This is a genomic window from Hymenobacter nivis, from assembly GCF_006439025.1.
Taxonomy (GTDB): Bacteria; Bacteroidota; Bacteroidia; order Cytophagales; family Hymenobacteraceae; genus Hymenobacter; species Hymenobacter nivis_A.
In genome coordinates, this window is record NZ_RCYZ01000006.1 from 285796 (window position 1) to 343466 (window position 57671).

The following is a 57671-nucleotide window of genomic DNA, read 5'->3' on the forward strand; positions in this document are numbered from 1 at the left end:
AAAGGCAAGCCGCCAGGGGCCCTGTCTACTCGTCTTCGGGAAACTTGCCCATGTTGCCGCTCTCAAAATCGGCGATGGCGGCCATCAGCTCCTCGTTGGTGTTCATCACGAAGGGACCGTAGGTGGCCAGCGGCTCCTCAATGGCCGCGCCGGCCAGCACCAGCACGAGGCTGTCTTCCGAAGCGGTGATTTGCACGTCGGCCGAATCCCAGCCCAGCACCACGAGCTGCTGGGTTTTGGCGGGGCGCTCGCCGTTCACCAGCACCGCGCCGCGCACCACGTACAGGCCCACGTTGTAGGCGGCGGGCAGCGTCAGCACGAAGTCGGCGCCCTTGTCTAAGTGCAAGTCCAGCAGCGTGAGGGGCGAGAACGTATGGGCCGGCCCCGTGGCACCGCCGTAGCTGCCGGCAATCACGCGGATGCTGCCCCCGCCGCCGGGTAGCGGCACGCTGGGGATGGCGGCGGCGCGCAGCTCCTGGTACTGGGGCGGCACCAGCTTGTCGGCCTTGGGCATGTTCACCCACAGTTGCAGCAGCTCCAGGGTACCGCCGCGGCGGGCAAAGTCGCCATCGTACATCTCGGCGTGGCGCAGGCCGGCGCCGGCGGTCATCCACTGCACGTCGCCGGGCCCGATGGTGCCGTCGTGTCCGGCCGTGTCGCGGTGGGCCAGGTGGCCGTCGTACACAACAGTCACGGTCTCAAAGCCGCGGTGCGGGTGGGGCGGCGAGCCCAGGGGCGTCTCCGTGGGCGCAATCTGCATCGGCCCGATGTGGTCGATGAGCAGGTACGGGCTCAGCTGCCGGATGCGGGGCCCCGGCATGGGGCTGGTCACGTCGAAGCCGTCGCCCACGGCCTTCTTGTTGCCATCAATCACTTGGAATATGCGGCGGAAAGGGGAGGTAGCCATAGCAAAATTAGAATAGAATGCGTGGGGCTTTTACAAGCCGCGGGGCCCTAAAAGGTTATCCACCTTAGATAGGTGGATAACCTTGTTGATCAAAACATCACGCTGTTTCGCGCATCAAAATCAACGGCGGATTTGACGTTTGAATCGATAAGCTCAGCGATGTTAAGTAGCGTGGTTGTTGGGGCGGGGTACGATAAATCATATCCAACGAAAGCATAAGCCCGCACGCGGTGGTGGGGCCCCAACAGGTCGTCTTGCTCAAACTGCTGTATGCTAGCTAAAAGCTGGTCACCTGCCTCTAGCAAACGGGTTTCCTGGTTCCGGTCGTCTGCCTCGGCCTTGCCTTTGGCGCGAATCTTAAATTCGACGAAGCACACGTCACGCCCTTCAAAAAATACGCAGTCGCAACGTTTGGGTGCGGGCTGAACTCGCCCTATTAAGCATTTGTCAATGGCGGCTAAATGCACCGGGCGCCCATCGGGATTGCGCAACTGAAAATGCCGCTCCGGGTCATAAGATTCATCAGCAACTCGTGCCACCCAGGCTTCTCCGGGCGGATCGGAATAGTAAGAAACGGTTTCGGGGTAAATATTCAGACAACCTTTCTGGCGGCAATGGGTAAACCGCTTTTCTAACGCTTCCCGCATTACGCAACCTGTTTCTTAAGCCGCAGTAGCTTGCGGAATCTATCCGAAATATCTCCCGAAACTGCATCCAGCTCATTGCCGCCAATAAGGTGCGTGCGCTCGTCGGTAATGGGTTTCACCGTGCCATCGGTAACGTAATAAGCGGCAAATTCATCGGGATTCAGCCAACAAGCTTTGGGCACAATAGCAGCGATTTCTTCTTCCAAATCAGGGCGTAGCTGGGCCACTTTATACGCCTCCAGCAGCAGGTTGCAACTTGATAATATATAGGGACTGTGCGTAGTTATCGTCAGGTCATTTTCGCCCTTTGTGCATTTCTCCACCAACCAGTTCAGCAGCCCTTGCTGTGCGGTGGGGTAGAGGTTTAGCTCCGGTTCCTCGATAATAAAACTCTGCGGCTGTTCTGTATCATTACTTAAATGTTCTAATAATACCAATAATGGAGTGACAGATTGAATACCACTAGCTGCTTCGTAAAGACGGAAAAGCGTTTCGCTTTCAGGGATTTTAATAAAATCTTGCCCATTTTGGTGTATATATTTTGCATTTAGAAATGGAATAGATAATTCGTTTATTGTCTTGCGAGCATTGGAGAAGTTATTGGCAAAATCAAGAATCCCTTTTGGCAAACCTATATCATCACGTAATAAGCCAGCCCAGGAGTATTCTAAAGAAGATACAAAAATTCTTTCCGAAGGACAATACCAAGGGTATTGTCCGGATATAAATTTAAGATGATTCCAGTTTAAATATTTATTTGGATTATCAGGTTTATTTTTAAAATTATTTCGAATTTCTATTTTAATTTCTGCTAATTGACGCAGTATTCCTTGACGAAGTACCTCAAATTCATCTATTGTCTTAGCTTTTTCAAATAGCCCAGTTAAATCTTCTGATTGAGCCGCCAAAGATTCTCCGGAGCTTTTTATATTAACTACGTGGCTCTTATTTTCATATGTTAAAGACAGAGCGCTAGATGAATAATTAAAAGCTGTGTTGTCTGTAAAAAAATTAGATAATGAATGTTCTTGGTAAGCTTCTAATGAATTGAGTCTTGCGTTATCATTATCAGAGCCATCGCTGTAATAATTTCTCTTGTAAAGAAATATATCCTTCAACTTCGCCAGCGTACTCTTCCCTCCACCCGTGGGCCCTATAAAAACCGTTACCCGCTTAAAGTCCACCGTGGCCTCTTTAATCGGGCCGAAGTTTTTGACAATTAGTTGCTCGTTCATCGCCGATAGAAATTAGGATAGGGCCAAAAATAGCACGCGGCGGCCCCGTTGCCGGAACCGCCGCGTGGATAACGTTTTAGTGTGCCGCTAGATTTTCTCCGGCAGCAGGGTGGCGTCGGGGTAGTGGCCGAGCACGGGGGCCTTGCCCTGCGTGACGGCCTCCACCAACAGGGCCCCGCCCACGAAGGCGCCCTTCCACGACTCGCCCAGGCCGCCGAATACCTCGGCCCGGTCGCCGCGCGAGCGCAGCGCGTTCACGCCCACCTTGAAGGCGCGCACCTCCTTGGCCGTGCGGGCGGCCCACTCCTTATCGTCCGACACGACGGCGGCCACCAGGGCCCCGTTCGAGATATTCATCTCGCCCACCAGCTCCTCCACGCGGTCCACCAGCACCACGCTGTCGATGGGGCCGAAGGGCTCCTTGTAGTACAGCTCGCTCTGGCGGGGCAGGCCCACCAGGGCCCGCGGGGCGCGGTAGGCGCTGCGGTCCTGGCCGGGCAGGAACAGGCTGTCGTCGAGCTGGCCGTTGTAGAGCGGCGTGGCGCCGGTCTGCAACGCGTTGTCGTAGAGGCGGTCCAGGTCCTGGGCCTGGCGCGCGTTGATGACCGGGCCGAAGGCCAGCTCGGGCAGCTTGTCGTCGGGGCCGTCCACCAGCGTGGGGTTGCCCACCTTCAAGCCCTTGATCACGCCGAGGTAGGTTTCGAGGAACTGCGGGAACAGGCGGCGCTCCACCACGAAGCGCACGTAGGCCGTGCAGCGCTGCTTGCCGTAGTCGTAGCCCTTGCGCAGGTGCTGGGCCAGTAGGTCCCAGTCCGAGAAATTCCAGAGGCCGTAGGTGTTCACGCCCTCCATTTCGAGCATGTAGCGCTTGTGCTGCTGGCCCAAGGCGTCGGCGATGTTGCGGCCGTTGTAGCGCCCGCCCACGAAGCTCAGCGCGTCGATGCGCGGGTCCTGCACCAGCACCTCGCTCAGCTCGCCGCCGGGGCCGCTCACCAGGGTCAGTGGCAAGCCGCAGCGGCGGCCGATGGCAAAGGCCAGGCTCAGGGAAATGAAGCCGCCGTCGGTGGGCGTTTTGGCAATCACGGCATTACCCGCCAGCGCCTGCACTAGCACGGCGTGAAAAAGCACCGAGAACGGGTAGTTCCACGAGGCAATGTTGCTGACCAGGCCCAGCGGCTGGCGGCCGGCGAGCATGGGCTCGATGTTCTCGATGTACCACTGGGCCCCGTCGATGCAGCGGTCGATGTCGGTGAAGCCGGTGGCGTAGGTTTTGCCAATTTCCCACATCAGCAGCTTGCCGATGAGGTCGGCCAGGGGACGCAGTTGGGCCAGGCAGTCTTGCACGCGGCGCTGGCGGTCGGCCAGGCTGGTGGCGCTCCAGGCGGCGGCTTCGGCCTTGGCGGCCACCACGGCGCGCAGGGCCACGTCGTGCGTGAGCATGGGCAGGGCCCCCAGTTCCGAGCCGTCGATGGGCGAGTGGAAGGCGCGGGGCTGGCCGGGCTCTTGCCAGCGGCCTTCGAGCAGGTTGAGGAAGTGCCCATTCTGGTCGAAAACTTCGGGCGCGTGCTGCTTGACTTGTTGCAGCAGGAAGCTGAATTCAACCTGCGGCGAAACGATTTTGGGCATGGTGTTTTGGAGAAATGGGACGATGTACTGCCGCGGAAGGTAAGCGATGGTTTTGAGCCAAAAAAGCCGAGCCCAAGCCCCGGTGGAGCGGCCAGCGCGCCGCCGCCCGCCGCGGGAGCCTCCAGCGCGCCCGGCAGGGCCCCGGCAACGTTTGCGGGCCTATTATTTCCACCCGCGCCAAACGGGCCGTTTTTTAGGGCCCCCGCGCGCCGGCCGCCGGCCCAAAAGCGCCGCCCCGGGCCCGGCGGTTACATTTGCCGGCATGGCTGCACCCCTTACCACTGCCCCCACGCTCGTTTTCCTGCACGGCTTTGCCGAAAGCCGCGAAGTGTGGACCGATTTCACCCGCTCGTTTCCGGCTGGCTACCGGCTGCTGGCCCCCAACCTGCCCGGCCACGGCACCAATAGGGCCCCCGTGCCCGACTTCAGCATGGAGGCCCAGGCGCGCTACGTGGCGCAGTACCTCACCGACAAGGGCGCCGCCGACCCCGTGCTGCTCGTGGCCCACAGCATGGGCGGCTACGTGGCCCTGGCCCTGGCCGAGCGCTACCCCAGCCGCGTGGCCGGCCTCGCCCTCATCAACTCCACGGCCCTGCCCGACACCGACGAGAAGCGCCAGAACCGCGAGAAAAACATCGGCTTCGTGGAGCGCCACGGCGTGGAGAAGTTCATGGACAGCTTCGTGCGCCCGCTTTTCGCGCCCGCCAACCGCGACCGGCTGGTGGAGGCCCGCGAGCTGCTCGAAGAAATTGGCAAGGCCACGCCGGCCGCCACCTTCGCCGGGGCCCTGCGCGGCATGGCCGCCCGCCCCGACCGCACCGCCGTGCTGGCCCGCGCCGCGTTTCCGGTGCTGACGGTGGCCGGCAAGCACGACGTGGCCGTGCCCTTCGACGACTCGGTGCGCCAGGCGGCGCTGCCCGCCACCGCCGCGGCCCTGTTTCTGGAAGGCAGCGGCCACCTGGCCTACCTCGAGCAGCCCGAGGAAACCCGCCGCGCCGTGCTGGCGCTGGCCGCCGCCGTGTTCGAGGAGTAGCGCCGGGGCCCTAGCGCGCGCCGGCGCGGTTCGGCGCGGTGCTGGCCAGCTGTTCCTGCCGGTACCAATCGGTGAGGAAGTACACCACCAAAAACACCACGCCCGCCGCCATGAATAGGTTGCGGGCGGTTTCGTTTTGGTGCGCGAAGCCGAACAGCCACGGCGACGCCAAAAACACGAAGCCGCTCACCAATTCCAGCTTGCCGTGCGCTGGGAAGGGCAGCAGCCGCACGGCCCCCAGGGGCATGTTGGTGAGCAACGACACCACCAGGTAGCCGCCGGCCAGCACGTAGCACACCGTGGCGTAGGCCCCGTGCAAGCCGAACAGGCTCGGGGCAAGGGCAAAAAAAGCGCACGTGGCGTAGTCGAGCACGCCGTGCACGGTGGGGGAGATGGGTTTCATAGCGCGTTGCGAAAAGTGGAAGGGTAGTGGCTGATCCTACGGGGGTTGCGCCGGGAACGATATGGCCGAGGTTCCCCAATGTTCAGCTATTTCGAGCGGCAATCTGAACAATTGGGGTCCTTGCCGCTTACCTTCGGAAATTTTTTAAGGCGGCGCTTTATGGCCGGTTATATTATTAACGTTCAATGAAGTTCTTTACCCTAGTATCGAGCCTGGCGCTGGGCCTGGCAACGCCCGTACTGGCCCAAACCGACGTGCCGGCCAATTCTGCCCCGGCCACCACGGCCCACACGCCCACCACCATTTTGCCGCCCAGCGCCAAGCACCGCGGCAGCCTCTACTTCAGCTGGGGCTACAACCGCGACTGGTACTCGCGCTCCGACATCCGGTTCCAGAACCAGAAAACGGACAACTACGACTTCACCTTCGTGAACGCGCACGCCAGCGACCACCCCAGCATGAGCGACTTCTGGAAATTTAAGTCCCTCACCATCCCGCAGTACGACGCCACGCTGGGCTACATGTTCAACGACCGGCACGACCTGGGCATTGAGGTGAGCTGGAACCACTTGAAGTACGTGGTGGACGACAACCAAATCATCCACGTGCGCGGCAACATCCGCGGCCGCTACATCGACAAGGACACGCTGGTGACGCCCGATTTTGTGCACCTGCAGCACACCAACGGCAACAACTACCTGATGGTGAACCTGGTGAAGCGCCAAAAGCTAATCGTGGGCAAGCACTTGCAGCTCAGCGCCATCGGCAAAATCGGCGGGGGCCCCATGATTTCCTACACCATCTCCACCATCTTCGGCAGCCACCAGGAGGGGCCCTTCCACTACCACGGCTGGGTAGTGGGTACCAGCGCCGGCCTCAAGTTCGACATCTACAAGTACTTCTTCTTGCAGGGCGACGTGCAGGGCGCCTTCGCCGACTACACCAACACCTGGATCGGGGCCGACAAAGTGGGCCGCGTGACGCACGTGTTCACCTCGGCGCAGGCCATTTATTCCTTCGGCTTCAACGTACCGCTGTAGGGCCCCGAACGGGCCATCCTTGGCATTTAACATGGTTTCGGTGGCCGGCGGCCACCGAAATTTCCGCTACTTTCGGCCCGCAGCCCCTTGCCTTTGGCCGGGCGCTGCGGGCCGTTTGTTGTTGCACGCCACTTGCCAAAACCCAATTTTATGCCCACCGACCAGGTTACTTTTTACCGCTGGGACGACATGCCCGAGGAGCGCATGACGGACTTGATTTCGCGCCGCTTCATCACCGGCGACAAGACGATGCTCGCCCACGTGTACCTCAAAAAGGGGGCCCTGGTGCCCAAACACCACCACGAAAACGAGCAGATTACATACATCCTCGAAGGGGCCCTGCGCTTCCACCTCGGCGACGACCAGGCCCAGGAAATCATCGTGCGGGCCGGCGAGGTGCTCCACATCCCGTCCAACGTACCCCATTCCGCCGAGGCGCTGGAAGACACGCTCGACGTGGATATTTTCAGCCCGCCCCGCCAAGACTGGATCGACAAAACCGACGCCTACCTCCGCTAAATTATTAGTTGTCAGTTGCTCGTTGTTAGTGAGTGGATAAACTGCTAATTAACAATTGGTAGCGAGCGACTGACAACTGACAACGAATAACTGACAACTAAAAATGGACTTAGGACTGAAAGGTAAGATTGCGCTGGTGGTTGCCGCCAGCAAGGGCCTGGGCCGCGCCGTGGCCGAGGAGCTGGCCGCCGAGGGCGCGCACCTGGTCATCTGCGCCCGCGGCGAGGCGGAATTGCGCGCCACGGCCGCTGCCATCGAAGCGGCCAGCGGCGTGCCGGTGCTGGCCGTGCCCGCCGACCTGGCCGCGCCCGGGGCCCCCGCCGCGGTGGTGGCCGCCGCGCTGGCCCGCTTTGGCCGCGTGGACGTGCTGGTAACCAACGCTGGGGGCCCCCCGGCGGGCGGCTTCGACAGCCTCGCGCCCGAAGCCTGGGACGCCGCCACCCGCCTGCTGCTTACCAGCGTGGTGGAGCTGACGCGCGCCGTACTGCCCGGCATGAAGGCGCAGGGCTGGGGCCGCATCCTCAACATCACGTCCATCAGCGTGAAGCAGCCGGTAGATAACCTGATGCTGTCCAATAGCTTGCGGGCGGCCGTGACGGGCATGGCGCGCACGCTGGCCACCGAGGTGGCCCCGTTCGGCATCACCGTGAACAACATTTTGCCCGGCTACACCCGCACCGCCCGCGTCGAAGCCCTGGCCCAGGCTATTGCCGACCGCGACGGCATTGCGCCCGCCGACGCCCAGGCCCGCTGGGAAAACGAAATCCCCATGCGCCGCCTCGGCGAGCCGCGCGAGTTTGGGGCCCTGGCCGCGTTTCTGTGCTCGGAGCGGGCCAGCTACATCACCGCCACCTCCATCCCGGTGGACGGCGGGTGGATTAAGGGGCTGCTGTAGCGTAGGATACAGGTTTTAATTAGGGCCCCGGCTGTCATGCTGCGCACCGCGCGGCTGGCAGCCGGGGCCCTATTCTTGTCCTACACCAGCCCGCGCAGCCGTTCAAAATCGGTGCCCAGGATGCTGGTGTCGTCGGCGCCGAGCCAATCCCGCAGCACGGTGGCGTAGATGCCGCGGAAATCGACTTGGTGGCGCAGGTCGCCTTGGTCGAGGTTGGCCAGGTCGGGGGCGTCGTTGAGGATGCCTTTTTGCTGGAGGCTACCGCCGAGGAGGAAGACCGGGTTGGCGGTGCCGTGGTCGGTGCCGTTGCTGGCGTTCTGGCCCACGCGGCGGCCAAATTCGGAGAACACCAGCACCAGGGTGTTGGCCCACTGGCCGTTTTTCTGGAGGTCGTCGGCCAGCGCGGACAGGCCGTCGCCGAGGTCGGTGAAGAGCCGTTGCTGCTGCTCGTGCTGGCGCACGTGGGTGTCGAACCCGTTGAGGGCCACGTAGTACACCCGCGACTCCACGCCGGAGTTGATCAGCTCGGCGGTGGTTTTCAGGTTCTTGCCGAACTCGGAATTGGGGTAGGCCACGGCCGATTTATACACCTTCGACTTGTCGTAGAGGTAGTCGGCCGACGAGGCGGTTTCGGCCAGCGTTTGGTAGAGGTAATCCACCTGGGCGTGGTGGTGGTCGGAGCCGGTTTCGCGGCTCACCTTGCTCAGCAAGCGGTTTTGGGTAAGCTGGTGCAACTTGCCGGGGTTTTTGAACGCCAAGCCGTTGCGCTGGGCGCCCTTCAGGGCCAGGCTCAAAGTGTCGTCCACTTCCAGGGCGTTGTAGGCGTTCTGGCAGCCGGGGGCCCCCGAGTCGAGGTAGCGGCCGAGCCAGCCGGTGCTCAGGTTCTGGGCGCTGCCCGAGCCGGTTTGCCAGATGTCCATCGAGCGGAAGTGCGAGCGGTCGGGGTTGGGGTAGCCCACGCCGTTGAGCACAGCCAGGTAGCCCTGGTCGTAGAGGCTCTTGAAGCCCTTCAGCGCCGGATGGAAGCCCAGCCCCTTGTCCAAGGCCAAAATCCCCTCCGATTCCTTGATGCCCAGCGTAGGCCGCGCCTTATAGTACAGGTCGTTCTGGTACGGAATGACGGTATTCAGGCCGTCGTTGCCGCCGCCGAGCTGCACCACCACGAGGCGGCGGGCCCCCGGCGCGTCGGCCAGCCGCGCCAGCCCGGGGCCCCGGTCGAGGGCGTGCAGCATTTTGGGCACGAACAGCAGCGTGCTGGCCAGGATCGAGGTCTGGAGGAATTCGCGGCGTTGCATAATCAGGGATAGTTATAAAGGTGGATTGGAGCAGGGTCTGTACCACCAAGCTGTGCTTGGTCTTGCCCGAGGGCCCCAAGGCAGCGTACGCGAGACCAAGCACAGCTTGGTGGTACAGATTTGCGCCGTCTGGGCGCTACGACAACTGATACTCAGGCAGGCTCATCAAGCTAACGAGCGTGTTGCGCAGGGCTTCGGCGGGCGCGGGGTTTTGGGCGGCGGCTTGCTGCACCAGGGCCAGGTTTTCGGGCCGGATGGGCGTTTGGAGCAGGAACTCGCTGAGGCGGGCGGGCTGGGCCGGGGCAGGCGTGGCGCCCAGCAACTGCTGCAGGGGCCCCAGCGGCAGGTGGGCCCCAGCGGTGGGCTTCACGGTGCGGTCGGCGCGCGTGAGGTTGGGGGCAATGTCGTTTTCGTCCTGCTTGAGGGCCACGGCGAAATCGGCGTTTTTGAAGAGGATGGCCGGGATTTGCAGGCGCAGCAGCAGCGACGACGAGTCGATCCAGTTGCGGCCGCCGGGCCAGCCGGCCACGTTTGGCGGCTCAAACAGCGTCTGGCCCAGGGCTTTCTGGTAGCCCAGCAGCGGCCGGTCGTTGTCGAGGCGCACGCCCAGCGTGCGCCGGATGCCGGCCAGCAGTTCCACCGGGCTCTTGAGGTGCGTGCCCACGTTGGTGGGGTCGTAGAACCAGTCGGCCGAAAACATCCGCTCCAGCAAGTCCTGGACGTCGTAGCCACTCCGGCGAAACGCGTCGGCCAGCGGCGCGATGCGGGCCGGGTCGGGCGTGTCGTTCACGAAGAAGCGGTAGAATTTGGTGGTGAGGAAAGTAGCCGCCGCCGGCTGCTCCAGGATGATGGCCAGCACGTCCTCGCCCCGCAGGTTGCCAGTGCGGCCGAGGAAGGTTTTGGGGCCGTCGTCGTGGTCGTTGGGCCGGAACTTGAAGTTGCCCTGCGCGTCGTAGCTCCAGCCGGTGAAGGCGCGGGCGGCCTCCTTCACGTCTTGCTCGGAGTAGTTGCCGCGGCCCAGGGTGAACAATTCCATCACCTCGCGGGCGAAGTTTTCGTTGGCGTGGCCCTTGTGGTTCTGGCGGTTATTCAGAAATTCAAGCATGGCCGGCTCCTGGCTCACGGCCAGCAGCAGGTCGGGGAATTTGCCCAGCGCGTACTTCCGCGTGGTGTTGTGCAGGCTGAGGGCGGGGCCCGGCTGGCGCACCCGGCAGGCAAAGTGGCCGTGCCAAAACAGCGTCATCTTCTCGCGCAACTGGGCCGGCGAGGTGGCCATGCGGTCCATCCAGGCCGTCGAAATGTTGATGAACGCCTCGCGCAGGCCCTGGTTTTGCATTTTGCGCTGCTCGGGCGTGAGGTCGGCGCGGCGCAGCCGGGGCACGCCGCCGGGGCCCATCCGGTAGGGCTGGCGCGGGGGCAGCGCGGCCACCGGGGCGGGCGGCGCGGCCTCGGCGGGGCTGCCGCTCATCGTCGCGGGGGCCTGGTCGGGCGTGGTGACCATGCCGGTGGGCACCGGGTTTGTGGTCGGAGCGGGAGCCCCCGGGGGCACGGCCATCACCGCGCCCAGCGGGTCCGCGAAGTGCATGGCGGGCGCGTCGAGGGGCACAAACTGCTCGGAGTCGCGCAGCAGCTGCCGCAGGGCTTTGCGCGGGCTCAGGCCGGCGGCCACGTCCTGGGGCCGGGGCCCGAAGCCGGCGCGCCAATACAAGTGCTGAAGTTGCTGGGTGGTGTCCATGCCGGTAAGAGGGCCCCCGGCGGCCAGGGTTTAATTGGTGGGGACGGGCGGGGGGCTACGGGGCGCTTTTTGGGCCCCCGGCGGCTACCGGAAAACCAGTATTTTTTGAGCCTGGGACCGGCGGGAAAGCCCATATGAACCCATTGGCCAGGTTTCGTGCCTAGTTTGCGGCGGCCGGTCCTTCCACGCGGCCGCTACCGTTTGCTATGCTTGCATCCGTCCTCACCCTGTGGGCCGCGCTGTTGGGCAGCAGGCCCGCCCTGCTCGCGCCCCAAGTGCCCACCGCCGACACCCTGCGCGTGGTGCGCGGCTACGGCAACCAGACCTACGCCTGGGGCACGCTGCGGCTGCGCAACGGCCAGCGCCTGCGGGGCTACCTGCCCCTCTCAGCCACCGGCCTCGACGCGCTGGTGGCGTACTACCCCGGCCCGCCCGACGCCCGGCCGGCCCCCCGCATGAAAAAGCTGCTGGCCCAGCAAGTGCAGTGGATGCAGGTGCAGGGCCAGTACTCCGAGCTGATGGAAACCTACCTCGCGGCCCGCCGCGTGGGCGGGCCCGTCGAGCTGTTTCTGGTGCGGGCCTCGCCCTCGCCGCTGGTCAGCTTCCTGGGGCCCCAGCCGGTGATGGGGTCGCCGGCCGTTAGCAAAACCTTCGTTATGCCCGAAAAATGGTACCTGCGGCGCGCCAACGGCCAGCCCGTGCTCGTCAGCCCCAAGGACTTTGCCACCCAGCTAGCCGCCTTCTTCGCCGACGACCCCGCCCTATCCAAGCACCTGGCCGCCAGCGACGAAGGCTACCGCTTGCCCGAGCTAGAAGCTCTGGTGCAGCGCTACAACCAGCATGCCCGCCCCTAGCCGCCGGGCCCCTGCACTCAGAGCAATTGCTGCTGAGCGGCCAGGCGGATAAGCGCGGCGGTGTTGCCAACCCCGAACTTGGTGAGCAGGTTGCGGCGGTGGGTTTCGACGGTGAGAGCGCTCAAGAACAGGCGGGTGGCAATGTCGTGGCTGGTGAGGCCGTCGGCGATGAGCAGCAGCACTTCCCGCTCGCGGCGCGTGATGAGGGGCCCCGCGGCGGCGGCTGGCGCGGGGCGCAGCAGCAGTTCCTGCACGTCGTCGCTGAAATACTTTTTGCCGGCGTGCACCCGGGCAATGGCCTCGGCCAGCTCCTCGGGCGAGGCGTTTTTGAGCAAGTAGCCGGCCGCGCCCTCCTGCATCATGCGCGTCACGTAGCTTTTCTCGTGCAGCGTGGTGAGGGCCAGTACTTTTAGCCCGGGGTAGTCGGTGGTGAGGCGGCGGCACACTTCCAGGCCACTCTGGTCGGGCAGGTTGATGTCGAGCAGCACCACGTCGGGGCGGTGGGTGGCCACGGCGGCGTAGGCTGCGGCGGCCGTGGCAGCGGTGCCCACCACGGCCAGGTGCGGCAGCGGCTCAAGCAGCATCCGCAGGCCCGCCAGCACCAAGTGGTGGTCGTCCACCAGCACCACGCGAATCGGTTCCATAAGCTATTTACTGGTAAAGGGTTCGGTGGTGGAAGCCGTGGCCGTGGGGGCCCCGGCGGGGAGGGCGGCCCCGGCTACGGCCTCGGCTGGTAGCCGCAGCTCCAGGCTCACGGTGGTGCCCTGGCCGGGGCGCGACTGCACCTCCGCGGTGCCGCCCAGGTACTGGGCACGGGCTTGCACGCTGCGCAGGCCCACGCCGGGGGGCCGGGCGGCGGGGTCGAAGCCGCAGCCGTCGTCTTCCACCACCAGCTGCAGGTCGGGGCCGTGGCGCATGAGCTGCACCAGCACCTGCCGGGCGCGGGCGTGCTTCACCACGTTGGTGAGCAGCTCCTGCACCAGGCGGTACACGTCGGCCTCGGCGGCGGGGGCCAGGCGGGCGTCGAGGCCATAGGTCTGGAGCTGCACGCGCAGGGCCCCGGCCTGCTCCGTGGCGTCGCAGAGGTCGTGCAGGGCCTGGGCCAGGCCGAAGGCCAGCAGGGCCTCGGGCATGAGGTTGCGGGCCACCCGGCGCAGCTCGCCCACGGCGGCGTCGAGGTGGCCGGTGGCCTGGGCCAGCAGTTGGGCGGGCCCGGCGGGCAGGGCGTCGCGGCTGCGCGCCGCCCCCAGGTAAAACTTCACCGTGGCCAGCAGGCCGCCCAGCCCGTCGTGCAGGTCGCGGGCCACGCGGCGGCGCTCCTCTTCCTGGCCACGCAGCACCGCTTGGGTCGTGAGCAATACTTTTTCCTGGGCTTGCTGCTGCTGGGCCAGGCGCCGGCGGTGGCGCCGCAGGGCCCAGGCCAGGGCCCCGGCCACCGCCACCGCCAGCAGCAGCGCCAGGTACACGGCGGCCAGGCGGCGCTGCTGGCGCAGCACCAGCGCCTGGGCCGCCTGGGCCTGGCGCAGGGCGGCCAGCTGCTGGGCCTGTTGGCGGCTGCGGTAGCGGGCCTCCAGCTGCTGGGCCTGCTGGCGCACGGCGGTGCCGGCCAGCGAGTCGCGCAGCCCGTGGGCCCGCTGGGTGTAGCGCAGGGCGGCCCGCCACTGGCCGGCTTCTTCTTCGAGCTGGGCCAGGGCCCCCAGCGCGCCCACCAGTTGCTGGGGGTCGCCGAGTTGGGCGGTGAGGGCCAAGCTGCGCTGCAAACTGCTGCGGGCGTGGCCCAGGTCGCCGCGCTGGGCCTCCAGCTGCCCCAACTGGCCCAGCAGCTGGGCTTGGTAGCCCGCCGCGCCCTTGCGCTCCGCGTAGCCCAGGGCCCGGTGCAGCGCCTGCCCGGCCGGCTCTGGCTGCTGCACCAGCAAGTAGTATTGCCCCAGCGTGCCGTAGAATTCGCCAGCGTACAAGGTGTTGATGCTCAGTAGGGAGCGGGCGAATTGGAGCTGCTGCCAGGCGCTGTCGGGCTGGGTGCGCTGTAAGTGCAGGGTGGCCAGCTGCAAGTACACGGGCAGCAGCTCGGGCACGGGGCCGGTGCGGGCGCGCAGGGCCGCGGCCTGGCGCCAGTAGCGGGCAGCGCGGGCGGGCTGGCTCAGCACCAAAAAGCTGTTTCCCAGGTTAGCGTACACCGTGAGCAGGGTGGTGGATGCGGGCAGGGCCTCCAGGTAATCAGCGGCTTGTAGGTAGAAGCGGGTGGCGGCGGCGTAGGCCCCGCGGCGGTCGGCCACGTTGCCGCGGTTGTTGGCCACGGCCCCCAGCAGCTTGCGCAGGCGCGTGGCCGGGTGCTGGTGAAACAGGGGCCCAGCAATGGCCTCGGCCCGCTGGCTGTAGCGGTCGGCGCGGGCATTGTCGTGGCGGATGAGGGCCAGGGCGCTGAGTTGAAGCCAGCCGTGGGCCTGCCCATAGCCGAAGCTGGCGGTCGTGCTTAGGGATAAGGCCTGCCGGGCGTACTGCCCGGCGCGGGCCGTGTCGGTGGCGGCCAAGGCAATGGAGAGGCGCAGGGCGGTGAGGGCGCGGGCCGTGTCGGTGGGGGCGGTGCGCAGCGCGTGCCGCAGGCTGTCGGCGGCGGTTCCCGGGGCGGCCACCGCTGGGGCCCCACCCAGCAGCGCCAGCAGCAGCAGCGCCCATCGGGTGCGGCGGCGATGGGCCAAGCAATCAGGGAGAAAGGGGGCGGCCATGGGGCGGCAAACATGCGCACAATTCGGCGAAAAGCCCGGGGCTTTCGGCGAAATACTGGTTTTCCGGTAGGGCCGATTACTGCTTTCCGGCGATTTCGGGGGCGGGGGCCGCCGGGCACCTTTGCAACGGTTCTCCTGCCCACTTTTTCAGCCCTTTAGCCCGTGCGCCCCGCCCCACCGCCGCCCCGCCCGGGGCCCCCGCCCGACGGGTTCGCCGGCCGCTGCCCGCCCCACCCACCGCCGCCTTCCAGCAGCTCAAAATTATCCCCATTCTTTTCCACATTTCCCTGCCCAATCGCCGTGAAAAAGCTCCTCACCGCCGCTGCCCTAGTCCTCGCCGCCGGCTCCGCCTCGGCCCAGTCCAATATTGTCAAAGTGAACGTGCTGAGCCCGCTGGTGCACACTGGCTCGTTCTTCTACGAGCGCCAGCTCACCGTTGCCAGCAGCCTGGAGCTGGGGGGCCTGTTCACGAGCTGGACGGTGCTCGACACCAAGATTACCGGCTTCGCCCTCACTCCCGAGTACCGCTTCTACCTATCGGCTAATAAACCGGCTTTGCAGGGCTTCTACGTGGGGCCCTTCCTGCGCTACCAAAACCTGACGCTCAAGAACGACTACGAGGCCTACGACGAGAACGGCAACGCCACCACCCAAACCAACGAGGCCGCCCTCAACACCTTCGGCGGGGGCGTGGTGGTGGGCCACCAATGGGTGTTTAAGCAGCGCTTCGCCCTCGATGCGTTCCTGGGGCCCTCCTACAACGGCGGCACGGTGAAGGAGAAGGACCCAAACGGCGGCGGCTCGTTCGACACGGCCGGGTTCAGCGGATTTGGGCTGCGAACGGGCATTGCGTTCGGCGTCGCCTTTTAGCCGGTGGCCCGTGTTGGGGGCCTAAAAAAACACACACTTGCTATCCTGGTAAATTATTTCATATCAATTACTTGATTTCTCCCAGCGCCATGAAAAAAGTCGTTTTAGTACTCGCCGCCCTGAGCCTGGCTGGAGCCGTTGCCGCCCAGGATACTGCCCCCCGCCCGGCCGCGCCCGCCCCGGCCCGGCCCCGGCTCTTCGATGCTGGCCAGCGCTCGGCTCCGGCCCCCGCCCGGGGCCGCGACGCCAGCCCGCCCCGCCCGGGCCCCGGCCGCGACCGTCCCAATTGGAACAGTGGCGGCTCCTACACTGTGCTCGACTTGGGCGGCCTGCTCGACGTGGTGCTGCACGGCCGCGATGCGTGGCGCAACTACCCGGTGCCCCCCCGCCCCCCGGTGGCCGGCCCCCCGGTGGATTACTTCCGCCCCGCCACCGCCTTCAGCGGGCGGGTGGGCTTGAAGGCCGGCTTCAACCTGGCCACCGTGACGGGCGGCAACGCGCCGGGTAAGTTCTCGTACCGCGACGGCTTCAGCACGGGCGCGATGGCCGATTTTAGCCTGAACGGCTACCTCTCGCTGCACCCCGAGCTGCTGTTTTCGCAGAAGGGCGCGCGCTACGACGAAACCGACGCCAACGGGGCCCGCTTCGCCGGGAAGCTGCGCCTCAACTACTTCGACCTGCCCGTGCTGCTGCGTGCCCACGCCCCCGGCGGCCTGTTTGCGGAAGTGGGCCCCCAGCTGGGCTACTTGGTGGGACAGAAAACGGAATCGACCGAGTACGTGCCGGGCCAGGACCCGCGCGCCACCAGCCGCGTCGACATGGCCGGCACCCGCCGCCTCGAACTGGGCTACGTGGCCGGCGTGGGCTATCAGCTGCCGCAGGGCCTGGAAATAAGCGCGCGCTACAACGGCGGCCTCGCCGACCTCAACGACCCGGCCAGCGGCCCCGCCCTGCACAACGCGCTCATCCAACTGCAAATAGGCTATCTATTCAAGTAAGCTAAGCGGCCGGCGCGCTCGTGGGGTTGCCGCCCGGGGCCCTAAAACCGGGCCCCCAGCACCACAGTTTTTTTGTACTCGCGCCGCTCGCCGCCGGCGGGCCGGAACAGCTCAACGTGCAAAATGTAGTAGCCCACGGCCGCCTTGCGGCCCCCGTCGTCCAGGCCGTCCCAGGCCACGAAGCCGGCGGTGGGCAGGCTCTCGTTGCGCAGCAGGCGGCGGGTGAGGCGGCCCACGGCGTCGTACACCGTGATGGAGCCCACGTAGCCGGGCTGGTCAAGCTGGTAGTTAAGGGTGGTGAAATCCTGCTGGCCGTCGTCGTCGGGCGTGAAGACTTCGGGCACTACGGTCAGTTCCTGGCCGCCACCGGGCGCGTCCTGAGCCTGCGAGTTGGGGCGGCCGGGCGTGGCGTAGCCCACGGTGCCGGCCGCTGAGTGGAAGTTGCTGCCCAAGCTGGGGCCCTGCGCCCGGATGCGCTCCAGCGACACGCCGTCCTGGCTGGCGAGCAGTGGCAGGTGCAGGCTTTTGTTGTAGGCCAGGCGGTCAATTTCCTGCCCGCTGGCGCTGAGCAACACCGCCAGGCCGGCGTCGTCGGGCCAGGTGGGCAGGGCCCCCACGGCGAGTAGCGTGGCGGCATCGGCGCTGGTGGGGTACTGCGCCTGCACCGTGGCCGCACTGGTGCTAAAGGCTACCAGCTGCCCCGGCGCCAGCACGTAGGGCCCCGGGCACATGGGCAGCCCCGCCCCGCCATCGCCCACCTGAAACCCTTGAATGTCAACGTATTTCTGGCTCCGGTTCAGCAATTCAATGAAGCGCACGGCCCCCACGCGGGGGTTGAACAGCAGTTCATTTACCACCACGTCGCCGGGCGCGGCGGCTTCGGGCAGGGCAAAGTCGGCGGCTTGGAGTGGGCCGCTGGCGTTGCCGGCGCAGTCGGTGGCGGTTTGCACCGTCAGAGTGGTGGGCCGGCTGGGCGCAAGCGCCCCGGCAAGCGTCAGGTCCACTACCCGAAAGTCGGGGCCCACCGGCGCGGCGCGGGCCACGGCCGGCGCGGGGGCCCCCAGGGCGTAGCGGGCGGGGTTGGCCGCGGCGGCGCTGTCGAGCTTTTCGGAGAAGAACAGGCGCACAGTGCGGGCGTCCACGGCCACGGCGCGGAGCAGGGCGGGCGGGGCGGCGTCGGGGTGCGGGGCCCCGGCGGCGTTGGTGCGGCCGGGGGTGCCGCCGCGCGGGTCGGGGCTGGCGGTCCAGTTGTCGGCCCCGGCGCAGAGGTTGGCGGGGTCCACCATTTCCAGGCTCCAGCCGCCGGCTTGCTTACGCGCGTCGCGGTACCAGGCGTCGGAGTACGCCACCTCGAACAGCACCCGGCCGCTGGGGCCCCGCAGCACCAGTTGGTCGCCGCCGTTGCTCAGCGCGGGGAAATTGGTGAGCCCGTACACCTTGCCAAACGGGGCAAACTGCGCCGCCCGGGTGGTGCCGCACACCACCGCGTACTGCCCCGGCAGCAGCCGCGCCGTGTCGGGAAACACGGCCTGGGCGGCGGTGCCCGTTTTGCCCAGCCGCACGCCGCGCAGGCTGAGGGTTTTGGTGGCCGAGCGGTTGTAAACCTCCACAAACTCCGACTCGGGCAGGCCCACCGCCGGCGTTTCGTCGGCCATTATCTCGGTGATAATCAAGTCGCCAAACCCCGGCGCCACCGGCAGCCCCGCGAAACTGGCCGCCAGGGGCCCCGGCGCCGCGTTGCCAAATAAGTCGGCCACCTGCCGCACTTCCAGCACGTTGGTCGCCGGCAAATCAGCCCCGAAGGTGAGGCGCACCACGGCCGGGTTGCTGGCCAACACTTCGGCCGCCACTGGCGCCGCCCCGCCGCGCAGCCGGTAGCTGGCCGCCAGGGCCCCCGTGGCCGGGTCCACGGCTTCGTTGCACACGGCGTCCACCCGGCGCGCATCGAGCGGCGTGGCCCGCAGCAGCAGGGGCGGCGTGGCGTCCACCGCGCTGAAATCGTCGAAGTAGAAGTTCTTCCCGTTGGTTGATGAATAGAGCAGGGCCACGCCCGCAGCGGCGCTGCGCTGGTAGGCGGCGTCGGTGGCCGGGGCCCCGTCGGCCACGAAGGTGCGGCCCCCGGCCAGGTCGCGCTCCAGCGTCCAGCGGCTGGTGGTGCTGCGGGTGATGCGTACGCGCACCAAGTTGTTGGTGCTGCTGGCCAAGGTGTTGGCCTGGCCGGTGATGAGGGCCACGGCGGTTTTCGCCGAGTCTTTGCGGAACAGCGTGAGGTTATCGGCGGTGCCGCCCAGGCGCACGAAGTAGCCGCTGGTGGCGGCGCTGCCCAGGTCGGGCCCCGAGGCCATCAGCCACACGTCGGCCAGGTTGCTGGCGCTGGTGGCCAAGCGCAGGTTGGCCCAAAATTCCCAGGTGGTGCCGGTGCTGGCGCGGCAGGGCACGGCCAGCTGCAGGCGCGTGCCGGTAGTGGCCGGGCCGTTGCTTTGCAGCTGGCCTTGGGCGTTGACGGTAAAGAAATTAGCGGTACCGGTCCAGGCGGGGTTAGCGGTAAAATTGCCGTCGGTGAAGTCGTCGCGCAGTTGGGCCGAAGCCGCGTGGGAAAACAATAAAAAAACGAAGAATAGTAAGATTTTCGACATTAATAAGCGGACTAGAAGGGCATTAGCGTCGAATGTAAGCCATTTTTGGTGACCTTTGCCTGGCGCGTGCGTCATTTTGCGCGCCCCTTCAACCCCTTGATTACCTCCATGAAACTTGCCATTGTGGGTGCCACCGGCCTGGTGGGCACCGAGCTGCTGAAAGTGCTGGCCGAGCGCCAGTTCCCCCTCACCGAGTTGCTGCCCGTGGCCTCGGCCAAATCGGTGGGCCAACTGGTTCGCTTTCAAGGCAAAGACTACCCCGTGGTGAGCATGGACGATGCCATTGCAGCCCGTCCCGACATCGCCATTTTCTCGGCCGGCGGCTCGGTTTCGAAGGAGCACGCCCCGCGCTTCGCCGCCGTGGGCACCACTGTGGTCGACAACTCCTCGGCCTGGCGCATGGACCCCACCAAGAAGCTCGTGGTGCCCGAAATCAACGCCAATACCCTCACGGCGGCCGATAAAATCATCGCTAACCCGAACTGCTCCACCATTCAGATGGTGGTGGCCTTGAACGACTTGCACAAGGCTTATGGTTTGCAGCGTATCGTGGTGAGCACCTACCAGAGCGTGACCGGCACCGGCAAAAAAGCCGTGGACCAGCTCATGGAGGAGCGCGCCGGCCAAACGGCCAGCAACCCCGCCTACCCGCACCCCATCGACCTGAACGTGCTGCCGCACATCGACGTGTTCGAAGAAAACGGCTACACCAAGGAAGAGATGAAAATGGTGCACGAAACCAAGAAAATCATGGGTGACAACAGCATCCGGGTGACGGCCACCTGCGTGCGCATCCCCGTGATGGGCGGCCACTCAGAGGCCGTGAACGTGCAGTTTCACAAGGAGTTTGCCATGGCCGAGGTGCGCACCATCCTGCGCCACACCGCCGGCGTGGAGCTGGTCGACGAGCCGAGCCAGAACCTGTACCCCATGCCCAAAGACAGCCACGGCCACGATGCCGTGCTGGTGGGCCGCCTGCGCCGCGACGAAACCCAGGAATGCACGCTGAACATGTGGGTGGTGGCCGACAACCTCCGCAAAGGTGCCGCCACCAACGCCGTGCAAATCGCTGAATACTTGGTAGCCAACAAATTGGTAGGCTAGGTTGCAGCGCCGCTTGGCAGTGCGTTGAAACGAGGTGGCCTGGCGAATTGCCCGAAGGGCTTTGTCGGGCCACTCTGGCTAAGGCCCGGGGCCCCTGTTCGAGGATAAAAGTGGTCTGGCGAAGCCCTGCGGGTAATTCGCCGGACCACTCCCGTTTCAGGCCATTGCCCCGCTTTTTGCGCTGACAGCTGGCCAAAATCCACGCTACATTTAGCGCTATGCGCGGAATCCTGGTTGCTTTCCTGTTGCTATTGGCCAGCTTGGCCCGGGCCCAGGGCTCCGCCGAGCTGCGCGGCCGCGTGGTGGATGCCGAAACGGGCCAGCCGGTGCCCAACGCGCAAGTGGGCGTGGCCGGCAACCGCCTGGGCACCAGCACCAACGCCGAGGGGGTTTTTACGCTCAGCGTCCCGCCCGCGTACCAGCACGAGCCGCTGGAGGTGGCCCTGCTCGGCTACCGCAAGTACACCCAGGCATTGCCGCCGCTGCCGGGCCCCGGGTTGGTCATCCGCCTGCAAATCAGCCCCGCGGCGCTGGGCGAAGTGACGGTGACCAGCTCCGTGACGGGCATCATCCGGGAGGCGGTGGCGCGCATTCCGCGCAACTACCCGGTGCGGCCGGCGCGCCTCACGGGATTCTACCGCGAGGCCGAAAGCGCGCGGGGCGACAGCAGCCAGTACCAGTACTTTGCCGAAGGCTTGTTGACGGTGTACCAGGCGGGCTACCAGCACCCCGGCGACGACGGGGCAGTGGAAATCCGGGAGTCGCGCAAGGTGGAGCTGCGGGCCCCCGGCACTGCCGACCACAGCTGGTACGGGGGCCCCTTCGTGCCGCACCAGCTCGATTTTGTGCACCGCCGCGCGGCCTTCATCAACCCAGCCCACTTCCGCGACTACGATTACCGGCTGCTGCCCCAAACCACGTTCCGGGGCCGGCCGGTGTACGTTATTGCCTTTGCCCCCAAGCCGGGCCGGGCGGCGCGGGCCGATTACGCGGGCCGGCTCTACATTGAGGAAAACAGCTACGCCTTTCTGCGGGCCGAGTGGCACCGCACACCGGCCGGCCTGCGCCACGAAAACCAGGCGGCCGTGGCCATCGAAGCGCGCGTCAGCCGCGTCGATTACCAGCCCTACGCCGGCCGCTGGTACCTCAAAAGCGCCCGGCAACGCACCCAGGGCCGCCCGCGGCTGGGCCCCCAGGGGCCCGTCAGCGTGCTGGTGGAATACCTGACCACGGCCATTGACACCACGCAGGCGCCCCGGCCCAGCTACGCGGCCCGCGCCCAGTACCGCGACGTGTACCTGGAAAACCCGGTGCCCTATGACTCTACTTTTTGGCAGCGCCAAACTACGCTGGTGCTGCCCGCGGCCGTGCGGCAGGCGCTGCGCCGGGCGGCCGCGCCGGGCCCCGTAGCGGCGGCCGAAAGCCCGGCCACTGCGGGGCCCCCAGCCGCCCCGGTGCGCCGCCCGAGCCGGCTGCGCTACGGCTACTTGGTGGGCACCTGGCCGGTGGCGGTATCCGGCGGCGCGGTGCAGGCGGGGTTTGCGCCGGCCGGCTCAAGCTTTCAAGCGCTGGGCACGGCGGCGTTGCGGGCGCAAAGCGCAACGTATTGGTATGGTTTCTCTTACGAGTACAATGCCGTGGGCGGGTGGTGGCTGCGCCTGGCCTCGCGCAGCGGCTTCGGGCGGCTGGGCGGCAGCGGCTGGGAGGGCGGCCTGGCCTACGAGCGCAACCTCAACCCGCGCCGCCGGCCGGTTTTGGCGCGGGCGGGGCTCACGTATTTTCGCCAAACCGTGGGCCGCGACCTGGGGCCCTACCACAACCCCGACGCCGGCCTGCGCGTGGCCGGCACCGCCTTCAAAGCCGACGAAATTGGCCTGACGCTGCAAACCACCACGGGGGCCCTGCAGCCCAAGCTGGGCCTGGGCCTGGAGCTGAGCCGCCGCCTGGAGCTGGTGGCCGACGCGGGCTGCCTGCTCTTCCCGCGCACCCGCACCCAGCTGGCCCTCGACGAGCGCAGCGGCTTCTGGCTCAGCCGCAGCGCGGCCGCCTTCGACCTGCCCACCGCCGAGGCCACCCTGCGCGTGAATGGCCAGCCGGCCACCGCCGCGCCGTGGCAGCCCGGCCGGCTCACCTTCAGCTTCGGGCTGCTGTACCGGCCGCGGTAGGGCCCCGGGGGCGAGGTTCCCTCAAAGTGAGCAGATAGCCTCCCGGTACGCCCCGGCCGTATGGGCTTGGTATGAAGCTAGGCTTGGAATTTTACCAGCGGCCCGACGTGCTGCAAATTGCCCGCGAGCTGCTGGGTAAACACCTTTACACCAGCATTGACGGGGTGATAACCGCCGGCCGGGTGGTCGAAACCGAGGCCTACCGCCACGAGGGCGACCACTCGATGACCATGCACCTGCAACGCAAGCGCCAGCAAGCCAGCGCCTTGTACGTGCCCGGCGGCCACGCCTACATCTACACCGTGTACGCCCGGCACGCGCTGTTCAACATCGCCACCCACGACGCCGCCCACCCCGATACGGTGCTCATCCGGGCCATCGAGCCGCTGGTGGGCGTGGACGAGATGCTGCGCCGCCGTGGCCTGGGGGCCCCCGCGCGCGCCCTCACCGCGGGCCCCGGCGTGCTTACCCAGGCGCTGGGCATCACGCCCGCCCTCAGCGGCACGGCCCTGGATGGCAACGTATTATGGTTTGAAGACCACGGCGAAACCGTGCCCGCCGCCGATGTGCTGGCCAGCGCCCGCGTGGGCCTGGCCTACGCCGGGGCCGAGGCCGCGGCGCTGCCCTGGCGCTTCCGCATCGTTGGCAGCCAGTGGACCAGCCCCGCCAAGTAGCGCGCCCTTTACCACCCCAGCTGCGTATCGTTAGCTGAATTTTATATCTCCCCTTATCATGGCTACTTCTGAAGATAACTTGGGCGGCCGGCTGCCGCTGCTGGCGCCCGACGCCCTCGACGCCGACCAGCAAAAACTCTACGACGCGCTGACGGCCAAGATGGTACCCTGGGCCAACCAGTCGGGCTTCCGGGCCGATACCGCCGACGGCCGCGTCATCGGGCCGTTCAACGCCATGCTGCGCAGCCCGCGCATCAGCCAAGCTTTGCTGGCCCTCACCAACGCCGAGGGCGAATTTACCGCGCTCAGCGAGCGGGTGCGCCAAGTGGTCATCCTCACCGTGGGGGCCCTGTGGCGGGCCGACTACGAGCTGTACGCCCACGCCGCCGTGGGGGCCCAAGCCGGCTTCGACGCCGCCACCGTGGGGGCCCTGGTGGCCGGCGAGAAGCCCGCCGCGCTCTCCGCCGCCGAAAGCCTGGCCTACGACCTCACCCACCGCCTCACCGCCCAGCACCAAATACCGGCCGACCTGTACGGGCAAGCAGTGGCCACTTTCGGCGAGAAGGGCGTGGTGGACCTGATCTACCTCGCCGGCCACTACATGATTATTTCCGGATTGCTTAATACCTTCGCCGTCCCCGCGCCGGCTCCCTCCTGATTTATCAGGTAATAGGCCGTTGGATGTGAGCGTTTTGGATGCCGGTTGGTATTTGCTTACTTTAGGGGGTCTTTTGCTGTTTTCGCATGAAAAAAAACTTGCTTCTCGTGGGGTTGGCGGCGGGCCTGGGGGCCCCCGCGGCCCGGGCCCAAGCGCCGGCGCTGGCCACGTTTCCGGTGGGCACGGCCACCGTCACGGTGTCGGAGCTGACGCCCGGGCTGGCCACCATCTGGGAGCTGGCCTGGGGCCCCGACGACTTCCTGTGGGCCACCGAGCGCGCCGGGCGCATCAGCCGCATCAACCCCACCACCGGGGCGGTGCTGCCGCTGCTCACCATCGACGACGTGACGCAGAACAACGAGAGCGGCTTGTTGGGCATGGCCCTGCACCCCGATTTTGCCACCCAGCCCTACGTGTACGTGGTGTACAACTACACCGAGCAGGGGGCCCTGAAGGAGAAGCTGGTGCGCTACACCTACGCCGCTGCCGCCGGCACGCTGGGGGCCCCGCTGGTGCTGCTGGGCGGCATTGGGGCCACCACCACGCACAGCGGCTCGCGCCTGCTCATCCTGCCCGACCGCACCCTGCTGATGACCACCGGCGACGCCCAGCAGCAGCCCGAGGCCCAGAACAAAGCCTCGCTGAACGGCAAAATCCTGCGCCTGAACCTCGACGGCACCGTGCCGGCCGACAACCCCACGCCCGGCAGCTACGTGTACACGCTGGGCCACCGCAACCCCCAGGGCCTGGTGCAGCTCGCCGATGGCCGCCTCTACAGCTCGGAGCACGGCCCCAACAACGACGACGAAATCAACAAGATAGAAGTGGGCCGCAACTACGGCTGGCCCACCGTGGAGGGCCTCTGCAACCTGCCGGCCGAGGCCGCGTTCTGCGCCGCCAACAACGTGCGCGAGCCCCTCACCACCTGGACGCCCACCATCGCCCCGGCCGCCCTCAAGTACTACGACCACCCCGCCATTCCGGGCTGGCGCGGCAGCCTGCTGGCGGCGGCCCTGGGCGGCCGCCGCCTCGTGCAGATGCCCCTGGATGCCAGCGGCATGACCATCACGGCCCGCAACGAGTTTCTGGCCACCTTTGGCCGCCTGCGCAGCCTGTGCGTGTCGCCGGCCGGCCGGGTATACGTGGGCACTAGCAACCGCGACGGCCGCGGCACCCCCGCCACCGCCGACGACCGCATTTTGGTGCTCGAAAACCGGGCCTACATGCCCACGGCCAACCGCAACGCCGCGGCCGTCAAGTTCGAGATTTTTCCCAACCCCGCCCGCCAGCAGGCCAGCCTCACGCTGCCCGCCCCGGGGGCCCACGTCACCATCTGCGACATGCTGGGCCGCCGCCTGCGCGAGCAGTCCGTGGCCGGCCTCACCGCCACTCTCGACCTGGTCGGCCTGCCCGCCGGCCGCTACTTGGTGGCCGTGGCCACCGCCGCCGGCACCGCCACCAGGCCCCTGAGCGTGGAGTAAGCAGGGGCCCCACAAGGGTTGCCCAGGCAATAAAACCTCTCTTTCCGGTCAGCAGTAGGAATTTCAACCGCGGAAACGCTGTTGCCCGCCGACGATTATCCGACAAGGAAAGCAAACGCCGGGCCTGCGCCCACCAAGCCAGCTGGCCGAGGCAGTGCCGTATCCTTGTGCTCGTAAGACGAATTATTTGCCATGAAGCCCCCGAAATTTCAGGTTGACCAAGCCATTGTGTGCGTCAACGACGACTTCAGCATCCTGCTGGCCCAAAACCCCAACATCCGCGTGCCCAAATCGGGCCCCGTGTACCACGTGCGCGCCCTCTACGCCGTGGGCGGGGCCTGGGGCCTGACGCTGGCCGAGGTGCACAACGAGGACGTGGCCCCCGGCTACCCCGAAGCCAATTTCAACGAAGACCGCTTTGCCCCGTTGGAAATGCTGCCCAACGACGCCCTGGCCGAGCTACTGGCCGAATCCCTGGAGCTGCAACCGGTGGTGTAAGGCCCTGGTAGGGTTGGCTGAAGAAGCCGCTAACACTGATTTCCACCCAAAAGCAAGTCCGGTCTTGGGCTTGCGGCCCAGCGCGTGGCCGTGGATTCCTTCACCCAAACGACGCCACTGTCAGCGGAATTTGCCGATGCCGAGTCGGGCAAGTAGAACCAGCGCCTCCGGCTGGCCGCCGCGATGGCCCTGGCCAAGTTGCGGGGCCCCACGCTGCTCATCGCCACGCCTGGCTGGCCCTTGCGAAACGCGGGCTTCATCTTTCAACTCCGCGACGCGGGAGTGGACTTCGTTTGCTGCGACATGCCCGACGCCGACACTCTCACCGTCGCACTTTTTGCGTTCATTGACGCGGGGTGCGTTAAATCCGGCAACGAAAACGGGCCAGGTTGGCGGCTAAGATGCCGCCAACCTGGCCCGTTTTCTTCACTACTCCTTCTGGGATGGTAGCGTTAGCCAGTGGCTATTGCCGCACCAAGCGAACTTGCTGGGTGCCGGAGGCACTGCGCAGCTGCACCAGGTAGAGGCCCACCGGGTAGGCGCCCACCTGCAGCTCCACGTGTTGCAGCGTGCCCCCCTCGGCCCGGCGGCCGGGCAGCTGCGTTACCAAGCGGCCGGTCATGTCGTACACCGCCAGGGTGTAATCCTCGGTTTGCGCCAGGGCGAAGTTCAGCTGCACCTTATCGGAAGCTGGGTTCGGGTAGGCCAGCAGCTGCGGGGCGACGGCCGCTACTTTGGCTACCACCGGGTGGCTGGCCGACGCACGTTTGGCAGCGGGGGCAGCGGTGAGCACTTCGAGGGCGGAGAGCTTGGCCGCGTCCACGCCGCCGGTGCGGGCCAGGGCGGAGAAGTCGAGGTTGAGCACGCCGTCGGTGACGGTGACGGTGAGCGTCTCGGTGGTGGCCGTCAGGGGCCCCACTTTCTTCACAATGTCGTAGTTGTCGAGCGCCAGGGCCCCCTCGGCGGCCACGTCGAAGACGCGCTGGCCGGGCTGGGTCCAGTAGGTTTCGGCGAAGTGGAGCACGACGCGGTAGGTGCCGTTGGCCACGGGCAGGGCGTAGCCGAAGGCGCCTTCGTAGCGCTCGGTCTGGTAGATGGCCGGGTCGGGGGTGCCGGCGATGGGGGCGGTGGTGGCCGACGTGCGGCTGGGGGAGAAGTACTGGTCGGCGGCGAAGGTGCCGATCGAGTTCGTCACCGCGGGGCCCCCAGCGTTTAGGCGGTACACTACGGTGGGGGGCGTCGCCACGGTAAAGCTTTGCGAGCTGGTCGCGGTACCGCTGGGCGTGGTCACGGCAATGGGGCCGGTGGTGGCCCCAGCGGGCACGCTTACCTTGATGGAGGTACCATCGGCGTTGACCACAAAGCCGGGTGCCACCGTGCCGTTGAAGGTCACGCTAGTGGCGCCGTTGAAGCCCGTGCCGGTGATGGCCACGCTGGTACCCGCCGCGCCGTTATCGGGCGAGAAGCTGCTGATGGTAGGGGCCGGCACCTGGTTCAGCCGCACGCTCACCGTGCCGCTATTGCCATTGTTGTAGTTAGCTGCTACAAAGTCCAAGTCGCCGTCGCCGTCCACGTCGCCCACGGCTACGCTGGCGGGGTTAGCGCCCACGGCGGGGTCGGAGCCACCGGAGAACACGCCCGTGCCGCCGCCTTTGTTATCTCCCCCGTTCAGGCGCACGCTCACGGTATTGGTGTTCCCACTGGGTACTAGTAGGTCGAGGTCGTCGTCGCCGTCCACGTCGCCCAGCATCAAGGCGCCGGGGCTGCTTACGGTTAGGTCGGAGCCGCCGGAGAACACGCCCGTGCTACTGCCTTTGTTGTCTCCCCCGTTTAGGCGCACGCTCACGGTGTTGGTGCTTCCATTGGCCACTACTAGGTCCAGGTCGCCGTCGCTATCCACGTCGCCCAGCGTCAAGTTGCCGGCTCCGCTTATAGTTAGGGTGGAGCCTCCAGAGAACACGCCGGTGCCGCCGCCCTTGTTATTGCCCCCGTTCAAGCGCACGCTTATTGTGTTGTCCTGGTTAGTCGCTACTAAGTCTAGGTCGCCGTCGCCGTCCACGTCGCCCACGGCCACAATTTGGGGGCCAGTGCCCACGGCTGGGTCGGAGCCATTGTAGAACTCGCCCGTGCCGCCGCCGAGGTTGTCTCCTCCGTTCAGGCGCACGCTTATCGTGGTGCCGCCGGAGCTAGCCGTAAGCAGATCCAGGTCGCCGTCGCCGTCCACGTCGCCCACGGCTATGCCAATGGGATAGGACCCCACAGAATAGTCGTCGCCGCCGGAGAACACGCCTTTGCCGCCGCCTTGGTTGTTTCCCCCGTTTAGGCGCACGCTCACCGTGCCGTCGCTGTTGGCATTGGCCGTGAGCAGGTCGAGGTCGCCGTCGCGGTCCACGTCGCCTAGTACCACGCGTAAGGGGTGGTCGCCAACGGCCACGGTGGTGCCGAGGCTAAATACCCCTGTCCCAGAACCACTTGCGTTGCCCCCGTTCAAGCCCACGCTCACTGTGCCGCTGCCGTCACCGCCGTAGTTAGCGTTAGCTGCTACAAAGTCCAAGTCGCCGTCGCCGTCCACGTCGCCCACGGCTACGCTGGCGGGGCCGTTGCCCACAGCAAGGTCAGAGCCGCCGCTGAACGTGCCAGGTGCCATGGCAATAGCAGCCGTAAACTGATAGGCGTAGGGCACAGCAAGGTGCGTATTGTTCCCGGCCGATGCCGTAGCATTCGTAGGGCTATCGAAGGCGCTTGAAGCCATCGTGTTGCGGGGTGCCGCTAGGGGGTCGCGAACCGAAACCAGTGGATTGGTGGCGGCTGAACTCAAGCCCGTCAAGGTCAGAGCCAAGCTATTAAGCGGCAGCAGCAGCAGCCCATATGCCAATTAAGGGCGCGAGCTACGCATAGAAAGTAAGCGTATATTCATACGGTTAAAAAGAAAGGGGTTAAAAAAAGAGGGACAGGGAAAATGCGAAGGATGAAGCAGTTGGAACACCCAATTCGGCCGGCTTCTAGGCCGCTGCTAGGGTGCCAAGCAAGGCGCTTCGGCAGGCCAGGTATTGAGCAAGAAAAAGAGAGGAGGGCGGCCGCCTGGGTGTCACTAGCGGAGATAAATTCCTAGAAATAATTAGTGAGCGGACGTGGCTGGTCTACGCTACAAAGGTCCGCGCCCCGGCAATGCGGCATCATCGCATGAACATGTGAAATTTCAAAAATTTATTATTTTTGTTCAATACCGCTACGGGCTTTTGCCGCTCACTCCGGGCCTGGTGCCAACTCTGGTTTATGCGTAGCTCAGCGTCTTGGCCAACAGGCCCGCCCGCGAGTTGACGCCCAGCTTGCGGTACACTTGCCGCACGTAGGTGCGCACCGTATCGAGGCTCAGGCACAGCTGGTCGGCAATACCCTGGTAGCTGAGCCCGGCGCTCAGCCCGCGCAGCACCTGCTGCTCGCGCACCGTGAGGTCGGCCGGCAGCGCGGGCAGCAGGGCCGGGTACAAGTGGTGCGTCAGGAGCTGGGCCACCTGGGGCCTTATAACCAGGCCGCCCGCCGCCGCCACCAGCAGCGACTGCTTGAGCAGGGGCAGGGGAGCCAGGTATTCGAGGTAGCCCGCCGCACCCTCGCGCAGGGCCTCCACCACGCACTCAGCTTGTCGGGGGCCGCTCAGAATGAATAGGGTTACCTCAGGCAGCCGCTGGCGCAGGTCGGCCAGCCCCGTCAGGCCCGAGCAGCCCGGTAGCTGAATATTGGCCAGCACCAGGCGCGGCTTGGTCGCCAGCTGCTTTAGCCCCGCCAAAAACTCCTGATGCGAGCCCACGCACAGCACGCACGCAAACTCGGGCTGGGCGCTCAAATACTGCCACAGCACTTCGCGGCGGGCCGGTTCTACTTCAATAATGCCAAGGGCTATCATCTGGTGGGGAGGGGTAGCCCGGTTATCATGCCCACTCCCCACCGTCGGGAGGTGCGCTGCTGGCGGGCCCACCGCTAGGGAAGGGTAGGGTATTGAATGGAAATTGCGGGACTACTCGGCCAAGGGTATTCCGCTACTAGGTATGGGCCCCAACAAAAACTCGCCCCTGCTGTCGGGGACGGCTATGGTTATGGGCAGCTGGCCCCCGCGTTGGCCTCCTGGGCTGGGCAAGCACGGTGCCTGCCCAGCCGAGTGCGCGCGAAACTGCAGCAGCAGTCCTTAACTAAGCCTGGGTTCACAGCTGGGAAGAAAAAGGGTAGCGGCTCGACGGCCCTTGGCTGCCAGCCTCATCTGTAGCAAGAAGTATCTGGCTAGCCAATGGGTGGTTGGCACTGCAAAACTGCACGCCCCCAGTAGCCAACCCTGTTAAATGCTCGCCAATCTGCGGACAGTGCCACAGATTGGCAGTTGAGCCTTCAATTTTGGCAGGCATTCTGCAATCCTGCTGCCGCCACTTCACTGGCAAGTACCCTTTCAACTACCTCGTCGGGCGCGGTGAAGGACTGGTTGAGGCCCCGGCTTGCTTGCTGGCTGCTTCCCTATTCAGGCCGGATAGTCGGCGGGGCGCCGGCCAAAGCGCTCGGTGTAGAGGGTCGCAAAATACCGGGAGCTGGCAAAACCCACCGCTTCGGCTACCTGCGTCACCGAGCCAAATCTGCCAGCTTCCAACAAGAGCCGGGCTTGGTCTAGGCGCAGCGCGCGCAGCCACGCGGCCGGCGTGCGGCCGGCCAGCTCGCCCAGGCGGCGATAGAGCGTGCGCTCGCTCAGGCACAGCAAGCGGGCAAGCTCTGGGGGCCCAAACCGTTCGTCGGCCAGGTGGTCGCTCGCCTGGGCCTGCCAGCGGGCTAGCTGCGCATTCCCCCGAGCTTCCAACAGGCGCCGGGCCTGGTCCAGGCGCAGCGCGCGCAGCCACGCCGCCGGCGTGTGGCCGGCCAGCTCGCCCAGGCGGCGATAAAGCGTGCGCCCGCTCAGGCACAGCAAGCGGGCAAGTTCTGGGGGCCCAAACTGTTCGTCGGCCAAGTGTTCGCTCGCCTGGGCCTGCCAGCGGGCTAGCTGCGCATCCCCCCCTGGGCGTAGCGCCACCACGGGCGCTGGGGCAACGGTGGACGTGGCCCAGCTAGGGGGGGCGGCCGGAGAGTCCGCCGCCACCGCGGCCGGCAGTGTGCCGCCGAGCGATGAGACAAGTTGGTGTCCCGCTTCAGTTGCCCACCCCGCAGGGCCGTTGCTGGGTTGCCGCTGCAGCCAGGCATACGCGGAAGCCAGCTCGTCGAAGGTGCACACGACGGGGGCCTCAATCTGGAGCACAAAGCCTTCGGTGAGGCGCGGCGAGGCCAACTGCTGGGGCAGTACCCAGGCCAGGACCTGCAACCCGGCGGCATGCATCTGGGCCAGCCAGTCCAGGCTCCGCGCCTAGAGCTGCATCGTGGTGCGCGTGATGCCTGAATTGTCATTCAGAATTCTCGCGCAGGGAAACGCCCGCAGCGTATCCAGCATGAGCGCACACGCGGCCCAGGAGGAAGCGGGATCGTGCTCACCCTTCCACTCGACATACTGCCACTGGTTATCGAAGTCGTAGCTGATGGAAAGGCCAGGCGTATCGACGAGCGGGCACAAGGGCATGGGCCAAGGAGTGGGGGCTGGAAGAGGTAGCTAAAAAAGGCAGCGTCAAAAATACACTGGTGCGTTGACCTGACCCCGAATGAGTTTGTCTGTGCCCAATAGTAGGAGAATCCTACCATCTTCACTCGTGACCCAACCTAGCTCACCTTGGGGTTATTCATCTATTAGACAATGCGTTGCGGGTTACTGGGCTTTTATAAAGTTTATATGATTGAATAATAGACATCCAAAAAAGGACCTTATTCTGGAGGGCTTTCGACCCCGCCCAATCGGCCAGGAAACGCAGGTTTTACGGACCGTTTTCCGCACAGTTTTTTTGAGGGCTTGGGGTTCACGAAACTCATCCTTGCGGAGGCGTTTTATAAACTCATTAACTGAACCAGAACTGAACCAGTTTTTTGAAATCCGACTGCCTTACTGGCTGCTAAAATGGGTTGGTCAGCGGCTGTTCAGTGAAAGGAGGATTATGTCAGCCCACTGGTCGCGCTAAGGCTACCTTCGCGCTGGCCTCTACGGGGAGGGTAACAAGCTCTTTGCTGGTAATAAACGGGCCCTAGTGCCTCATTTTGGGAAGTTTATAAAAATAAACACCCGCCAAAAAGCCGCTACGGCCCGGCAGGTGCAGCGGCTTTTCGAGGGAGGCAATCCCTGGGGCTTACCCGGCGTCGCCAGACCCGGAAACGGTGGGCGCTGGGGCTTGGCGGGCCCGGGCCAAAGCCCGCAGCCGGCAAGCGTCGCGGTGCAACGCCGTGGCCGCGCGGGTCACCTGCTCGTTCAGTTCCACGCCTGGCAGGGCCCCACCCAGCACGCTGATGACCGCGAGGCAGGCCAGGGCGAGCCCCGCCGCGAGCAGCGCGGCCGCCCGGAACAACAGATGAGCGTAGAACGGGAGCAGGGGCATAGGGCGGGGCGGCAAAAGCAAAAAGGGGCGTCTTTCAGGCGGGCCAAGATATGAAAGAAAGGGAGACCAGCACCCGGGCGCGGGTGGCCGTGTCCACCTGGTTGGTCAGCCTAACAGAACTTGCGTTCAGGAAAACGGTAGTCCTAGCGGGCGGGCATGCGGGCGACCTCCATCAGGTCGGGCGTTTCGCGCACGATGCGCAGGGCTGTGCCGCGCAGGGCCACGCGCAGGGCCTGCCGGCGCGTGAGCCGGCCGCGCACGGGCTGCACGGGCACGTTGACCAGCGTGCGGTCGGGGTAGCGGATGAAGCAGCCCGTGGCGTGGGCGATGGCCCGGGCGGTTTCGTCGAAGCGTTGGGCGGGCAGGTTGTAGACCACCTGCTGGTCGCACCGCCCCAGGGCGATGCGGGCGCGGGCCGGCGGCGAGGGGGCGGCGTGTTGGGCCTGGGCCCGCGGAGAAGCGGCCAGGCACGGGACCAGGAGCCCCAGGCAAGAAAGAAGGCGGAGCGAAAGCATGCGCGAAAGTAGCCCGCGGCCAGGGGCGAGGCCTTTGGGAAGCGGGCCACAAGCGGCGCATCGGTTTACTTGAACGGTGGTTTTTGTGCTTGTCACGTTCCTTAAACGAAGAATAAGAAGACGTGACAAGCGGCCTTTATTCCCTTTGCGTGAGTCAGTCGTTACTAAAATATAGAAGGGCTTTGGTCTTATTTAAACCACCACTATGTTAGATAGTAAAATACCCTGCGCCTAGTGGGAGCTAATATTCAACTTGGGAGAGTGGAAATTTATAACAGAAGCCTTTTTCAGCTTTCCAGCCTCCAACAGCGCACTTGTGTAACCCATTTTATGAGTCAAAACAAAATCAGCCACCCATCTTTGCAGATAAGTGGCTGATTTTGAATGAGCGAGAAACGAGGTTCGAACTCGCGACCCTCAGCTTGGGAAGCTATGATACAGACTTTATCATGGTTACCCACCATTCATCAAAAGTGCTTTTACATACTCTAAAACACATGTTATCTTGTTAGCGTTTATCAGGAACAACTCGTTTTCTACTACATTTGTGTAAACCGCAGTGTAAACCGCCAGCGGTTTACCTACTATGAGCAAGACCACCGACCATAAGGAAGGCAAAGCGGCCGTGAAGGTCATCTACTTCCCCAGCAAGACCCTGGCAGATGGCTCCCATCCTTTTCTGGTTCGTATTACAAAGGACCGGAAGCGCAAGTACATTGCTACGGGTTTATCCTTGCTGCCCCGGTACTGGAACGCGGAAAAGAGCAACTACCGCGATGCTATTCGCAAAAGTTATCCTGAGCCCTATCGGGAGCAGTTGATAAAGGACCTTACCGACTGGGAGGCAAAATACAGCGAGGCGGCCAACACGCTGGCCAGCGCCGACGAACAACACGACGCGCCGGCTGTGGCCGCCAAAGCCATTGAGGGCCGCAAGGCAGCGCGGCGCATAAAGCTGCTGGCCTACTGTGATGAGCTGAGCGCGGGCTACCTCAAAACTGGACAAGCCGGCAACGCGACGGTGTACCGTGACTTGCGCAACCAGCTGGCGAAGTTCGTCGCGTCTCAAGCCAATGCGCCCGCGCCACCCACTGGCCGGGGTCAAGCCGACGCCTGGACCGCTTGGATAAATCGATATGACGTACCTCTAGACCGAGTGAATGTGCAGTTCTGCACCGAGTGGGAGCAAACGCTACGCGCTACGGGCATAAAGGAAATAACCTTGTCACTGCGCTTTAGGACGCTCAGGGCAGTACTTAATCAAGCCATAGCGGCCGGGCTGGTGAAGCCCACGGCCTACCCTTTCGCCCGCACCGTAGCCGAAAAGCACAAGCTGCAAGTCGGCAAGTTTGACGTGAGCACGGGCAAGCGGGCGATTAGCCGCGACGAGCTGCGCAACCTGGAAGCCCTAACACCGGTTACCGACAGGCAACGGCTCGCAAAAGACGTGTTTCTGTTCTCATTTTACGGAGGTGGCATCAACTTCGTGGATTTGGCCCAACTGCGTTGGCGTGACCTGAGCGGGGTCGCCTTGAGCACCGGTCATGCTGACCGCTTGCACTATGTGCGCCAGAAGACGGGTGGCAAGTTCTCATTGCGGCTGTTGGCACCCGCTGCCGCCATCGTGGGCGCTTACCGGCCGTTCACCTTTGCTACGCCCGACAGCTACGTGTTCCCAGTGCTGGATTCGGCCAAGCACGTCAGCCCCGCTCAGGTAATGAATCGGCTGCACAAGGTGCTTGGGCAAGTGAACTCCGACCTAAAAACGCTGGGGCAACTTGCTGGCATCGCCATCCCCCTCACTACCTACGTAGCTCGGCACACTTTCGCCACCACGCTGCGCATGAGTGGGGCCGGTACGGCGGTTATCTCGCAGGCGATGGGACACAAGACCGAAGCCATTACGACAGTGTACCTCGACAGCTTTGCGTCTGATTTAATTGACACGGCTTTTGAAGGGCTGCTGTAAATGTCCCGCTCTTGACTGAATAGGTGCAGCGCCGTCTGAGTAAGCCAATACGGGTAGTATCTGGCTCCCATATCTTCGACCATTTCAATCGGGATGAAGGCTAACTGCCGACGTTGATGCCGTGGTGCACAGGCCAGACAATCCTATCAGTGACTATACATGACTGCACTATGCACTGATGTAAAGGGCAGAACCTGTACTAACAGGTGCAAAATATTAGCGCCAGCTATCATCTGTTCTGTCTTGATAGGCATTGTAACAAGCTGATAGATAGTCCTGATAAATAAAAGTCGAAAAATAGACACTGGTGTACACCAGTGTACACCACCCAAGCAGCGGGTGCTTTGCAATCGTCAAACCAAAAACGATTACGCAATGACAAACCCATTCGACTTTTTAAATAATCGACTTGAAACGATTGAGGAGCTGCTCAAACGGCTGTTGCAGCAACGTAGTCCCGACGCAGCTCCTGCACTGGGCGGCATTGAGCTAGCACAGCAGGTCACGAGACTTTCCAAAGCGCGCCTCTATAACCTTGTATCCGCGCGGGGTATTCCTCACTCAAAAAGAGGTAATAAACTATATTTCAACAGGGAAGAACTGTTGGAATGGGTAGCGGCTGGTAAGCGCAGTGAAAATAAAACGGTCACCAGCGCATGAGCACCAGCGACCGGAATTTTTTGGATTTGCTTGGAAGGCAATTCAAAAGTACAACGCAGAGCGGAATTATTACCAGTGGAGGGGGAAACAAATGCTGACCTTCTCTTCCGCTGAAAGCTACCAGGCCGAGATTTTGGCTGATGCTGCCCGCTTGGCGGCTGCGCCAGCAGACCCTGCTCCCGGCTGGCCCAAACCGGCTGCCCTGAAGCCCCGGCTTCTTCCGGTGCCGCTATTCGATATGGCATTGTTCCCGTCAACCCTACGGGCATCTCTACTTGATGTATCACGTCGGATGAGTTGCCCGCCCGATTGGCCCGCTGTGAGTCTACTGGTGACACTGGGTAGTTTGATAGGGAATCGGTGCGGTATCAGGCCCAAACAAATGGACACAAGCTGGTTGGAGGTCCCAAATCTTTGGGGTGCCATTGTGGCCGAACCATCTTCGCTGAAAACGCCGGCCTTAAATGCTGCCTTGTTGCCACTACAGCGGTTAGAGGATGCCGCCCGGAGGGAGTTCGACCAAAGCAATAGGCTTCATGAAGCCGCCGCTGAAGTATTGAAGGCTCGCAAAGAAGCTATCAAGAAAAAGCTGGCTAAGGCAGCTGATAAAGGTGATGAGCCCGAATTACAGCGGCTACAAATAGAATTGGCTGAACTTGAAGCTGTCGCGGCGCCTAAAGCCCGACGTTACATCGTCAACGACACTACCGTTGAAAAGCTGATAGAACTGCAAAATCAAAATCCGCACGGACTATTGATGTTCAGGGATGAATTGACCGGACTATTGATGAGCTGGGAAAAGCATGGCCGTGAGGGTGACCGGCAGTTTTTTCTCGAAGCCTGGACCGGAACCAGCGAGTACAGGTCCGACCGCATTGGCCGCGGCTCGCTTTATGTGCCCAGATGTTGTCTGGCGGTGCTAGGCGGAATTCAACCAGATAGGTTAGCTCAGTATCTGCATCAGACCTTGAATGGTGGCAATGATGGCATGACCCAGCGCTTTTCGCTGCTGGCGTGGCCTGACCCAGTTCGATACAACTATGTGGACGAAGTGCCAGACTTGTCGGGTCAGCTTGACGTCGTAGAACTACTACGCCGCCTCGACCAGTTCGACCCAGTGCAGCTCGGGGCTACCCTGCTGTCCGAGAATGCGATTCCGAGCTTCCAGTTCAGTGCAACGGCTCAGGAAGTGTTCGTTAGCTGGCTCATTGCTTGGCAACGAGACCTTGAAGACACTGATGAGGCTCCGGCGCTGGTTCAGCACTTGGCCAAGTATCGAAAATTATACCCAGCTCTTGCACTGTTATTCCACCTGATTCAGGTCGTCGGTGGTCAAGCCGCCAGCGGTCCTGTCAGTTCCGAAGCGGCTAAACTGGCGGGCCAATGGTGTACTTATTTCGCTGCTCATGCCCAACGCGTCTACACCTATGGAGCAGGTGTTGGAGGCGGGGTTGCAACTCTGGGCGAACGTATTAAAGAAAAGCAACTGCCTGACTGTTTCACGTTGCGTGACGTGCAGCGCAAAAACTGGCAAGGACTGAGCAATTATAGCTCTGTACGAGACGCCCTAGAGGGACTCGTTGAAGCGGATTGGATTAGGGAAGCTGCCCCAATGCCTGCTGCTGGCACAGGTCGTCCGCGGTCTGCCGCTTTCGAAGTAAACCCGCGCTTATTTCCCCCCATCGTTTGATTGCCTAGCTGACAAAACCGACGAAAACCATTCCGTCAGTTTTGTCAGCTAGGTGGTCGCTAAATTTTACTCAACACAAAAATGTCTAGACCTTACCGCTATACGCTCAAGCACCGCGCCGGACCTAAGTCCACGTGTCCTACGTGCGAAAGACCTAAGTGCTTCGTGCGTTACATCGACACATTCACTGGAGAATTGCTGCCCCATGGGTACGGGCGTTGTGACCATGAAGTGAGCTGTGGTTATCACTTGAATCCCTACCGTGCCGACAGAAACGGGGATAGTTATGCAAGACAAATTTACTTTAATGAAAAGCCGCAAAATGATTTTTCCCCACCACGCCCTTATATCCGGCCACCCGTTGTAACTCCTTCTGTAGTAGACATTCCAACCCAGTTGTACTTGGCATCATTGAAGGGTTATGAGCGCAACGCTCTGGCTATTCTTCTACGCCGAAATTTCGGGTTTGGGGTCGCTAACGACTTGATGCGACGGTTTAGCCTTGGAACTTCGTCCTGCTGGCCTGGTGCCTGTATATTCTGGTTAATTGACCAACAGGACCGGGTGCGTGCTGGTCAGATAGTACTGCTTGATGCTACCGGCCACACCGTGAAAGACCCACATCGCCGGACCACGTGGGTGCATACGGCCCTCACCACGAACTACAAGCGTAAGGGACAACCATTACCGGGCTGGCTCGCCGATTACAATGCTCAGGAACAGAAAAGCAACTGTCTCTTTGGCCTGCCTCAGCTTGCTAGTACCCCTGCTTCACAGCCGGTGTCTCTGGTCGAGAGCCCTAAAACAGCTATGATAGCGACAGTGTACATGCCAGAGTTTATATGGATGGCTACAACGAGTAAGAGCTTCCTGACGCTTGACCGGTTGATGCCTCTCAAGGGGCGTCGGGTGGTTTTGTGGCCGGACGCCGGCGCATATGCCCACTGGCAGGCCAAAGCCGCTGAATTTCGTCAACTAGGCTTTGATATGGAGGTGTCGGAGGCTTTGGAAAATAGCGTAACCGAGCAAGAGCGAAAGGCTGACATTGACATAGCCGATGTATTTCTAAGTGCATGGCCTGGCTACCCCTTGAGTTGGGCGATAGAAATCTCTACTCCTGAAACCTCTACGTACACAGAACTCTAAAAAAGGCAGATGTTTTGAATTACACCCCTGCGTAAGCACCAGTAGAACGAGCGTTAAACTGACTGCAACCGTCGCTCGCAGCTCGGGCAGCGGGCTTTGCTTGAAGTCACACGGTTAGTCCACGCAGCCCGCACCTGAGCAACCGTATTATACCGACCACACGCAGCTGCAGAGGCATTCGGTGCGTAATGGTGGGCGTAAAGGCTTCCGTTGGTGCCAAGCCAAGCTGGTTCGCTAAGTCCGGTGCCTGTCAATGGTTGCGGGGGCAAAGTCATTATGTTGTCCTGCTGAATACTATCAACTCCAAGTCTGTAGTCAAGGAAATCGATGTGCACGCTCGTGGCCACATAATTACCTGACTTTGCCCCGTCAATTATTTGCTGTCGTGTAACGGAACCCCATTTGCTCGATATATAGTGGAAATGAGGTTGGCCGCCTTGGCCTTCTTTATAATTCTCTTTTCCTGCCAAGCCTCGGTATGTCGCGAAGAAGCAGTGCCAGTCATCTCCTTTGTCGAGAATGGTCGCTACGATGGCCTTTCGTTGGTCAAGTACTTGCTTAAGCTGACCCTCGCTCATTGAGGTTTGCCCCGCAGCTTTAATGCTGCCATCGGCTTGTTGCTCGATAAAGCGGGGTAACTCGGATGAATTAACACCGCTTGGGAGGTGTTTTTCAAGGTACCGGCTATAGGTGAACCCGCGTTGCTCTGCTTCAAGTATGAAAGCCTGCAATTGCTTTGAATTGATTGTAGCTCCTTTTAGTAAGCGTAGCTGTGCCTTTTTATTTTCTGCGCTTAATAGCCCAATCAGGTACTCTGGTACGGGTTCCGACTTCATTTCGGTTAAAACCTCAGGCCATTCTCGTGAGGCTTGCTTAGCGAGTATCATTACGGCCTGCTGCTCATTTTCATGAGTGATGACACCCCTATTTTTGAGAAGCCTGGTTTTCAGAAGCACGCCGATGGTCATATGTCGGTCCAGCAAGTGTTGCACCGCGCTTGCGCGTTCAACCTCACCACTTACTACTAAGTATTCACCATTGCCCTCGTTATCTGGAATTATATCTAACCTCATGCTATTGATTTTAAGATAACAAAAAAGGGAATTAGTGCCCAGCAAGCGAACTTTCGTCAGTGGTCAGGTGCTGGCCGTCACGCTAAGCAACCCAGCTGAAGCGCGTGTGCTTTCCGACGTTGCCGCCATCGGAGCCGCGCGTGCCACTGCCCGCGGCGGTTCACCGCCTGGTAACCTACGCCCTGTTTGCCACCCCGGCGCTGGCTGGGCTGGTGCTGGAAAAGAACTTCCACGAAATGCATGTGTCCAGGTTGCTGCTTTTCGCCGTCATCGGGGCCTGGGCCCGCTAGCTGGAGGGCTTCGCCCGCTACGGCCTGCTGCTGATTCTGGTGCCCTGGTACACGTATCGCCACCTGCACCTCGACCACTCGGCTACGGGGCGCACCGCATTGCCCCCCCCGCCCCATGACGATGTATCTGGGTCGGAGGGCCGCCTTGCTCTTGCTTGTCTGGGCCGTCTGCCGGGCTCCTGACGGCGCAAAACGCGACGCGAAAACCCGGCGGGCGTCCAAGCTGGCCGACCGCAGCAGTTCCCAGGTGCAGTTTGGCGAAGATGCCGGCATGGACTGAAAATGCTAATATCCCTCGCCATCCTGAACCTAACTACTAGGTTGAAGCAGTGCCGCTAAGTCCTCAAATGTTCGCACATCATTGTCATAGGAGCACATCATAACTGTAACGTACATCAGCAGGTCCTCTACCATTTGCTTCGTAAATTCTTCCTTTTCTCTGCCGTGGGCCACATCATTCCGAAGCTCCTCAAACTTATCATGCCCATTTATTACCGAGGAATAGGTTTGAACCTTGTTTAATTCCACAAACTTGGATTTGTACGTAAAATTGATTTTATCCTTCAATCTTTCTTGTTTGTCTCCGCCATTGAAGTTGATAAATCCTTCGTATGCCGAGAATATGATAAAGAAGGCAAGCCGATAGTTGCCCCCTAACAAATTCAAATACCCTTCCGCCAGCAGGGATAGATAAAAAGGCTCACGGCTGATTTCAAGAGGGATGGCAAGCACTTTAACAGTAGAGAATAAGCCCCAATCCAAGGGGCTTATATCCGCACTATTACCAAGAAAAGAACCCTCGTAGTGAATCTCCTTTTCTAAATTATCTACGGCCTTAACTTTCAAGTTTTTTAATTTAAAGCCGTCGGAACCTGTTCCAAAACTAAACTCGTCAAGTAGCTCCGAATTATAGTTCTGCACTTTTAGCAGAAAGTCGCTTTTTTCGGTTAAATCTAAATTAATGTTCAGTTTTGTGCTAATAGCGTGCAAAGCACTTGCCTCAAAAATTCGGGTTTTTATTATTTCGCAGGTAATTACTGATTCGTAATCATAGCGAAAATTCCAGCTATTGAAAAAGACGTAGTACGAATCACTTGAGCCTTGGTAGCTGAGCATATCGTAGTCTGGGGCATTCTCTATTTGAATAATAAAATTATCGGCAATTAATGCTCTTAACGAAAAGAGTATATCCCGTTGAATGTCTGGTCTTTTTTTGAAGCTAGAAAAATTCATGGTAGTGACTATTAATTAGGCCTTTAGGGTGAATGAGACGACTCGGGGTGCTGCCGGCGTGGTACTCTCCCATAAAGAACCCCCCGGCTGGTGGAACAACTGGGGGGTCCGAAGCGGGTGCAGAAACACCCTGACTTCTGCTCTATGAAACGGGAGTACCCAAAGTTAACCCGCGCAGGACAACGCTCGCCTTCTTTCCGCCTTCGACCCTGTATGCTGCTTCTACCGCTGTTCCTGGCGCACCAAGCCAACCTGGTAGGTCCGAAAGGTGCGCCTTTCTGATACCCCCTCCCTTGCTCTTGGCAGCAGCTGTAAAAGGTCTTTTTTAGTGGCTCAATAAGTGGGCTCTGAAACTTTTTATGGATTAATTTTATGACCCACACTTACTGAGCCATGCAGCACATTTTCGGCTACGCCCGCGTTTCTGCCACCGACCAGAACCTCGATACCCAGTTGGACGACCTGACTCGTGCCGGGTGCTCACGCATCTTTCAAGAGAAGGTTTCTGGTACCCGCACTCGTAGCCTAGCGCTCGATGAACTATTGGACGTGGTACGCGAAGGCGATGTGGTGATAGTGAATCGGCTGGCACGGCTGGGGCGCAATACAGTGCACACGATTCAGCTTGTAGAAGAATTCAACCGATGCGGTGTGCATTTTCGGGCGCTCGACTTAGGCATCGACTCACGCACTCCAGCAGGCAAGATGATTATTGGCGTGTTCTCGTCCTTCAATCAGAACGAGCGCGAGAATAACCGTGAGAAGAGCTTAGCGGGCATTAACCTGGCTAAGCAACAAGGTAAGCACCTGGGTCGGCCAGCCGGACGTGATGCCGAAAAGCTATCTAAAGTGGCTAAGGCATTAGAAAAACAACTGTCGGTAGCCGAAATTGTATCGCTCACCGGTATCAGCCGCGCAAGTGTGAAGCGCTATCGGCAGGAGCTTTCAAACGGAAGTCTCTTTAGATGATAGGAAAGAGAGATGACTTATGTCATTTGCGCCCGCGTCAGTACCATGAATAAGGGGCCAGACCAATAAGAACCGACTCCGCGAACTACGAGCTTTTGCTCAGTGGTTGGACTATGCTGTATATAAGGAGTACTGGGACCAGGAAAGCGGAGAGTCAGCGGAGCGGCCACAGTTCCAACAACTATTCACAGAGGCCTACCAGCTTCGTATTGATGTGGTGCTGTTCTGGAGCCTGGACCGTTTTAGTCGCGAAGGGATAACTGAGACACTTAATCATTGGCAACGGCTCACGGCAATTGGGGTGCAGTTCGAGTCGTTCACGGAACAATATCTTGATAGCACTGGGGTGTTTCGGGATGCAATTATTGGTTTCCTGGTTGCTATTGCCAAACAAGAGCGGGTGCGTTTTTGGAGCGTATCAAGGCGGGCCAAGCTCGGAGTAGTAAGACACCTGGTCGCCCGGTAACAGCGGATGATGTCATTGTTGAACTGCGACGGTTGCGGGGCGAAGGACTGAGCTTTAAGAAGATTCGGCTGGCCACGGGAGTACCAGTAGCGACGATGCACAAGTACTCAGTCGCCGATTATATTACGGCGTTGGAGTGGACACATTATTTGTATTAAAATATGATTACCCTCTTTGCATTGTTCTTTAGATAACAGATTTTGCCCCTGTTTATTAAGTAGATTTTCAACCTTGTTTTATTGATTTAGAATTGATGAGGTGGGGTTTTAACAACATTTAAATTATTAATTGTTAAAGTGTTGAAATAACATTTGGAATAAGGTTGCGTGCGTTTATCTTGCCTAAAGCATAGGGTTTTTCAGACGCGGGCCAGTATTGGCAGTCCCGAATTCCTGTTGTCAGTCAAATATCACTAATCATCTACGCACCGTGATTTTTACTCCTGATTTACTCTGTTCGGAATGGTCGCAAAAAGGCAGTGGGGGAAACGCCAAGCGCCATCGGACCACCCCAAACTGTGCGGCTACGGGAAGCAAGAAGTGTTCTGACGTTGTCAAAACCCCGTTCGGCTATTGCCTCACTCTTCTCGCCTCTGCCGGGGGCTCTAACCTTCTAACTTCTAGTTGGTCATGACACCTCAAAACGATGCTCCCGAAGAGTCTAAAAACAAGCGTGGACCTGGACGCCCAAAGCAGGACATCCACTACGCTTCGTTCACCATCACTATGCCGGCCGCCGACTTTGACCGGCTGAACGAGCAGGTAGCCGACACCGGCCGTAAGCGGTCTGAAATACTGCGCATGGCCTGGAATGACAAGCCTATCACCTTACGGCACGAGCCAGCTTTGGACGAGCATTACAACCAGTTGGTGAAGCTGGGCACGAACCTAAATCAGTTGATGAGTTTAGCACATTTAGGGCTTGCCCCGCCAGCTCAGGTGCAGCACATTTTGGCACAGGTGGACCAGAAGATGGCGGAAATTAACGGGCGTGGGAACGGATGACAGCGAAGACCAAAACCGGTAAGACCTTTCCCGGCCTCGTCAAATACGCCATGCAGGAGTGCAAGGAAGCGCGGGTGCTGGGGGCGGAAGGGGTGCGTTCGGACAGTGTTGCGCACATGGCCGCCGACTTCGATTTCCAGCGCGACAAGCGGCCGCGGCTGGGTAACGCCGTGCTGCACGTGGCCATCTCATTGCCGAAGGAAGAAGCGGCTGGCAAAACGCAGGAGCAGATTGGCGAAATGCTCCGGCAGTCGGCGGAGGTCTGGCGCAAGGAAATGAAAATCGAGAATACGCAATGGGCGCTAATACAGCATTTCGACCGCGACCATTCCCATGCCCACCTCATCATCAATCGGGTTGATAACAATGGTCAGACGATTTCCGACAAGTTCATTGGCAAGCGTAGCCGGGAAGCTGCTCAGGAAGTAGAGCGTCAGCTGGGGCTGATATCAGCAGAGCAGCGCGGGCGGGACCACGCGAAGCAGGCTGGGCCAACACCGAGCCAGCAGAAGGCCCGCACGCCCCGAGAGGTGCGGCAGGCCGACTGGCACCGGACGCGGCATGAAGTAGCGAATGCACTGGCTCCCCAACAGGGAAAAACGGGCTCCTTTGACGACCTGCAAACCAAGGTGGTTTGGGATGGTATCGTGGTAAAGCCGCTGCAACACAAAAAGGGGGACGGACTGGTCGTCTATGGGGTAGTCTTTTCCAAAAATGGCTTTGATTTTAAGGGTAGCGAGGTCGGAAAGGAATTCAGTGCCAGCAACTGGCAAAAATCTTTTGAGGAAAACTGTACCCAATTGTCAGTGCATAAAGATGCTGCTCAGCAGCTTGTCGATGCCTTCACTGTCGGGGCGTTGGGGCAGCTGTTTGCCGATGGAGCAAAGCAAGCGCAGGAAAAACAGCAGAGGAGCGCACCAATACAACCTGCTGTACAAGTGACGCAGGCTCCCGTGCTACCCCAAAAGGGCTTTGAATTCAGCTTATAGCTATCCTTTTATTCTCTACTTGTATGGACCCTACCGAAGTATTCTCGAAAATAACCTACCTCAAAGAAGGTATGGAAAAGCTGCTGGCTCAAGGGCCTGTCATAAGCAGCGAAGACCTTAAAACCCTGTTAGCAGCTGCTGAGGGCAAAACTAATCCAGTAATAAATCTGGATGCCGAACGCTTCGCAATGGCTGTAATCCCGGAGCTTGTCGCCAAGATGCCGGTTTTTAATGCAGCTTCTGTGGCGCGGCAATTGGGGCCAGTCCTAACTGCCGGATTGCCTACCCCTGATACGTTGCGTGCGGCAGGCGTTGAAGCTGCTGATAAAATGAATCAAGAGTTTACACGACTGGACCGACGGACCTCATCACTTATGACACAAATGGAAGAGAGAATGCTGGAAATGGAGAAGCGAGTAGAAGAAGCAGTAGACCGTTTGCCTAGTACGGTGGGCTTAGATGCTTTTTACGACCCAAAAGTCTTTTTACTCTTTTTACTGCTACCGATTCTCTGCGTCTTTGGCATCATGGTTCACTCATTAACGACGCGAGTGTCCAAGGAGCAATTCGAGCATTTGCAAGAACGGAGTACCCTATTGAAAAAGCAAAATGACCTAATGACCGATGCAGGCGCCTTTTACTTCGCGCAGATAAAAGAATATAAACGGAAGTTTCCGAAGGCTGCTGGCTACTTCCGCGACTATCGTCCCGCGCCGGTTGCGCAACCGGTTAGGTCTGTAGCACATTAAACGGCTGGTCCAGTAGCCGGGTGACGGAAGCGGACTGGACGCACGAATGGCTCGCTTTCCAGTGAGCCATTCGTGTTTACCGGAAGGTGCTTGCCAAAAAGCAATTTGCATGCTTCGCACGAGCCTAGTTCCATTACTTAAATCCCAAGGCTCTCAAAAGCTTGGTCCAGTAACTTTCCGCAGGCGTATTCAATGATGGAAAGCCAGTGTTCACAATAGGGTTAGCTTCCAATGCTGAGTCAGCTTCATAATCAGCCTTTAACACTGTCTCAACTCCACTAAAATGCTTTTTCTTGGCTAACCGGTCCCTGCTTCTGCCAGCAGCGACTTCTTCAGGCGACCATCGCCCGGCCCATTTGATTTTCCCGCGTTTCACCCAATAGTGAGATTTGCACGGAAAGCTCCAGTTACCAATTGATGGAGAAAGCGAAATTGATTCTCCATCGTAGGTCAACTTCCAATCAGTAGGGGTCAGCGGAGTTATAACTCGGTTGCCGCAGCCACAGCAGCAAAGATGTGCTGCTGTGGCGAACGGTATTGACACGTAGAGGACCCCTGCTGCTAAATCCGTAGGCAAAAACTCTACGAACTCATGGTGGAGGACGGTGTTCTTCATACGGAATGGTCTTCGTTTTGAAGAATGTTCCCGTCCAGGGTGTACGTGCTGTGGAGTTCGGCTTCTAAGTCTAGGTAGAATCCAGCAAGCTTCTTCCACTTAATCACAGCCAAGGCCGCGTTGAGGGCATTCAAATCCGCGATTTGAATATTCTGCTGGTATTCATTACCTGCGTCCTCATCACCAAAGGAAATGCGCTTCTTGTCATGCACATGGCCGCGCTGCTGTGGAGTGCTAGCTGTTACCCTGACAATGCCACCTAGCGAGTTGTGCTTCTCATGTAGGTAGATGCCCATTCCCACATCAATGAAAGGAATGGATAACTCTTCCAGCTTCGCAATCAAAACTTGTTTCACACTGCCACGGTCAAGACAGAGAAAGACAAAGTCCATGCCTTGCAAACCTTCCAAATTTGTTGCGTCAAGGTACCCGTCATGCGGGATGATATGACGATGCATATTGGAATACAAGCTTGCAAAATAATCGACCTTTTGAGGTTTGGTCCGAAGCTCATCTGCGGTTGGGGCACCAGGTGACCGAAAGGCATTATGCTGCGAAAACACATCCCCATCGAAAAGGTGGATTTGCTTAACCGGCGTTTTTGCGATTAGGTCCAATACGTAAGTCCCAGTGCCGCCTAACCCGATAATGGCGACATTCCCATAAGCGAGTTTCTCGGTGACGGCTGAGATACGCGCTCTGGTAGAAGCTGTGTCCGTGTAGCGAAAGACCGATTCATCCTCCGTTGGCTCTATCACTGGGAATGATATAGCTGTAACAGAAGCGTCGAGTGCCTGTGCTGGGCTTGAGATAAGCGCAACATAGGTTGTGACTTTCTCATAGTAGTCAGTATACCCTGCTCGCGGCTTACTCGAAAATGAGTGCTGCATGATGAGCCCATTACCCAAATCCATATGATTGGATTGGTGCTCTATCTTACTCATTTTCGTGCCGTCCTTGTGGCATGGGTGTTCGCCAGCAAAATAAGCCACGTGGGTAGCCGGTTTCATGGTTACTTCCCCTGCCAGGGATAAAGCTGATGCCAGCGTTCCATACGCAATGGCCTTGCTAGCCGTAACATATGGAACGCCTTTGACCAGCAGATATCCGCCTTTCACTTCTACATCATAGCCCTCGTTGCGAAGGCGCTGTAGGTCGGGGCTACGATTTATCGGTTGCTGAGACATTGAATATCATTCCGTCTTTAACCTTGACCGTACCACCCTCTACCAGGCTGCCTTCTGGCTTGTTGCCGTGCCCTTTCCGGAAAGTCAGCGTGTAGCTGACATTGGGTCCACTCGGCAGCGCTGCCAGAGCTACAATTTCGCGAAAAGACATTTCATCTTTCGCAACTACGTGGGGAGTGGCATTTACAAAAATGGTAACGTCCTTTTTGGGGTCGTTGCCAGGATTGCCGTTACCCGAGCTTCCGCCTTCAGGGTTGCCGCCTGGGTTGTTATTGCCCGAGTTACCAGAGCCGTTTCCAGGATTGCCGTTTCCTGAGCCGGAGTTTCCATTGCTGGACCCACTTCCGTTATTCGGCCCGTTGCTGTTGCCTTGGCCCGAGTTTGGAGAGCCGATTGAAGCGTTGCTGTTGGACGTATTCTTGTCTGCTGGCTCTTTCTCGGAGCCACCGTGTGCTTTTTCCATTGTGTTGGAGGTGTGAAAACGTTTCTGCCTACCAGATTACGGTGAGTAGACATCGTGCCGGGCCTCGCAACAGGGCAAAGTCTTGTTCTGTAACTGGGTTCAGTTACCTTTGCGCCCTTACTTAAAAAAGAAGAAATTGGGCCGGGGGACTACTCCCGGTAGATGTAAGCACGGGTCCAAGCGTTTTTACTTTTTCTTCTATAACAGTCGCTACGGCCAGTAGCGACTGTTTTTGTTTCTAGTCGGCAGCGGTTGGTTAAAGGGTGATTACTTGTATTAAGGGCCCGCAGGCGTTAAGCAGCTTAGTGAGCGGCAGATGTTGGCAACGACAACCACTGTTCAGTGCCTCGGCTTGCCGAGGGTACTAGGTTGGCCGAATTGTACATAGCTTGGATGGTTTCCACTTCATCTGGGGTCATTTTATCCCCTGCAAGTAGATAAGCTATTAGCTGGGCGGTCCGGTCACGGATATCTGCACGCGCATTGATTGTTCTGTTGGGGTTCATAATGAAGTTTACCCAATGCTTGTCAGCCATCGACCAGTGCAGCTTGTTCGCACGAACTAGTAGTTCATTTAAGCCCAAACCAGTCATTGCCTGCGCAGCAATTAAGCCGCTCACGAATGCAATTTGACCGGCAGGCTTGAAGAGCAAGGAATACGCATGTTCGTCCTTGCGCATCTCCACAATCTTGCTGTGGTCACCCGAAAGCGCGGTAGCATAAGGCAGGAATTCGCCTAGCACCGCCCACCAAAAACTTAAGAGCAAGTCAGTGGCACCATCCAAATCAACATCGGAGGGCCGATTAACCATATGCTTCTCGTCGAAGTTCTTGTACTCCGGGCTCTGCCCAAGAATGATTTTCGACATTTCATACAGCGCGCTCAATGTTGTGAGTTGCTTACTGCGAGGAGCAAGTGTGTTGCTTTTCCAATTAACGAGTGCTTCTTCTCCTGGCTTCGCGTAGAAAGGCGCTTCGTTATCGTATATGAGCCTTCTGGAGGCAATGGCATATCCATCATCCTCACTGGTTAAAATGTTATCTCCCCGGCTAGTTTGCTTAGCGTAACGATTGACCTTGTTGAAGATGCGTCGCGTTTTAAGGTCCGTTTCATGTTTGATGAAAATCACACTGATTTCATCACTGGCCACGCTGTCAGCGTCCAAACCGACAGTTTCACCTCGGTGAACGCTGTCCAAGGCATACCAGCGGTGTTGACCATCTAGAACAATAAGCTGCCCTCCATCAATAGTCAAAAAACCAATATCCTCCGCCTGCGACTTGTAAGCATGAGGCAAACTGATTTTGAAAGTCGACAAGCTTTCAAAATGGGGCTCCCCTTTGTAAATGAGCACGATTAAGGCACCGAAAAACCTATCGGCATTTTGGGCGATGTACGGCGCAATTTCTGTTTTTACGCGCTTCATGTCCGCATCGCGCTGCATACGCTCCTCGGCAGGCAATTCCTCCCACCACTTCTGGTCGGCTCCAGCTGGTCGAACGCCCTGAAGCAATTCACGCACAAGCATCTTTGACAGATAATAGTCGGTACTACCCATTTTGCCTGCCAAGGCTGGAATTACAAGGGCCATTATCTTTACTTTTGAGTGTGTTTTTGAAAAACAAGCATCATGTTGTAGAATATTTGAATGCTGTTTGCTAAAACAAAGCTGAGCATTAATACCTGTTTTCGCAAACAGAGTTGTTGTTTTTTGATTAAAAAGTCTATTCACAGGCTTAACCTGCTGATGTAGAGCACAAAAAAATGCCTCCCAGTATCCCTCGTTCATAGAGGGTAATGGGAGACACTATGAAGTGAAAGCTCTACATGAGCTTTGCAGTGGGCTTCGCCATATGTAAGGACTCAGACGCTAGACAAGTCCTCGGCAGCATCCTCTACGGACACAACCTCATGGTCCAATGCTGAAACGGGCCCCCGGCGAAGAGTGATTTCGTGTTTAGAGAACTCCGGGTCCATGTAGAAAAGCTGCTCACGCAAGCGCTGACGTAGATGAATGGCAGGAAGGAGACAGTAGGTTTCAAACTCTTCCTCAGTTACAACAGATAGGTCTGGGAAGAGAAGCTTCAGGAAGCCAGCCGAAAGTTTGAGAATGGCCCTAACATCACGGAAATCCTTGGAATCAATCAAGTGCTGACGTTCTTCCACATACTTATCGTATTCAATGCGAAAACGCATTGCGTGGAAGATTTCGCCGAGATAGTCTGCCTTCAAACCAACGCCTTTGGAAAGAGCATCGACACCCATGCGGGGCAAGTGCCAGCCAGGCAACAAACCGTGAATACGGTCAAGCAGGGCAGTCTCTTGTAGTATCGTCGGTAAATCACTAAACAGATGCTTAGAATTTACTGGCATCTTATCGCGGCCAATCTGTACGTTCGCAATGAATACTGCACCAGCATCTGCCGACACAGTAAATTTGCCTTTAGAGTACTTCCCTTGCTCTAAATAGCCTTTAAGCTTAGCCACAGTTTCATCTGGGCTGCTGAATGAAAGGGACTGTGCTTCATCAAATACTACAATATCAAACTGGGTGAATAACCCAGGTACTTTCGTGTTCTCGTTGTAAAAAAGAACTGCGGGAGACACCGCACCTCCTTCAATCAAGCGCGAATAGCGAGAGAATTGTCCGAACAAAAACGATTTGCCGGTGCCTTTGGGAGCCAGCTCAAACAGGTTTACCCGACGTTGGACAAAGGGGATTAAGCGCGTGAGCAGCGCCGAGCGCGTCGTATCTGTTGTGTATCCTCCTTTTCCTTCCGCATTATATCCCAAGGAGTTGATAAGCAGCTGAGTCCATTCCTCTAGGCTGAACAGTTGACGCTTTTCAACATATTCATCAACATCAATCTTGGATGCCTGCAATGGCTTGAATTCGCTGAGCCATACTTCGCCTCCTTTATCTGTAGGCCGGCGGTATTGGTAGATGGCCAAACCCCACATTCCGCCCTTTAATAGGCGTGGATAGCGAGTTAGCAAGTGCTCTTCGACCAGGACTTTTTGATTGCCCAGGCTCCCCGACTCTAGAAAGGTTTGGTCTTTAGTCAGGTCTACCCGAGGACTGACGTATTCCAGTACCGAAACGTTGTCCCCATTCCGCAGACGCTGTTTGAGGTCCTCAACGTCGTCTTTACTCGGCATAAACTTGCGTACGAACGCAATCACCTGCTGCTTGACATCCTCATCCCATTCGCCTCCCTTTAGTTGACGGTCGATGAGCCACTCCCCCACGAATACAGGAATGCTTTGCTCGTTGAGGCCGGAACCACTGTATAAGCTTTTGTCGATGCAGGCTGACTCGAACGCGTCAGTTACTTTTTGGCGAAGCGTGTCATTCATGCGCTATATAGAATCAAAGTCGAAATCATCCAATTCGTTAGCCTGTTGGATGGGTACTGAGAATGTTACTTGTGCCGTATAGCTCTCACCCTGAATCATATATTCCAGGGAGGCATTCAAATTGACATAGCCACTCTGAGGGCGTAGAGACGACGGCAATTTTAGGTTGATTTTCAGGGTTGTACTGCCGTTAGAATCTAGTTTACTAGGGAGGGCAAATTGAATTTTGGGGTCTTGAGCAATAGATATACCTCGGAGCTCGATGGCAAAAGCATTCGGGTTCTGAATCCGTAGCTGTACATCTTTAAGCGTTTTACCGAGTTCTAATTCCTTAGTCCCGAAATAGCTCATCAGGAGGTCGTTTACTACCAAATCACTTGCTTCAGCTATCAGCACCGGTACGATGGTTTCTTCAGGCGTCAACCCGCCATGACGATATCCGGAATCATTGCTGCCAAAGTAACGGTAGCCACGGGCTGCTACCCAATCATCCTGATTGTGGGTCATTTCCTTGGTTAGGTGGTAGGTCTCTTTTGTATCAAGTTGCTCTTCAGCTAGTTTGCCGACCAGCTTGATACAGCGTTCATGCGGCTCAGCAGTGGCCTCCTTTATCTTTCTGTTACTGATGCCAGACTCATTGCGCAAACAGCGGGTAGCACCGTGGTCGGTAGAGATAAGGAGGCGTGTTCTTCGGTCAGGAGTTTGACGCATTGCCGCTGCCAGTAGCCCAATACGCTTGTCAAGTTCGTGACCAATGTGTTCGGCCCGCGTTCCTTCTATTTCTCTGTCTTCTTGGTGCTGGTATAAATCAAGTTCCCGCCAATGCAGGCAGCATAGGTCAGCTTCAGCTCCAAGGGTATCCGCAAAGTCGCGTCGGTGATTCGAAAATACCACCTTATGGTCAGGGTATGCTTGTATTAACGCCTCTTTGCGCTTAATCGGAATAAAGGAAGATGCATTAGGCCGGAGGCCGTTGAGCAGCGCGGGTATGCCTATGGCAGTTATGGTTGGTAGGGTCGTTAACGCATAGTCTACCTTGATTTTGTTCAGGCCATGCTTTTTCAGGGCAGCAGTCAAAAGCGAGGTATAAGCATCCGGAAGCCCATCGATAATGAGCCATATTAGACGGCTATCGGTAGGGGAAAGCAGGTGCTGGACGCGTTGGCGAACATTGCTGCTTGTTAGAATGCGCTCATCGTCGATGAGCGTTGCATAGTGGGCAAATAGCCAATCGCCATACAGATTGGCGTATTCTTCAACTTGGTCAAGTGCCTCAGCCGTGGGCTGTTTCACCTGGTCAAGCCAGAACTTGTATGGAATAAAGCTGGTGGTTGCCCATTCTTGCCAAGTACGCAGTTGTTGGGGCAGAGCTAGTAGTGAGAGGTCAGCCGCAGTTGGAGGTGCGAGCAACTCAGGTGTGACGAGAGCCCGAAGCTGTCCGTGCAGGTAGGTTTCGTTTGATAAAATTTCCGCGTAGCGAGCCTCTATAGTCTGCAATATTGCCGCATCTAGCCTGGTTCCAACAGAAAGCATGGCCCGCAATTCGCCAACGTAGCGTCCGGTCAGCACATCCAAAAGTGGCGTGCCTTCCTTCAACGCTGCACTGACTAACTGAATGACTTTCTGTTCCGATTTAGGGTCAACTTCTGTAACCTTAAATGGTCGAATGGACCAACTAAGCAGCTTGAGTTGTTGTAAGTCAGAAAGGGTGACCTGGTAAGTCTTTTTAAACACTAAGGCATTTTCGTGCTCCCAGTCTGAAGCTAATTCAGGCCGGCCACCCATGTAAATGCCTTCTGCCAATATTTTGGCAAAGGCAGCGTCGGCTGCTTTCAGGGGTTCCAGCGCAAGCGGCAACGAATCCAAACGTTGATTCCACAGTCTGCGAAGGTAATCCTTGTTCAAAGCGGGCGGTTTCTGCGCTACAAAACGCGCCAGTGCATAAACCGTAGCAGGTTCGGTACTGACGATAAAATGAAATACTTCACCGAAGAAGTGCTTAGCAATACCTGACACAGTGGGTTCTACCTCAGTGCCCAGAAGCAACCCAAGCTCCTGTACATCCTTATCAGTGAGGTCTACAGGCAACGTCACACCAGGCCATCGGTCTCGAAGCTTAGCTAATGGTGAAATAGGTACGGCCAGCGTCGTTGGTAAGTCATCAAACCATTGAGTCCAAGGTTCAAGACGAACGACTACATCGCGGCTAGCTTGGTCAGGTCTGCGCATAAATGCAAGCAGAAGCTGTCGGGCAGCTACGTAACTAGCATTATCCGTCACTTCTAAAGCGTCAGAGACTGGTTGGAGACCAAATGGGTCTAAATAGATTCTCATTGTACCTGCGCTACAGGTGCTAATTCACTCAACAGGTCGTTGAGCAGCTTGCGGCGCTGGCCAGGATTCAAGTCCTTCTTTTCGCAGAATTCGCGAACAAAGGCGCTCAATTCATCTCGGGCCTCGGCCAGTTTGCGGTCTTCTGGAAATGTCCATGCTTGAATAGTGGCAACGGCTTGATTCCAGCTGCTTACAAACGCCTTCTGTTGGCCCTTGTCCCAGATGTGATGGTCCGAGGGTAATTGGAGGTGAAGGGATACTTCCTCAACCAGTTTTCCCAGGTCGGATTTAGCTCTCACGGCGTGCAGCATTAACCGAGCTAGGGAGTCAGTGAGTAGCGTAGCATCGGCCTCTGCCTTGACAGTGTAAGCCTCTTGACGCCGTAGGTCTTCGTAAAGGGTGCTTTTGTAATCTGCTTCGTGCTTGTGTTTCCCTTTTTTGTCTAGCGCAGATACTACTTCAAGCAAAGGGCGACTGTAGTTGTCGATGCTTGCCTTTAAGCTATCAATCTTGGCGAGCAGCCTAGGCAAGTCTTCTGCGCTTAAGTCCTTCAACACGGGCAGACCCCATCGTTGAGGGAGTGTTTGGGTTAGCAAAATGTACAGGCTTTCGCCTGATGACAGCTGATTAATCAGTAGCGCATCATCAGAAGTTTTGTTAGCCCAATCAGCTTCCCGAGTACGGACCGGCAGATTAGCATACCACTGATTAAAAATGCCTTCGCGGAGCGCTTGAACGGTATGGACTTCTTTTAGACCAAACAACTTTCCTATTCCTGCAAAGAAATCCACCTCTGCTATCGGTGGCTGCCAGGCATTGATGAGAACGTAGCAGCGCTGGTACTCGGCAGCCACCGCTGCAATGTGAGTATCAGTCCACTCCTTCCATTTTGTTGGAAGGGACCTTAACAAGTTATTTTTCTCTATCCAGCGCCGCGGAATGTTATCGAGATAGAGAGTAGTTGTTGGCGCGGTAGAGTCAATATTCTCCAATAACCACTTTGCTGCGGGGTCTGCGAAGGGGTGCGTCTGTTTGAGTTGACCTAATTCAGTCCACCAGTCCTTGAAAAGGTTAGCGAAGGCGATTTCCGTGGGGCACTCGCTGGGAGGAACTTCAAAAACTTCGCGCGCTATGTATTGGAGCACCTTCATAGGGTCGAGGGTAAAGTCCTCGACGGTTTTCTTGTAACCCTGAAATTCTTTGACGTATTCCGACTGACAGAGGTAGAGGTTACCTTCCCAGGTGTGCAACGGCTTCGCTGTCAGTTCAGAAGTGTAAGAAGAAAGAATGTCCTTGCCTACTGGTCCGTTCTGAATAAGCCTAATCCAATTAGCTATATATGGGTCGGAATAGGTAGCCATCCGCTGGGCTGTCGTTAAACCAGCAAACCATTCTTTGGTAATCGACTGGATATCATCCTTGCCAACGTTCTCTTTTCCAAAAACTGTTTTGGCCAGTGTTTCTAAGGTTTCTTGCCGAAACAGCTTATCCGCATCAACTGGAAATTGCTTGACCTCCCGCAGCTTCTTGAGCAGCTTCGGGCGGTTCGCAGGGTCGTCTTCGAAAGCTTCCTGTGAAGTAACCCCCAGCAGGCTGTTAGGCAGTGTCTCCAAGAACAGCATTCGGGCCTCTGGCTCGGGAATGCTTTGAGGTAGGGCAGCAATCGTTTCGAAAAATTCCTGTATCTCCCCGCCCTTGCGGGCAATGAGTGCTTTTTGCAAGGATGTCAGTGGAGCTACAACACCTTGGAATTGACGAGCAACTTCTGCAAACGAGGTTGCGGAGTTTTTGCCGAACAAATCACGCAGCTCGCGAAGGTATCCTTCCTCCTTCGGTGACATATCTACCCGCCGAATGCGGTAATCAGCCGGCTTCTTGAATATGTCTTTAAAGAGTTCGGTGTCCTTTTCCTTAACCAGAGCTCCTTTGTAGATGGTTATTTGAAGAGAATGGAGCCGGTCATAACAGCCAAAAAAGAACTTAATGAGGTGTTCCGAAAGGCCATAAGGTGCTTGCAACAGTGGGCTAAATAACTCCTGCCCTGAAACACCGCTTTCTTTTCCCTTAAGCACTTTATCGAAATGCTTGAAAATGGCCGCTTCTGGTGTCCCCGTATCTGGTGACTTAATCTCTCCGAACTGAATCCCTTTGTCCCGTGGAGCAATTTTGGATAGGGAGAGTTTATAGAAAAAATTTTCTACTACACGGTCGGACGCAGCGTGTCCAGGAGTCTGAAGAGGAATGCGACCCGGTGGGCTGGCATAAATGCTGGCAAAAGCCAAATCGCGCTCGGACGCCTTCTGAGTACGCTTTACGAACCATAGCGCTTCGTCCTTGATGGATGGTACTTGTGAAAACCGCTCCTCTATTTTCTGCTCAAACCAGGCATTGAATCCACGAGCATTAGAGAAAACTTGTGGCGTCGATTCCGTTGCGCACTGCCACACCCACTTGCTGGGCTCAAACATACTTTTCACAAGGCCTCGTAACTCTCCTTCAACCAAGCGCAGTTGGTCGTTCACTTTATCTTTTCGAGCTGGAGTACTGGCAATCTCATCACGGTCCAGAGCAGCCCGCAAAGCCAAGTACTTTAAAGTTTTTTTCTGTGGCTCACTAAACAGGAAGGGGTCCTGAGGAAGAGCATAAAACACGTAGGGCTGAGCAGCTTTATTCGCAGTGACTGCTTGTGCCAAGTGGTCCTGCGCTACAGGAGTCTCACTCACGAAGTGAAACACATAGCCCGTTGCTAACCAGTTTTCGTTCTTGCCAGCGTAAAAGTCGGCTAGCCTTTCTAGCTTTTCTTTTGGGTCTGAAGCATTGCAGATAGGCACTACTTCGTACCGTCGTAGTGCTCCAAAACGGTCGTTCTGTTCTGCAGAAATTAGCGGTGAGCGAGTATCTAGTTCGTTCCAGACCTCTAGGCATTTATTTAGCTTTAAACCAGCCAATTTTACCTCTTCCTCTTTCAGCACACTGTCAACCGAAAGTGTGCCGGCGGATGGGAAGTCGTAGGTGTTATTGGAACGGTTATGTTCCAGCCATCCCTTGTCGGCTAAGCTATATAAGAGTGAATCAAACTCGGCAGTACGCGAAGCTGGCCAATTTTGAGCCCATAGCAATAGGTCTCGTCGAGGAGCCAAGCGGCTATCCCGTACCACTTTTAACATGAGCACGTTGCGGAAAAGGCGCTCCGCATCAATTTCCCCAGTTACGTTGGCTAAGGCTGTTTTGTAGTCGTCGAGCGAGTTGCGGATTTGGCCAAATTTGGCATCCATTAGGTTGGTCTCGAAAAAATCGAGTAGCCGGTCCGGCGTGAACAGCGTTGGCCGACCATGGCTGTCCGTAAGCTGTTGGGTCGTTAGAAAATGTTGCAGTCCTCCAACCTCTAGCTGACTAGGACTGAGAAAATTGAACATTGTACGCGTATTCTGAGCGTACTCGTTCGAGAACTTCGGAAGAAGCCTGGCAGTCAGGGGATGAAGTGGGAATAGGTTCTCAACCACGTTATGGCTTATCCATTCGGTGCTTTGCTTGCCATATAGCTTCTGCTTGCTTACCAAGTCGGTTGCCTCGCTTAAATACTCCTCGGTGTGGAGTAGCTTTTCCAGCTGGGGCTTGGTATGCGCCGCACGAATGAATACCGTGCCCATGATTTCAGTTGAATCGGTAATTTCAACGTCATCGGCGGACCCGTCTAGGGTGTCTTTCGTCGCACCTAGGAGGTGTGCGTCAAACCGACCTACAATCTTGGTGATGTCTTGCTTCTTGTCTTCCTGTAGAGAAGATGGGTTTTGGTGCGTTGCCGCCAGAAACAGAATGTTAGCTCCGCTGCCTCCTGCGCGCTTAACTCGTTGCACGAAGTCCTGTACCGCCAAGCCTGAGCCCTCAGGTGAATTTATCATTCGGTTCAGCATATCGCCGAACTCATCGTAGAGTACTACAATACCACGGTAGCCCTGTGCCGTGATATTTTTAGCAGTTTCCGAGTAGACCGAGTACACATCTGCGACATCAGACTCATCAAACGAGGTAGTTACAATCTCGCGGAAATAGGCCTTGAACGTCCGGTAGGTGGGCGCGTCCAAATCCCTAAGAAGACCAATGAATTCTTCTGTCTTGATGCCACTTAGCTTTTTGCCGAACTGCTCATAAGCAGATGGATTGGCTGTTTTCCAACCTTCCAGCACTTCGGCCGCCCGTTGGTACATGGTTGGTGGGCGGAAGCTTAGTTCCTGCTTGTCGAGGGCGGTAATCAAACCTTGCAGCAGAGCATGTCGGAAATCGACTTCTCCATAGTTTGGAATGACAACCAGAAATTTGCCCCCAATCTGAGCTAGCGACTCAAGCTGTGCAGTTAGACCGTCCTTAATTTGGGCTTCCTTGTCCGCGACCTTTTGCTGAAAGGTGGCCATGACCTCCGGCCGGTTGTTGGCAAGAATATGAGCCAGCATGAGCAGCAGATAAGACTTGCCCGTG

The 57671-nt window shown here is 59.2% G+C and carries 48 protein-coding genes (1 of these 48 running past the window's edge); 23 read left to right on the forward strand and 25 right to left on the reverse strand.

Features of this window, described 5'->3' with window-relative positions; all coding sequences use genetic code 11:
* Positions 1 to 25: 25 nt before the first annotated feature.
* The 4 genes from EAH73_RS15620 to EAH73_RS15635 all read right to left on the reverse strand — a co-directional run bounded on the left by EAH73_RS15620 (position 26) and on the right by EAH73_RS15635 (position 4415).
* A complete protein-coding gene (locus tag EAH73_RS15620) occupies positions 26 to 907 on the reverse strand; it encodes a pirin family protein (protein ID WP_140468167.1) in 882 nt (293 codons plus the stop codon).
* A gap of 89 nt (positions 908 to 996) precedes the next feature.
* On the reverse strand, positions 997 to 1554 hold the full coding sequence (locus EAH73_RS15625) for a hypothetical protein (RefSeq protein ID WP_140468169.1): 558 nt from the start codon (positions 1552 to 1554) through the stop codon (positions 997 to 999).
* The gene (locus tag EAH73_RS15630; protein ID WP_140468171.1) at positions 1554 to 2789 is read right to left on the reverse strand and encodes an AAA family ATPase; all 1236 of its coding nucleotides are present in this window, start codon (positions 2787 to 2789) and stop codon (positions 1554 to 1556) included. Before EAH73_RS15630 ends, EAH73_RS15625 begins: the two co-directional genes overlap by 1 nt.
* 87 nt (positions 2790 to 2876) lie before the next feature.
* The gene (locus EAH73_RS15635) at positions 2877 to 4415 is read right to left on the reverse strand and encodes an aldehyde dehydrogenase family protein (protein ID WP_140468172.1); all 1539 of its coding nucleotides are present in this window, start codon (positions 4413 to 4415) and stop codon (positions 2877 to 2879) included.
* A gap of 262 nt (positions 4416 to 4677) precedes the next feature.
* Between EAH73_RS15635 and EAH73_RS15640 the strand changes: the two genes are divergently transcribed.
* Complete coding sequence (locus EAH73_RS15640) at positions 4678 to 5448, forward strand: alpha/beta fold hydrolase (protein ID WP_140468174.1); 771 nt, start codon at positions 4678 to 4680, stop codon at positions 5446 to 5448.
* 10 nt (positions 5449 to 5458) lie between these two features.
* Here the strand turns inward: EAH73_RS15640 and EAH73_RS15645 are convergent, their stop codons facing one another.
* Positions 5459 to 5851 (reverse strand): hypothetical protein, encoded by a 393-nt coding sequence (locus tag EAH73_RS15645; protein WP_140468176.1) that lies wholly within the window; start codon positions 5849 to 5851, stop codon positions 5459 to 5461.
* Between the two features lie 185 nt (positions 5852 to 6036).
* Here EAH73_RS15645 and EAH73_RS15650 point away from each other — a divergent pair, with 185 nt between their 5' ends.
* The 3 genes from EAH73_RS15650 to EAH73_RS15660 all read left to right on the forward strand — a co-directional run bounded on the left by EAH73_RS15650 (position 6037) and on the right by EAH73_RS15660 (position 8305).
* Complete coding sequence (locus tag EAH73_RS15650; RefSeq protein ID WP_240047284.1) at positions 6037 to 6891, forward strand: hypothetical protein; 855 nt, start codon at positions 6037 to 6039, stop codon at positions 6889 to 6891.
* Positions 6892 to 7041: 150 nt separating this feature from the next.
* Positions 7042 to 7410 carry a cupin domain-containing protein gene (locus tag EAH73_RS15655; protein WP_140468178.1) on the forward strand — a complete coding sequence of 123 codons (369 nt, stop codon included), beginning with the start codon at positions 7042 to 7044 and terminating at the stop codon, positions 7408 to 7410.
* A gap of 103 nt (positions 7411 to 7513) precedes the next feature.
* Complete coding sequence (locus EAH73_RS15660; protein WP_140468179.1) at positions 7514 to 8305, forward strand: SDR family oxidoreductase; 792 nt, start codon at positions 7514 to 7516, stop codon at positions 8303 to 8305.
* Between the two features lie 80 nt (positions 8306 to 8385).
* Here the strand turns inward: EAH73_RS15660 and EAH73_RS15665 are convergent, their stop codons facing one another.
* Together EAH73_RS15665 and EAH73_RS15670 are read right to left on the reverse strand one after the other, a co-directional pair.
* Positions 8386 to 9600, reverse strand: coding sequence for a DUF1501 domain-containing protein (locus EAH73_RS15665; RefSeq protein WP_140468181.1), 1215 nt, complete (start codon positions 9598 to 9600; stop codon positions 8386 to 8388).
* A 136-nt stretch (positions 9601 to 9736) separates the two neighbouring features.
* The gene (locus EAH73_RS15670; protein ID WP_140468183.1) at positions 9737 to 11335 is read right to left on the reverse strand and encodes a DUF1800 family protein; all 1599 of its coding nucleotides are present in this window, start codon (positions 11333 to 11335) and stop codon (positions 9737 to 9739) included.
* 206 nt (positions 11336 to 11541) lie between these two features.
* Here EAH73_RS15670 and EAH73_RS15675 point away from each other — a divergent pair, with 206 nt between their 5' ends.
* On the forward strand, positions 11542 to 12189 hold the full coding sequence (locus EAH73_RS15675; RefSeq protein WP_140468184.1) for a hypothetical protein: 648 nt from the start codon (positions 11542 to 11544) through the stop codon (positions 12187 to 12189).
* A gap of 17 nt (positions 12190 to 12206) precedes the next feature.
* Here EAH73_RS15675 and EAH73_RS15680 read toward each other — a convergent pair whose 3' ends face one another.
* Together EAH73_RS15680 and EAH73_RS15685 are read right to left on the reverse strand one after the other, a co-directional pair.
* Positions 12207 to 12833 (reverse strand): response regulator, encoded by a 627-nt coding sequence (locus tag EAH73_RS15680; RefSeq protein WP_140468186.1) that lies wholly within the window; start codon positions 12831 to 12833, stop codon positions 12207 to 12209.
* A gap of 3 nt (positions 12834 to 12836) precedes the next feature.
* Complete coding sequence (locus tag EAH73_RS15685; protein WP_140468188.1) at positions 12837 to 14888, reverse strand: sensor histidine kinase; 2052 nt, start codon at positions 14886 to 14888, stop codon at positions 12837 to 12839.
* 327 nt (positions 14889 to 15215) lie between these two features.
* Between EAH73_RS15685 and EAH73_RS15690 the strand changes: the two genes are divergently transcribed.
* Together EAH73_RS15690 and EAH73_RS15695 are read left to right on the forward strand one after the other, a co-directional pair.
* The gene (locus tag EAH73_RS15690; RefSeq protein ID WP_161599570.1) at positions 15216 to 15785 is read left to right on the forward strand and encodes a DUF3575 domain-containing protein; all 570 of its coding nucleotides are present in this window, start codon (positions 15216 to 15218) and stop codon (positions 15783 to 15785) included.
* Between the two features lie 89 nt (positions 15786 to 15874).
* The gene (locus EAH73_RS15695) at positions 15875 to 16783 is read left to right on the forward strand and encodes a porin family protein (RefSeq protein ID WP_140468192.1); all 909 of its coding nucleotides are present in this window, start codon (positions 15875 to 15877) and stop codon (positions 16781 to 16783) included.
* Between the two features lie 41 nt (positions 16784 to 16824).
* Here EAH73_RS15695 and EAH73_RS23910 read toward each other — a convergent pair whose 3' ends face one another.
* Positions 16825 to 19419, reverse strand: coding sequence for a lamin tail domain-containing protein (locus EAH73_RS23910; RefSeq protein ID WP_140468194.1), 2595 nt, complete (start codon positions 19417 to 19419; stop codon positions 16825 to 16827).
* Between the two features lie 108 nt (positions 19420 to 19527).
* Between EAH73_RS23910 and EAH73_RS15705 the strand changes: the two genes are divergently transcribed.
* The 6 genes from EAH73_RS15705 to EAH73_RS15730 all read left to right on the forward strand — a co-directional run bounded on the left by EAH73_RS15705 (position 19528) and on the right by EAH73_RS15730 (position 25999).
* Positions 19528 to 20523 carry an aspartate-semialdehyde dehydrogenase gene (locus EAH73_RS15705; RefSeq protein WP_140468196.1) on the forward strand — a complete coding sequence of 332 codons (996 nt, stop codon included), beginning with the start codon at positions 19528 to 19530 and terminating at the stop codon, positions 20521 to 20523.
* 218 nt (positions 20524 to 20741) lie between these two features.
* Positions 20742 to 22688, forward strand: a complete 1947-nt coding sequence (locus tag EAH73_RS15710) for a carboxypeptidase-like regulatory domain-containing protein (RefSeq protein WP_140468198.1) — start codon at positions 20742 to 20744, stop codon at positions 22686 to 22688.
* 71 nt (positions 22689 to 22759) lie between these two features.
* Positions 22760 to 23362, forward strand: coding sequence for a DNA-3-methyladenine glycosylase (locus tag EAH73_RS15715; RefSeq protein ID WP_140468200.1), 603 nt, complete (start codon positions 22760 to 22762; stop codon positions 23360 to 23362).
* A 58-nt stretch (positions 23363 to 23420) separates the two neighbouring features.
* A complete protein-coding gene (locus EAH73_RS15720) occupies positions 23421 to 24020 on the forward strand; it encodes a carboxymuconolactone decarboxylase family protein (RefSeq protein WP_140468202.1) in 600 nt (199 codons plus the stop codon).
* An 86-nt stretch (positions 24021 to 24106) separates the two neighbouring features.
* Entirely contained in the window at positions 24107 to 25501 is a 1395-nt protein-coding gene (locus EAH73_RS15725) for a PQQ-dependent sugar dehydrogenase (RefSeq protein ID WP_140468204.1), read from the forward strand.
* A 192-nt stretch (positions 25502 to 25693) separates the two neighbouring features.
* Positions 25694 to 25999 carry a hypothetical protein gene (locus tag EAH73_RS15730; protein ID WP_140468206.1) on the forward strand — a complete coding sequence of 102 codons (306 nt, stop codon included), beginning with the start codon at positions 25694 to 25696 and terminating at the stop codon, positions 25997 to 25999.
* 463 nt (positions 26000 to 26462) lie between these two features.
* On the opposite strand, the gene EAH73_RS15735 is transcribed toward EAH73_RS15730, so the two are convergent.
* The 6 genes from EAH73_RS15735 to EAH73_RS15760 form a co-directional block, all read right to left on the reverse strand.
* A complete protein-coding gene (locus EAH73_RS15735; RefSeq protein WP_161599571.1) occupies positions 26463 to 28682 on the reverse strand; it encodes a malectin domain-containing carbohydrate-binding protein in 2220 nt (739 codons plus the stop codon).
* A 591-nt stretch (positions 28683 to 29273) separates the two neighbouring features.
* Positions 29274 to 29903: a LuxR C-terminal-related transcriptional regulator gene (locus EAH73_RS15740; RefSeq protein ID WP_140468210.1), complete on the reverse strand. Its 630-nt coding sequence runs from the start codon at positions 29901 to 29903 to the stop codon at positions 29274 to 29276.
* Between the two features lie 603 nt (positions 29904 to 30506).
* Positions 30507 to 31346: a helix-turn-helix transcriptional regulator gene (locus tag EAH73_RS15745; protein WP_140468212.1), complete on the reverse strand. Its 840-nt coding sequence runs from the start codon at positions 31344 to 31346 to the stop codon at positions 30507 to 30509.
* A gap of 27 nt (positions 31347 to 31373) precedes the next feature.
* Positions 31374 to 31577, reverse strand: a complete 204-nt coding sequence (locus EAH73_RS15750) for a hypothetical protein (protein WP_140468214.1) — start codon at positions 31575 to 31577, stop codon at positions 31374 to 31376.
* Between the two features lie 661 nt (positions 31578 to 32238).
* Positions 32239 to 32484: a hypothetical protein gene (locus EAH73_RS15755; protein WP_140468216.1), complete on the reverse strand. Its 246-nt coding sequence runs from the start codon at positions 32482 to 32484 to the stop codon at positions 32239 to 32241.
* Positions 32485 to 32627: 143 nt separating this feature from the next.
* Positions 32628 to 32999 carry a hypothetical protein gene (locus tag EAH73_RS15760; protein ID WP_140468218.1) on the reverse strand — a complete coding sequence of 124 codons (372 nt, stop codon included), beginning with the start codon at positions 32997 to 32999 and terminating at the stop codon, positions 32628 to 32630.
* Positions 33000 to 33585: 586 nt separating this feature from the next.
* Here EAH73_RS15760 and EAH73_RS15765 point away from each other — a divergent pair.
* The 4 genes from EAH73_RS15765 to EAH73_RS15780 all read left to right on the forward strand — a co-directional run bounded on the left by EAH73_RS15765 (position 33586) and on the right by EAH73_RS15780 (position 38464).
* Complete coding sequence (locus EAH73_RS15765) at positions 33586 to 34968, forward strand: site-specific integrase (protein ID WP_140468220.1); 1383 nt, start codon at positions 33586 to 33588, stop codon at positions 34966 to 34968.
* Positions 34969 to 35343: 375 nt separating this feature from the next.
* Entirely contained in the window at positions 35344 to 35628 is a 285-nt protein-coding gene (locus EAH73_RS15770; RefSeq protein ID WP_140468222.1) for a helix-turn-helix domain-containing protein, read from the forward strand.
* A 292-nt stretch (positions 35629 to 35920) separates the two neighbouring features.
* Positions 35921 to 37318 (forward strand): YfjI family protein, encoded by a 1398-nt coding sequence (locus tag EAH73_RS15775; RefSeq protein ID WP_240047288.1) that lies wholly within the window; start codon positions 35921 to 35923, stop codon positions 37316 to 37318.
* 81 nt (positions 37319 to 37399) lie between these two features.
* Positions 37400 to 38464 carry a DUF6371 domain-containing protein gene (locus EAH73_RS15780; protein WP_240047285.1) on the forward strand — a complete coding sequence of 355 codons (1065 nt, stop codon included), beginning with the start codon at positions 37400 to 37402 and terminating at the stop codon, positions 38462 to 38464.
* Positions 38465 to 38517: 53 nt separating this feature from the next.
* Here the strand turns inward: EAH73_RS15780 and EAH73_RS15785 are convergent, their stop codons facing one another.
* Positions 38518 to 39537 (reverse strand): hypothetical protein, encoded by a 1020-nt coding sequence (locus tag EAH73_RS15785; protein WP_140468228.1) that lies wholly within the window; start codon positions 39535 to 39537, stop codon positions 38518 to 38520.
* Between the two features lie 119 nt (positions 39538 to 39656).
* Here EAH73_RS15785 and EAH73_RS23140 point away from each other — a divergent pair, with 119 nt between their 5' ends.
* Positions 39657 to 39827 carry a hypothetical protein gene (locus EAH73_RS23140; RefSeq protein WP_161599572.1) on the forward strand — a complete coding sequence of 57 codons (171 nt, stop codon included), beginning with the start codon at positions 39657 to 39659 and terminating at the stop codon, positions 39825 to 39827.
* 309 nt (positions 39828 to 40136) lie between these two features.
* Here EAH73_RS23140 and EAH73_RS15790 read toward each other — a convergent pair whose 3' ends face one another.
* Positions 40137 to 41060, reverse strand: a complete 924-nt coding sequence (locus EAH73_RS15790) for a hypothetical protein (RefSeq protein ID WP_140468230.1) — start codon at positions 41058 to 41060, stop codon at positions 40137 to 40139.
* A 393-nt stretch (positions 41061 to 41453) separates the two neighbouring features.
* On the opposite strand from EAH73_RS15790, the gene EAH73_RS15795 reads away from it, so the two are divergent.
* The 5 genes from EAH73_RS15795 (at position 41454) to EAH73_RS15815 (ending at position 45237) form a co-directional block, all read left to right on the forward strand.
* Complete coding sequence (locus EAH73_RS15795) at positions 41454 to 42029, forward strand: recombinase family protein (RefSeq protein ID WP_140468232.1); 576 nt, start codon at positions 41454 to 41456, stop codon at positions 42027 to 42029.
* A gap of 49 nt (positions 42030 to 42078) precedes the next feature.
* Positions 42079 to 42495 (forward strand): recombinase family protein, encoded by a 417-nt coding sequence (locus EAH73_RS15800; protein WP_140468234.1) that lies wholly within the window; start codon positions 42079 to 42081, stop codon positions 42493 to 42495.
* A gap of 629 nt (positions 42496 to 43124) precedes the next feature.
* Positions 43125 to 43499: a plasmid mobilization protein gene (locus EAH73_RS15805; protein WP_140468236.1), complete on the forward strand. Its 375-nt coding sequence runs from the start codon at positions 43125 to 43127 to the stop codon at positions 43497 to 43499.
* Positions 43496 to 44488, forward strand: a complete 993-nt coding sequence (locus EAH73_RS15810) for a relaxase/mobilization nuclease domain-containing protein (RefSeq protein ID WP_140468238.1) — start codon at positions 43496 to 43498, stop codon at positions 44486 to 44488. Before EAH73_RS15805 ends, EAH73_RS15810 begins: the two co-directional genes overlap by 4 nt.
* A 23-nt stretch (positions 44489 to 44511) precedes the next feature.
* A complete protein-coding gene (locus tag EAH73_RS15815) occupies positions 44512 to 45237 on the forward strand; it encodes a hypothetical protein (protein ID WP_140468240.1) in 726 nt (241 codons plus the stop codon).
* A gap of 133 nt (positions 45238 to 45370) precedes the next feature.
* Here EAH73_RS15815 and EAH73_RS15820 read toward each other — a convergent pair whose 3' ends face one another.
* From EAH73_RS15820 to EAH73_RS15850, 7 genes are all read right to left on the reverse strand, one after another.
* Positions 45371 to 45853 (reverse strand): DUF6527 family protein, encoded by a 483-nt coding sequence (locus EAH73_RS15820; protein WP_140468242.1) that lies wholly within the window; start codon positions 45851 to 45853, stop codon positions 45371 to 45373.
* Positions 45850 to 47040: a ThiF family adenylyltransferase gene (locus tag EAH73_RS15825; protein WP_140468244.1), complete on the reverse strand. Its 1191-nt coding sequence runs from the start codon at positions 47038 to 47040 to the stop codon at positions 45850 to 45852. The genes EAH73_RS15820 and EAH73_RS15825 overlap by 4 nt, the downstream gene beginning before the upstream one ends.
* Positions 47015 to 47503 (reverse strand): multiubiquitin domain-containing protein, encoded by a 489-nt coding sequence (locus EAH73_RS15830; RefSeq protein ID WP_140468246.1) that lies wholly within the window; start codon positions 47501 to 47503, stop codon positions 47015 to 47017. Before EAH73_RS15830 ends, EAH73_RS15825 begins: the two co-directional genes overlap by 26 nt.
* A 302-nt stretch (positions 47504 to 47805) precedes the next feature.
* On the reverse strand, positions 47806 to 49293 hold the full coding sequence (locus tag EAH73_RS15835; RefSeq protein ID WP_140468248.1) for a DGQHR domain-containing protein: 1488 nt from the start codon (positions 49291 to 49293) through the stop codon (positions 47806 to 47808).
* A gap of 74 nt (positions 49294 to 49367) precedes the next feature.
* Complete coding sequence (gene brxL, locus EAH73_RS15840; RefSeq protein WP_140468250.1) at positions 49368 to 50861, reverse strand: BREX system Lon protease-like protein BrxL; 1494 nt, start codon at positions 50859 to 50861, stop codon at positions 49368 to 49370.
* Positions 50862 to 50864: 3 nt separating this feature from the next.
* Complete coding sequence (locus EAH73_RS15845) at positions 50865 to 53090, reverse strand: hypothetical protein (protein ID WP_140468252.1); 2226 nt, start codon at positions 53088 to 53090, stop codon at positions 50865 to 50867.
* Between the two features lie 101 nt (positions 53091 to 53191).
* On the reverse strand, positions 53192 to 57671 hold the 3' portion of the coding sequence (locus tag EAH73_RS15850; RefSeq protein WP_140468254.1) for a hypothetical protein. It continues 212 nt past the right edge of the window; only the last 4480 of its 4692 coding nucleotides appear in the window; its start codon lies beyond the right edge, outside the window — the gene reads right to left on this strand; the stop codon is at positions 53192 to 53194.

Coding starts and splice junctions, on each gene's coding strand:
- EAH73_RS15815 (WP_140468240.1), top strand. CDS start 44,512: ATGGACCCTACCGAAGTATTCTCGAAAATAACCTACCTCAAAGAAGGT.
- EAH73_RS15745 (WP_140468212.1), bottom strand. CDS start 31,346: ATGCATGCCGCCGGGTTGCAGGTCCTGGCCTGGGTACTGCCCCAGCAG.
- EAH73_RS15655 (WP_140468178.1), top strand. CDS start 7,042: ATGCCCACCGACCAGGTTACTTTTTACCGCTGGGACGACATGCCCGAG.
- EAH73_RS15725 (WP_140468204.1), top strand. CDS start 24,107: ATGAAAAAAAACTTGCTTCTCGTGGGGTTGGCGGCGGGCCTGGGGGCC.
- EAH73_RS15710 (WP_140468198.1), top strand. CDS start 20,742: ATGCGCGGAATCCTGGTTGCTTTCCTGTTGCTATTGGCCAGCTTGGCC.
- EAH73_RS15675 (WP_140468184.1), top strand. CDS start 11,542: ATGCTTGCATCCGTCCTCACCCTGTGGGCCGCGCTGTTGGGCAGCAGG.
- EAH73_RS15720 (WP_140468202.1), top strand. CDS start 23,421: ATGGCTACTTCTGAAGATAACTTGGGCGGCCGGCTGCCGCTGCTGGCG.
- EAH73_RS15635 (WP_140468172.1), bottom strand. CDS start 4,415: ATGCCCAAAATCGTTTCGCCGCAGGTTGAATTCAGCTTCCTGCTGCAA.
- EAH73_RS15740 (WP_140468210.1), bottom strand. CDS start 29,903: ATGATAGCCCTTGGCATTATTGAAGTAGAACCGGCCCGCCGCGAAGTG.
- EAH73_RS15775 (WP_240047288.1), top strand. CDS start 35,921: ATGAGTTGCCCGCCCGATTGGCCCGCTGTGAGTCTACTGGTGACACTG.
- EAH73_RS15660 (WP_140468179.1), top strand. CDS start 7,514: ATGGACTTAGGACTGAAAGGTAAGATTGCGCTGGTGGTTGCCGCCAGC.
- EAH73_RS15640 (WP_140468174.1), top strand. CDS start 4,678: ATGGCTGCACCCCTTACCACTGCCCCCACGCTCGTTTTCCTGCACGGC.
- EAH73_RS15630 (WP_140468171.1), bottom strand. CDS start 2,789: ATGAACGAGCAACTAATTGTCAAAAACTTCGGCCCGATTAAAGAGGCC.
- EAH73_RS15645 (WP_140468176.1), bottom strand. CDS start 5,851: ATGAAACCCATCTCCCCCACCGTGCACGGCGTGCTCGACTACGCCACG.
- EAH73_RS15825 (WP_140468244.1), bottom strand. CDS start 47,040: ATGTCTCAGCAACCGATAAATCGTAGCCCCGACCTACAGCGCCTTCGC.
- EAH73_RS15670 (WP_140468183.1), bottom strand. CDS start 11,335: ATGGACACCACCCAGCAACTTCAGCACTTGTATTGGCGCGCCGGCTTC.
- EAH73_RS15820 (WP_140468242.1), bottom strand. CDS start 45,853: ATGAAGAACACCGTCCTCCACCATGAGTTCGTAGAGTTTTTGCCTACG.
- EAH73_RS15790 (WP_140468230.1), bottom strand. CDS start 41,060: ATGAATTTTTCTAGCTTCAAAAAAAGACCAGACATTCAACGGGATATA.
- EAH73_RS15665 (WP_140468181.1), bottom strand. CDS start 9,600: ATGCAACGCCGCGAATTCCTCCAGACCTCGATCCTGGCCAGCACGCTG.
- EAH73_RS15705 (WP_140468196.1), top strand. CDS start 19,528: ATGAAACTTGCCATTGTGGGTGCCACCGGCCTGGTGGGCACCGAGCTG.
- EAH73_RS15695 (WP_140468192.1), top strand. CDS start 15,875: ATGAAAAAAGTCGTTTTAGTACTCGCCGCCCTGAGCCTGGCTGGAGCC.
- EAH73_RS15770 (WP_140468222.1), top strand. CDS start 35,344: ATGACAAACCCATTCGACTTTTTAAATAATCGACTTGAAACGATTGAG.
- EAH73_RS15680 (WP_140468186.1), bottom strand. CDS start 12,833: ATGGAACCGATTCGCGTGGTGCTGGTGGACGACCACCACTTGGTGCTG.
- EAH73_RS15810 (WP_140468238.1), top strand. CDS start 43,496: ATGACAGCGAAGACCAAAACCGGTAAGACCTTTCCCGGCCTCGTCAAA.
- EAH73_RS15780 (WP_240047285.1), top strand. CDS start 37,400: ATGTCTAGACCTTACCGCTATACGCTCAAGCACCGCGCCGGACCTAAG.
- EAH73_RS15755 (WP_140468216.1), bottom strand. CDS start 32,484: ATGCCCCTGCTCCCGTTCTACGCTCATCTGTTGTTCCGGGCGGCCGCG.
- EAH73_RS15785 (WP_140468228.1), bottom strand. CDS start 39,537: ATGAGGTTAGATATAATTCCAGATAACGAGGGCAATGGTGAATACTTA.
- EAH73_RS23910 (WP_140468194.1), bottom strand. CDS start 19,419: ATGTCGAAAATCTTACTATTCTTCGTTTTTTTATTGTTTTCCCACGCG.
- EAH73_RS15830 (WP_140468246.1), bottom strand. CDS start 47,503: ATGGAAAAAGCACACGGTGGCTCCGAGAAAGAGCCAGCAGACAAGAAT.
- EAH73_RS15715 (WP_140468200.1), top strand. CDS start 22,760: ATGAAGCTAGGCTTGGAATTTTACCAGCGGCCCGACGTGCTGCAAATT.
- EAH73_RS15835 (WP_140468248.1), bottom strand. CDS start 49,293: ATGAACGAGGGATACTGGGAGGCATTTTTTTGTGCTCTACATCAGCAG.
- EAH73_RS15620 (WP_140468167.1), bottom strand. CDS start 907: ATGGCTACCTCCCCTTTCCGCCGCATATTCCAAGTGATTGATGGCAAC.
- brxL (WP_140468250.1), bottom strand. CDS start 50,861: ATGAATGACACGCTTCGCCAAAAAGTAACTGACGCGTTCGAGTCAGCC.
- EAH73_RS15760 (WP_140468218.1), bottom strand. CDS start 32,999: ATGCTTTCGCTCCGCCTTCTTTCTTGCCTGGGGCTCCTGGTCCCGTGC.
- EAH73_RS15795 (WP_140468232.1), top strand. CDS start 41,454: ATGCAGCACATTTTCGGCTACGCCCGCGTTTCTGCCACCGACCAGAAC.
- EAH73_RS15805 (WP_140468236.1), top strand. CDS start 43,125: ATGACACCTCAAAACGATGCTCCCGAAGAGTCTAAAAACAAGCGTGGA.
- EAH73_RS15650 (WP_240047284.1), top strand. CDS start 6,037: ATGAAGTTCTTTACCCTAGTATCGAGCCTGGCGCTGGGCCTGGCAACG.
- EAH73_RS15845 (WP_140468252.1), bottom strand. CDS start 53,090: ATGCGCAGACCTGACCAAGCTAGCCGCGATGTAGTCGTTCGTCTTGAA.
- EAH73_RS15625 (WP_140468169.1), bottom strand. CDS start 1,554: ATGCGGGAAGCGTTAGAAAAGCGGTTTACCCATTGCCGCCAGAAAGGT.
- EAH73_RS15765 (WP_140468220.1), top strand. CDS start 33,586: ATGAGCAAGACCACCGACCATAAGGAAGGCAAAGCGGCCGTGAAGGTC.
- EAH73_RS15730 (WP_140468206.1), top strand. CDS start 25,694: ATGAAGCCCCCGAAATTTCAGGTTGACCAAGCCATTGTGTGCGTCAAC.